The sequence below is a fragment of the Rhodospira trueperi genome, assembly GCF_900101965.1.
In the GTDB taxonomy this organism is placed as follows: domain Bacteria; phylum Pseudomonadota; class Alphaproteobacteria; order Rhodospirillales; family Rhodospirillaceae; genus Rhodospira; species Rhodospira trueperi.
The window spans coordinates 169,973-227,643 of the sequence record NZ_FNAP01000007.1; the positions used below are offsets into that span (position 1 = coordinate 169,973).

Sequence of the window (57,671 nt, forward strand, 5' to 3'; positions counted from 1 at the left end):
GCCGATCCACAGCGCGGCATGGTTCAGGGGTATGAGGTAGCTGTAGACCGAATAGGCCAGACCCCGTTTGGCCCGAACCTCTTCCATCAGGCGGGAGGAGAACCCGCCGCCGCCCAGGATGTAGTTCACGACATAGGCGGCGTACCAGTCCGGGTCCGAACGGGCCAACCCACCATGCCCGTACACGGCGACGCTCTGCGGAATGGCGCGGTCGATCACCACGGTGTGCCCGTCGGTCCGGGGCGTGGCGTCCGCAACGGCGGGCAGATCAGAGGTTTCCGGCAGCGCCCCGAACACCGTGTCCACCAGCGCCGACAGCCGCTCCGGTGTGATGTCGCCGGCCACGCCGATCATCAGGCGGTCGCGGACGAGGTGACGGCGCGCGAACGCCTGAAGGTCGGCGCGCGTCAGGGCGGCGATGCTTTCCGGCGTGCCGTCGACGGGCCGTCCGTAGGGGTGGTCCGGAAACACGGACGCATACCATTCATCCCGAGCGATGTGGTCGGGGTCCGTTTCATGGTAGCGCAGTCCGGCCAGCACCTGTTCCCGGATGCGCTCCACGGCCTCGGACTCGAAGCGCGGCTCGGTCAAGGCCAAGCGGAGCAGCGTCGCCGCCTCGTCCAGGGTCTCGGTCAATGTGCTCAGGGTGCCCTTGAACGTGTCGCGGTCGGCATCGAAACGAAGATTGATGGCCAGATCGGCCAGCCGTTGCTGGAACGCCTGGGAATCGAGGTCGCCCGCGCCCTCGTCGAACAGGCCGGAGGCCAGGTGCGCCAGCCCGGCCTTGCCCTCCGGGTCCAAGGCCGCGCCGCCGTCAAACGCGAACTCGACGGTCACCAGCGGGTTGGTGTGATCCTCGACCAGCCACGCCTCAACCCCCGACTCGGGGCCCTGAACACGGGTGACCTCAATGGCGTGGGCCGGCAGCGCGGCCACGATCATCAGTCCCGCCCCGATTAGGACCAGGGCGGCGCAACGACGGAACGACATCACCATGCGGGCTCTCTTCATCAACTGGAGGACTCGGGCAACAGGACGGCGGTGGCACTGCCGGCCGACCCGTCGAACACGGCGCGGGCGGCTGCCATGACATCGTCCGGGGTGACCGCCGCGATGTCCTCGGGCCAACGCTCGATCTCTTCCAGGGTGGCGCCCGTCGCCAGCGCGGCGCCGACGATGCGCGCGGTCATGAAAATGCTGTCGCGGGCGAACACCACCGACGCCCGCAGGCGCCGCTTGGCGCCCTCGACCTCCTCGTCCGTCACCCCTTCTTCGAGCAGGCGGGCGATTTCCGCCTCGACGGCCGTTTCGATCTCGGCCGGGGCACGGCCGGGGGCCGGCGTCACGGAAAACGCGAAGGTCCCGAAATCCACGGCTCGGCCGTTGTAACCGGCGCCGGCCGACACGGCCACCTTGTCCTCGACCACCATCCGTTCGTACAGCCGGCTGACCGGCCCGCCGCCCAACACCTCCGCCAGCACTTGAAGCGCCGGATACAGCTCGCTGGCGCCGGCATTGCGGCTGGGCGCGACGATGCGGCGCCACCATGTCGGCTGGGCCACCTGGGGATGGCGCATGGTCACGGTCACATCGGCCGGCGGCGGCAGGTCGCGGAGGCGGTCGCGCGTCGGTGTTTCGGGGGCCGGCCGAACCTGCCCATAGGTCCGCTCGGCGAGGGGGCGCAGCTCATCGGCGGTGACGTCGCCGACAACCACCACAACAGCGTTGTTGGGCGCATAGAAGCGGGCGTAGAAGTCGAGCGCGTCCTGCCGCGTCAACGCCTCCAACTCGTGCGCCCAGCCGATGATCGGGTTCTTGTAGGGATGGACGACCCACAGGGCCTGATCCAGGCGCTCGTTCATCAGCGCGGTCGGCTCGTTCTCGGTGCGGCTGAGGCGTTCCTCAATGACCACATCGCGTTCCGTGAGAACGTCTTCCTCGGCCAGCCGCAGGTTGGCCATGCGGTCGGCCTCCATCTCCATGACCAGTTCGAGCCGGTCGCGGGCGATGGTCTGGTAGTAGGCCGTGTAGTCGCTGCTGGTGAAGGCGTTGTCGCGGCCGCCGTTGCGGGCGATGATCTTGGAGAACTCGCCCGGCGGGACGGTCTCCGTGCCTTGGAACATCAGGTGTTCCAGAAGATGGGCGATGCCGGACTTTCCCGGAGGCTCGTCGGCCGCCCCCACCTTGTACCAGACCATGTGGGCGACGACGGGCACCCGGTGATTCTCCACCACCACCACCTGAAGACCGTTGTCCAGCGTGAAGCTGTCGGCGTCGAAGCTCTGCGCGCGGGTGGGCGATGGCAGCGCCAGAAGGGTCAGGGCCATCAACGCCGCGGCGGCCAGCCACAGGCGGGCGCGGTCCTCGGCCGAGTGGGACGCGGCAACCGCGTGCGGGCGGGTCCGGGTGCGCGACAAGGAATGAAGACCTGGCATCGAACGACCTTTTCGGCAAACCCACGGGATTGATGCTGGTTATATGGGATGGGCGGGCGACCGGCTCAACGCCCGACGGGACCTGTCCCGAATGACCCGCGCCGGCTGGCGGGCCCGTTGGTTGGCTTTCCGCCTCAGTCCGACGCGCCGCGACCGGGGACATCCAGATCTCGGCGTGGAATGACATCGGGCCGAATCGGGGCGAGGCTCCCGAAGTCTTCCCGGTCGGAGACGGCCGGTTCCCGGATCCCGTCCCCGTCCGCGTCTTCCCAGATCAGGTCCTGGGTGAAATGCAGGGACTCGTTGAACACCTCGCTGATCCCCTCCGGTCCCAGATCCAGGATCACATGCCGGGTGGTGCTGCGCGAGGTCAGATCCGTGATGTGGGCCGTTTCGTGCCCGTTGCCCGTCAGGTCCGAAAGGGGATAACAGCGCGGCCCGTCGGCGGGCTGTCCCTCCGGCGCGGGCGGCAGCGGCCCTTTCAGGGGCCAGCGGAAGGCCACACGGCCATCGCGCAGAACCAGGGCAAATCCCCCGTAACTGGGGGCGGGGATGACGCAATGCGCATATCCGTCCGCCGTTTCATGGGCCTTGATGGCCTGCGGGCTCAACCCGAACGGGCCGTCGTCTGCCGACGAGGGTTGGTCCAGGAACGACGGCACGGCGTCCAGATCGTTCAGAGCCGGCCCCCGTCCGCCCATCTGCACCAGTTCGAACACCCCGCGCGGGGTGGCTTCCAGGGCCACGCTGGCGGTCGTGCTCCGGGACGTCCGCATCGTGAACACGATGTCCGGGTGCCCGTTTCCGGTCACGTCGCGCCAGCCGTCGGCGCCGACGAAATCACCATGCACGGGGAGGCGGTAGGCCACGGTTCCATCGCGGGTGACGACGACGGCGCCCTCCCGGTCCGGGTCCGGCGCGTGCAGCGCGTAGGTGTGATCGCCCACGGTCGTGGTCCATGGACCCGACTTCGGATCGGTCGTGTCGGCGTGGGCGTGGGCGCCGAGCATCATCGCGCCAGCGAGGACGACAAGGCCGGCGACACGGGACGGGACTGTGGATGGGGTGGGGCGGTACGGTCTCATGTCTCTCTCTTCGCAATGGCCTGCCATGATCGTTGCGGCCGCCGGAGTCGGCCTGCCCCTCCCTCATGCCCACCCCTTTCCGGCGGCATCATGGCGGTGTGCTGTTCAGGTTTGGACAGACAGGCCGGCGAGGCGTGTCATACGAAATCCGTTTGATCCGTTTCGGTTCGATGAGCGTTGTCCGTCTCCTCCGCCCGCCGGCTATCATATTCACACTTCTTCCCGCCGAAGCGGCGGCTCTTCGTTCGCGCGAAAATGTGACTCGTCATTGCGAACCCTCGTCGCAAGGCGAGGGTGAAGCAATCGAGGGCACAAAACGCAAGTATCCGCCCTGGATTGCTTCGTCGCTGCGCTCCTCGCAATGACGAACAAAAGTAGAGTTGTGTGAATCAGATAGCCTCCGCCGGGGGGACGTTGGGAGGGGGGCGAGTTGGTCTTCGGGCGGGTGGTGCTCGCCGCGTCAACCCCACGGGCTTTTTTTCAACCCCACCCCAGCCCTCCCCTATCCAGGGGAGGGAGTCCGGGCGGACGCCGACCGCCAGAAGTGCACATGATGTCGGCGGATGCGAATGGATGATCCGAATTTCGCGTCAGGCGCCGTTCGCAGGGACCGTCGGCTCGGTAAGCCCGCCCGCCCGGGCCTCAATGGCGTCCCACAGCGGCGCCTCCAGGCGCGGGCCGCCCAGGCGCGCAATCTCCTGCAGGCCGGTCGGCGAGGTCACGTTGATCTCGGTCAGATACTCTCCGATCACGTCGATGCCGACGAAGATCAGCCCGCGCGCCCGCAACTCCGGGCCGATGGCGGCGCAGATCTCGCGGTCGCGCGGCGTCAGGTCGGTGGCCACCGGTTTGCCGCCGACGTGCATGTTGGAGCGCGCCTCGCCCGCCGCCGGAATACGGTTAATGGCGCCCATGGCCTCGCCGTCCACCAGGATGACGCGCTTGTCGCCCTCCCGGATTTCGGGCAGATAGCGCTGCACCATCAACGGTTCGCGGGAGATGGAGCCGAACATCTCCAGGAGGGCGCCCAGGTTCTCGTCGTCGGGCTTGAGGTGGAACACACCGGCGCCGCCGTTGCCGAACAGCGGTTTGACGATGATGTCCTTGTGTTCGGCGCGGAAGGCCTTGATCTCGGCGGTGTCGGCGCTGATGAGCGTGGGCGGCATCAGCTCCGGCCAGCGGCAGACGAACAGCTTTTCGGGCGCGCCCCTCACCTCGGCCGGATCGTTGACCACCAGGGTGCGGGGGTGGATGTGCTCCAGGATGTGCGTGGCCGTGATGTAGGCCATGTCGAACGGCGGGTCCTGGCGCATCAACACGACATCCACCGTGGACAGATCGAGCATCTCCGGCGGACCGAGCGTGAAATGGCCGCCGACGTGACGGCGCACGGTCAGCGGTCGGGCGCGGGCGATCACGCGGCCGTCGCGGAAGGACAGATCACGCGGCAGGTAGTGCCACAGCCGGTGGCCGCGCGCCTGGGCCTCCAGCGCCAGCACGAAGGTGCTGTCGCCGTTGATGTCGATGGTCTCGATGGGGTCCATCTGGATGGCGACGGACAGGGACATGGGGCTGGATCTCCGCAACAAAAGGGCGCCGGATGGTATCGCCGCCGGCGCGGCCTGTCATGCGGAACCCTCGGGCTCCGCTCGTGCCTTCTGACATCGGGCGGGAGTTGTACTCCCGCCCGGAACCGGTTCCAGAATAACCTGAGGGAAAACGGGGAACCCCATTTCCATGATCGTCCTTGCGCAAAACTAACCCAGAGGGTTACGCTGGGGTATGGAAAGCGGCCCGCTGGTGACCATCGTCGAGACGCGCGCCTTCATCTCCCGTGCGGTGGACCTGATGGATGAGGAAGATCGCGACGCCCTAAAAGCGATGCTGGCGGCAGACCCCGAATGCGGCGCGGTGATGCGCGGAACCGGCGGGGTTCGTCAGGTGCGGGTGGCCCTGAAAGGGTGCGGCAAGAGCGGCGGGGCGCGGGTGGTCTACTCTTACCGGAACGAGGCTATGCCGCTGTTCCTGTTGACCGTCTTCGCCAAGAACGAGAAGGACAACCTGTCTCGTGCCGAGCGAAACGACTTGGCGGCGCTGGTTCAGGTGCTCGTTGACACGTATGGGAAACGACCATGACCAAGGCTTTCGAGGCGATCCGCGACGGGTTGGAAGACGCCATTGCCTACGGCCAGGGCGACGCAGCCCGCGCACGCGAGACGGTGGTTGGGGCCGAGCGGGCGGACGTGGCCGCGATTCGCGCGCGCCTGGGCATGAGCCAGCCCGCCTTTGCCGGGGCCTTGTCCGTGTCGCTGTCCACGGTTCGCAAGTGGGAACAGGGGCAGCGTGTCCCGAGCGGCGCGGCGCGGGTGCTGTTGCGCGTCATGGAGCGGGAACCGGACGCGGTGCGCCGCGCCCTGGGGCGGTAGCATCCGCAATCCGGATGTAACCGCCATTCAGCAAGCAGGGCCGGCCCGGTTGTCGGTGAACGGGCGTCTGGGGTGACGATGCTACGGTATCCTTTGCTTGGCTTTGTTTGGCTTGGCTGGAAAGGGCTGCGCCATGATGGACCTGATCGTGACGGATCCCGAGATCATGAGTGGAACCCCCTGTTTCCGGGGCACGCGGGTTCCGGTTTCGGTGCTGTTCGACAATCTGGCGGACGGCATGACCATTGACGAGATCATCCAGGAGTGGCCCTCGCTCAACAAGGACGATGTCATTGCCGTCCTTGGATGGACTTCGGACGAGATTTCGCGGATCGCGGCGGCGTAGGTGCGGATTCTTCTCGACGAGTGCATGCCGATCGCGGCTCGCCGGTTTTTCGGATCCGAGCATGAGGCGGTCACGGTTGAGTACATGGGCTGGAAAGGGAAAAGGAACGGTGCGTTGCTTGCCGCCGCCGAGGCCGCTGGTTTCGACGTGTTGGTGACCTCCGATGCGAACATGTACCGGGACCACGACCTGACGGGGCGCAACATTGGCGTTGCCGTGCTGCCAAGTAACAAGTTGAAAACGTTGAAAGAGCACGCCGGACGGGTGGCGGAATTGGTTCTCGCGGCGAATCGGGGGCAATACCTGATCCGCGACCTTGCGTGGCTGGCGGCTGATGACAAACGAAAAGGTACCGACGGATCGCCGCCGTAACCCTGGTCCAAACGAGCCGCCCCCGCCACAGGCCGTCACGTCACGACATTGGCGCTGGCCTTTTCCTCCCACCCCCCGCGCTCGGTCTGTTGCCAGTAGTACAGGGTGTGGCCGGCGTCGCGGGCGGTTTTCCACCGTTCCCGCGCGGCCGCGACGGCGGTCTCGTCGTGGCCGTCGAACAGATCCAGCACCCGGTCCCATTGGGCGGGATCGGCCACCGTCATGCCCTCGGTCAGCACCGCCAGCGTCGCCCCGTTGGGTCGTTCCTCCTGGTCACTCAGCCAGATCGGCTGGTGCTCCGGATAGCCGTCGTCACGGCAGCCGTGCGGCAGCCAGCTGTTGGCGTCGAAGGTCCACAGCAGGCTGTTGAGCGCCCGCACCCGGTCCATGGAGGCGGCCAGCACCACAACCCGCGCGCCCGACTGATGGGCACGGGTCAGCAGGCGCGGCAACGCCCGCTCCAGCGGCCAGCGCCACAGGTGATAGAAGTCGAGTCGGGCCATGGTGCGTCCGGGTCCTGCGGGGAGAAAGCGGGCTCCGCCCCCCCCTCTATACCCGATCCAGGTCGAGAGCCAACGGATAGAAGCGCAAACCCCGGTCGTCGCGCAGGCCGTCCCGCAACGGGCGGAAGCCGAGATGGGTGTAGAAGCCCCGCGCGTAGGGCATCGCCCGCACCCGCACCGTCCGCAGATCGGGCGCCTCGGCGCGCAGCCGCCGCAGCGCCATGCTGAACAGAAGCCGGCCCAGGCCGCGCCCCTGCTGATCGCCGCGGACATACAAGAGCGTCAGATAGCCGTCCCGGTGCATCTCGCAGACCCCCAGGATGGCGCCGCGCCGTTCGGCCAGCAGCATCAGGCTGCCGGCCCTCAGGCGACCGCGCAGCGCTGGCACTCTGACGAAGTCCCGGAACACCCGGTGTCCCTCGACCGTATTGTCGGTGGCATTGAAGGCGTCGTACTGGGTGATCAGGAAATCACGGATGGGGCCGGCGTCGGCCTCCACCGCCGGGCGGGGATGCACGCCCTCGCGGGCGGCCAGCCAGAGCGTGCCTGGATCGCTGAGACGATCAAGAACCGGTTTTCCGGTATGTTCGCGCGGGGCGGAGGACGAACGCGGTGACGCGGCCAGGCTCATGACCCGATGATGCCCCTGTGCTGGGGTGGCGCATGCCCGGCAGCCGGCGCTTGTCCGCCGCGTGCCGCGCGGTTAGGAAGGCAGGGGTCGGCCGCAGCCCGAAACCCGATCCCGGCGTTCATCATTGCTGGAGCAGTGGTTTAAAAACATTTGAGACCATGCTGATTTGACAGCAGTACGATACGCTTGATGGAAGACCGCTCTTGTCCCGACCACCCGCGTTTGGCCCCGCGTTCCGCCGTTCGTCCCTGCTGTGGCGCCTCCTTGCCTGGGCGCGCGAGCGGCCGTTGGTGGCGGCCTGCCTGTGGGTGACGCTGATCAGCGCCGTCGCCATGGTGGCGATCGACCGGCCGCTGGCCCTGATGCTGAAGGCGCAGGTTCAGGGCGAGTGGAAGGGGTTCTGGTCCGTGGTCACCGACCTCGGCACCGGGCTGCACTGGTACCTGTTGGGTTTTGCCGCCTGGGGGTGGAGTCGGGCCCGCATGGTCAGTGCCCTGAGCGGGCGCGTCTGGGCGCGCTGGCGCGACATCGGCCGCGCCTGGACCGCGTTCCTCATCGCTCTGGCGGGCACCGGCCTGGTGGTGACGGTGCTGAAGCATTCAATCGGCCGGCTGCGTCCGGTGTGGCTGTTCCGCGAGGACCGCACCGGGTTTGATCCGCTGGCCTTCGACGCGGCGGCGGCCAGTTTTCCGTCCGGGCATTCCCAGACCATCTGGGTTGCCATGACGATGCTGATGGTCATGTTCCCGCGCCACTGGCCGGCGTTCGTTACCCTCGGCGTTCTGGTGGCGTCGAGTCGCCTGTTCGTGACCGTCCACTTTCTGTCGGACGTCCTGATGGGCAGCCTGATCGGGATCATCGGCGCGGTTCTGGTCGCCCGCTGGGCGCGGGCGCGGGGCTGGCCGGTGCGCATCGGCAAGCCGGTGTAACGCCCATCTTGGAGCCGGTCTCTCAGGGCAATGCGAGGGCTGCACGGGGAGAGCGCCGCACGGATCGGGTTTGTCTCGGCCGTTCCTCATCCGATTCGGCCGAACAGCCGTGGCGGTCGCCTGCCGGAGCTCCGTTCTAACCGTCTGCCTCCCGCGCGGTGATGGAGGCTTGGCGCGGTGGCGCGTAGAATCGAAATGTGCTCCGGCCGTCGGACTTGGCCGAATACATGGCCGCGTCGGCCCGCTTGAGCAGGGTTTCCACGTCCTGGGCATCGTCGGGATAAAAGGCGATGCCCAGCGAGGCGCCAACCCTGACCGTATGTCCCTTCAGGGTCATCGGCTGTGAGATCAGGTCAATGAGGGTCGTGGAAAGGCGGGGGTATTGGTCTTGGGGATCCTGCCCCTCCATCAGGATGACGAATTCGTCGCCCCCCATGCGGATGGCTGTATCGGAGGCCCGCAGTTGACCGCGGATCCGCTCGGCGACTTCCTGCAGCAGCAGGTCGCCAACATCATGGCCGTACGTGTCGTTGACCTCTTTGAAGTGATCGAGGTCAATGAAGATCAGGGCGAGGCGCTCGTCTTCCCGGCGCGCCCGGGCGATGGCGTGTTGAAGCCGGTCCATGAGGATCAGACGGTTAGGCAGGTCCGTCAGGGCATCGTGGAACGCCAGATGCCTGATCTGTTCATCCTCGATGTGGCTGGCGGTGATATCACGGCAGACGGCCACGTAGCGGACGTGCTTGCTGGCCCGATCCGAGGCGCGATTGATGGTCAGCCATTGCAGGTAGGCTTCGCCGTTCTTGCGCCGGTTCCAGATTTTTCCCTGCCACCTGCCCTGTTCGCGCAGCGCGTCCCAGATTTCGCGGTAAAAGTCGTCGTCATGCCGGTTCGAGCGAAGAATGGCTGGTGTTTTTCCGATCACCTCGTCCTGACTGAAGCCGGTGATCTGGGTGAAGGCCGGATTGACGGTGAGAATGCGGGCATTCGCGTCGGTGACCATGATGCCTTCCGCCGAGTGCTCATAGACGGTGGTGGCCAGCCGCAGATCATCTTCGGCGCCCAGAAAGCGCCGGTAGAACCGGTGCATGGCCTCGATCGACGTACAGACAAGCAGGGCATCGACCAGGAACACCGCGTTGGAGATCATCATCTCGTTTTCAAGTTCGAACTTCCAGCTCATGTAAGGGGGCCAGAACAGGTAGCTGGCCATGACCGTGCCGAGAACCGCGGCGAACATCCCGGTCCAGAAACCGCCCACCACGGCGGCGATCGCGACCGAAGGGAAGAAGGTGATGTACTGAATGCCGCCGTCGAGCGGGGCGATCGCGAGGCGCACCAAAAGGGCGACCCCCATAAGCCCCGCGACAAAAACGTAATTCAAGAATACAACTTTTCCTGTCGCCGCCCGCGATTGAAGGCGACGTAAAATGGTATCCGTAAGAAACTGCGTATTGAACGTTCTGTTTGGCATCGAACCGTCGCGGGACACAGTATTCGAGCGACTCGATGATCACGGCCGGCAGCCTTCCGTCGGTGACCACGCTTTCGCCCCTCCTCCGACCGAAGTCAGGCGATCCCAATTCACGGAACCGTGAACCGACACTCCCCCCCCTTAACGTTTCCCTCCGTCCATCTCTAAAGATAGGCCAAGATGCCGCGTTCGGAAACCACCACAACCGGTGTTTCTGTTCGCTGGCCACGGCTTGATGCCGGTCGAGACGACAGCGGCGGGATCGCGCGGTGCGAGTTGGCGAGGCGATCCCGACACTACCGCGAAGCCAAGCGGTCGATCCGTCAGCCTCCGGACCCCGCCGCCGCCAGCGCTTCTACCCGCTTGCGCAGGTCGCTCACCAACGGCGCGTGGGTCCAGTCGATCATGCCGACATGCTGGCCGATCAGACGTCCGGTTCCGTCGAGGATAAAGCTTGTCGGTAGTCCGCCCACCTGCATGGCTTCGGACAGTGCCTTGTCGGAGTCATGGTACAGGGGCAGGTTCAGCCAGCCCTGGTCGTCGGCGAACTCCTTGACGTCCCGCATGGTCATCCGATCCGTCGACACCGCGACGACGGCGAAATGCGGCCCGCCCAGGCTGGCCTGCAACTGGTCCAGCCCCGGCATTTCCCGCACGCACGGCGGGCACCATGTGGCCCAGAAGTTCAGGACGACGACCTTGCCGCGAAAGTCCTCCAGGGACACCGTCCGGCCCTGTTCGTCCTTGAAGGGCGCGCCCCGGACCGCGGCATTGTGCGGGGTCCGTTCCATGGTCGTCAGCAGAGTGACGGCGCCGCGCCCGCCGACCACGTAATCGCTGGTGACGTTGGGAATGATCAGACCGGCGCTTGCAACGGTGAAGCCGATGATGATGATGGCCAGAACGAGAAGCGACCGTGTCTGCTTTCTGGGTGGGGTCTGGCTTCCGGATGGGCGTTTGGTGACTTTCAAGGTGGGTGGTCCCGGATGGACGTGAACGATTGCGACGACGAACAGGCGCGGACGGGCGCCCGCAGCAGCATGTGGGGCGGGCGTTTCGCCGACGGCCCGGCGGCGGTGATGGAGCGCATCAACGCCTCCATCGACTTCGACAAACGGCTGTTCCGTCAGGACATCGCCGGGTCGAAGGCGCATTGCCGCATGCTGATGGAAACCGGCATCATTCCGCGCGATGACGGCGCGGCCATATTGGCCGGGCTCGATCAGGTTCTGCAAGAGATCGTTGAGGGACGCTTCGCCTTTAGTACGGCGTTGGAAGACATCCACATGAACGTGGAGTCCCGCCTGCGCGAGATCATCGGCCCCGCCGCCGGCCGGCTGCACACGGCACGCTCGCGCAACGATCAGGTGGCCACGGATTTCAAGCTGTGGACGCGCGACGCCATCGACGGGCTGGACGCACGCCTGACCGCGCTTCAGGCGGCCCTGCTTGATCAGGCGGAGGCCCATGCCGACGCGGTCATGCCCGGGTTCACGCACCTGCAGGCGGCGCAGCCGGTGACCTTCGGCCATCACATGCTGGCCTATGTCGAGATGTTCGGCCGCGACCGGGGCCGCCTGCGTGATGCCCGCGCGCGGCTGAACGAATGCCCGCTGGGCGCCGCCGCGCTGGCCGGCACCGGCTTTCCGATCGACCGGGCAATGACGGCCGATCTGCTGGGCTTCGACCGGCCAGCGGCCAACAGCTTGGATGCCGTCTCCGACCGCGATTTCGCCGTCGAGGTGCTGGCCGCCGCCAGCCTGTGCGCTGTCCACCTGTCTCGGCTGGCTGAGGAACTGGTGATCTGGACCAGTGCCCAGTTCCGCTTCGTCGCGCTGTCCGACCGTTTCACCACCGGCAGTTCCATCATGCCGCAGAAGCGCAATCCGGACGCCGCCGAGTTGATTCGCGCCAAGACCGGGCGCGTCATCGGCCACCTGAACGGCCTGCTGATCGTCATGAAGGGGCTGCCGCTGGCCTATTCCAAGGACATGCAGGAGGACAAGGAGCCCGTCTTCGAGACGGTCGAGACCCTGGACCTGTGCCTCTCCGCCATGGCCGGCATGGTCGCGGATCTGACCGTCAACCGGGATCGGCTGGCGGCGGCGGCCGGCGCCGGGTTCTCCACCGCCACCGACATCGCCGACTGGCTGGTGCGGGAACTCGGCGTGCCGTTCCGCGACGCGCATCATGTGACCGGCGCTATCGTCAAGCTCGCCGAGGACAAGGGCGTCGGGCTGGAGGACCTCTCCTTGGCCGACCTCCAGTCGGTCGAGCCGCGCATCACCGGCGGCCTTCGTCTCGACTCGGCCGGGTCCGCGGCGGCGCGGACCAGTCTGGGCGGCACCGCGCCCGACCGCGTCCGCGAAGCCTGTACCGCCGCCCGCCAACGATTCCTGAACCCGGAGGACCGCACATGACCCTCTCCCGTGTTGTCCTGCTGGGGATCCTCGCGACGACCGGCCTGGCCGTCGGACTGTCGGGCTGCGGTCGAAAGGCCGCGAATCTGGCGCCCGAGGACAGCACGTATCCGCGCGTCTATCCGGCGCCGGCCGATCCCGAGAACGCGCCGCGTGCGCCCACCCTGTCGGACGAGACGGCGGACGACGAATTTCTCTGACGCACCCCCCGCGAGCACAAGGCCCAGACTCCATGCATCATTTCAGTTACAGGGACGGCCTGCTGCATGCCGAGGACGTGCCCCTGACCCGGATCGCCGAACAGGTCGGCACGCCTTGCTACGTCTATTCCACCGCCACGCTGACCCGGCATGTCCGGGCCTTCGCCGATGCCTTTTCCGGGCTCGATGCCATGATCTGCTTCGCGATGAAGGCCAACGGCAACCGCGCCGTGCTGCGTCTGCTGACCGGGCTCGGGGCCGGGGTGGACGTGGTCTCCGGCGGAGAGATGGCGCTGGCCCTGGCGGCCGGGGCGCGGGCCGACAGGATCGTCTTTTCCGGGGTCGGCAAGACGGCGGCGGAGATGACGGCGGCCCTGGAAGCCGGGGTGCATCAAATCAACGTGGAAAGCGAACCCGAGTTGGAGGCGCTGGATGCCGTGGCGCGCGGCCTGGGCACGCGGGCGCCGGTGGCTATCCGCGTCAATCCGGACGTGGACGCCGCCACCCACCACAAGATCACCACGGGCAAGGCGGAGAACAAGTTCGGCATCGAATGGACCAGCGCCCGCCGGGTGTTCCGCCGCGCCATGACCCTGGAGGGCATTGCCCTGAAGGGCATCGCGCTGCACATCGGCTCGCAGATCCTGGATCTGGCGCCGTTCGAGGCGGCCTTCCTGAAGGTTCGTGATCTGGTCGCCCTGCTGCGCGCCGACGGCGTGACGGTCGAGCGGCTCGACCTGGGCGGCGGCCTCGGCGTGCCCTACCGCCACGGCGACAACGCGCCGCCGCCGCCGGCCGCGTACGCCGATGTCGTGCGCCGGACGGTCGGTGACCTGGGCTGCGCCCTGACCATCGAGCCCGGCCGGGCCATCGCGGGCAATGCGGGCGTGCTGCTGTCCCGGGTGATCTATCGGAAGGAGGGCGTCACGAAGGCCTTCGCCATCGTGGACGCGGCCATGAACGACCTGATGCGCCCGGCCCTGTACGACGCCGAGCACGAGATCTGGCCGGTGCGGGAGGCACCGCGCGACGCCGAACGGGCGCTGATCGACGTGGTCGGCCCGGTGTGCGAGTCCACCGATACCTTCGCCCGCGATGTCTCACTGCCGCCGCTGGTGACGGAGGACCTTATCGCGTTCATGACCGCCGGGGCGTATGGCGCCGTCATGGCCAACCAATACAACGGCCGGCCGCTGGTGCCGGAAGTGTTGGTGGACGGCGACCGGTTCCATGTCGTGCGGCGCCGGCCGACGATGGAGGAGATGGGCTCCCTGGAAGACACGCCGCCGTGGCTTGAGTGAAGCCGTCAGGCGTCGGTTGGAGTGAGCCGTGCGACCCCCAACGTCGGCCGGATCCGGTGGGGTTCGGCGCGTCGCATTTAACCCCAGCCTACGGGAAGGCAGCCGACGCACGCGAACCAATCAAGCGGTTATCGACTCACCCGGCTCTTGGTCGCTGGCCTATCCTCTGCGTTCGGGAACATCGCACTCGGTGCAGGGCAATCGGGTGAAAGGGGGGGCGCAAAGACGCGGGGGGATCGAGTGCCTTGGGGTGGAACGCCCCAACTCTTTTTTGGGTAGGGTGGATTCGCCCCGCGCCGCGGGGCAATCCGCCGCTTGGCTGTGATGCGGCGGGTTGCGCCTTTGGCGCGAACCCGCCCTACGAAGTTTCGCATTTCGTCAACCGTGCATTCACGCGATTGCCCTGGCACTCGGTAGTTGCGCTCATCCCCTCCAGGGGGATAGGATAGAGCGGTTCAAACAGGCTGGGAGCATTTGAATGCCGTCCGCCGATACGGAAATCCTGACCGACCCGACTGCCTCCGACGCGGTCCACGCCACCCACGGCGACATCGTCAAGCGCCTGCGCCGGGCGGAGGGCCATTTGCGCAAGATCAGTTCCATGATCGAGGAGCAACGCCCCTGCGTCGATGTGGCCCAGCAACTCGCGGCCGTGGAAGCGGCGGTGCGGCAGGCCAAGCAGGTCTTCATCCGCGACCACATCGACCACTGCCTTGACGGGGTGGTTCGCGAGGGGCCTGAGGCCAAGGCGGTGCTGGCTGAGTTCAAGGAGATTTCCCGGTACCTGTGACCCGGCGCGCGGAAAGGACGACCCCCATGGATCTGACCACGGCCATATCAGAGGGCAGCGGCCAGCCCGTGCTGCTGGCGGTCACCGCGCTGGCGCTGGGCGCCCTGCACGGGTTGGAACCCGGGCATTCGAAAACCATGATGGCCGCGTTCATCGTCGCCGTGCGCGGCACCGTGGCGCAGGCCGTGATGCTGGGGCTGTCTGCCGCCGCCTCCCACACCCTGATCGTCTGGATTCTGGCGGTGCTGGCCTTGCACTTCGGCGAACAGATCATCGGTGAGGGGCTGGAGCCCTGGTTCATGATGGCGTCCGGCGGGATCATCCTGGTGATCGCCGCCTGGATGTGGACGCAGACGCGCCGGGCCGGGACCGACCCGCGGCCCGAGTCGCACCATCACGATCACGATCACGATCACGTTCATCATCATCACCATGACGACCATCATCACCATCATCATGCGCATCCCCTCCCCGGGGAAGGGTTTGGGGATGCTCACGCCCGCGCCCACGCGCGCGAGATCGAGGCCCGTTTTGGTGGCGCGGCGGCGGACGGCGGGGCTACCATGGCCCAGGTCGTGCTGTTCGGCCTGACCGGCGGGTTGATCCCGTGTTCGGCGGCGATCACGGTCCTGATCCTGTGTCTGCACCTGGACCGCTTCTGGCTGGGCGTGGGACTGGTCGGGGCCTTCAGCATCGGCCTCGCCGTCACCCTTGTCATCGCCGGAGTGGTGGCGGCGGTGGGGCTGCGCGCGGTCGTCCGTCGGACCCATCGGTTCGACCGCTGGCTGGCGCGGGCGCCTTACCTCTCCGCCGCGATCATCGCCGTGATCGGGGTCGGCATGATCGCCTTCGGCTGGAGCCACCTGTCGGCGGGCCACGGCGCCTGACCTGCGGGACGGCGCCGGTCGACCGGGCAATCGGGGCCGTCACGCCGTCACCGACCGTCGTTCCGCGTCGGCGGAGGTGGGCAGGGCCAGGGCGACAGCGGCGGCGATGACCAGGAAGGCGGCCGAGACCCACAGGCAGGCCGTCAGCCCGGCGAGCTGATAGACCAGTCCGGACAGGATCGTGCCGCCCAACCGGCCGACCGCGTTGGCCATGTAGTAGAAGCCGACGTTCAGCGCGACCTTGTCGGCATCCGAATAGGCCACGATCAGATAGGAATGCAGCGCGCTGTTGATGGCGAACAGCGGCGCGAACACGGCCAGTCCGCCGATCAGCGCCCAGCGGTCGTCGATCCAGCCGCCCAGCAGGCCGGGCGTCAGCGCCGCCGCGATCAGCGCCGGCACGACCGCCAGCACAAACCCCCACAGCCGCGTGGCCTTCGCCGCCGTCGCGGCATCGGTGGTGCCCCGCAGCAGGCTGGGGACGGCCGCCTGCACGAGGCCGTAGCCGATGATCCAGGCCGCCATGAAGCCGGCGGTTCCGGCGAAACTCCAGCCCATGCGCTCGTACAGGAACAGCGGCACGCCGACCACGAACCAGACGTCCCGCGACGCGAACAACACGATGCGGGCCGCCGAGAGCAGGTTGATCTCGCGCGTCTTGCTGAACAGGTGGCGGCCCAGCTTGCTCTCCTGCGCGCGGCCAAGCGTGTCGCCGACCGTTACCAGCGAGGCCAGCAGCACCAGCGCCAGACACGCCGCCATCAGCCACAACCCACCCTGGAAGCCCAGGGTCTGCAACAGCACGCCGCCCAGCAGGAATCCCACGCCCTTGAGCGCGTTCTTGGAGCCGGTCAGCATCGCCACCCAACGGAACAGCGCGCCTTCGCCCGCCACCAGCTTCACGGCGGACTTGCTGCTCATCTTGGTCAGGTCCTTGGCGACGCCGGACAGCGCCTGCGCCACCATCACATAGCCCACCGACAGCGCCAGCGCCCAATGGGGCTGCACCAGCGACAGCATGAGGAGGGCGAACACCTGCACCCCCAGCCCCAGCAACAGCGTCAGCCGCAGGCCGTAGCGCGCGCCCAGCCAGCCACCGGCGAAGTTGGTGACGATGCCCATGACCTCGTACAGCAGGAACAGGCTGGCCACCTCCAACGGGCCATAGCCCAGGGTGTGGAAGTGCAGCAGCACCAGCACGCGTAGCGCGCCGTCCGTCAGGGTGAACGCCCAATAGGCCGCCGTGACGGCGGCATAGGTCCGTAGGTCGCTCATGGCCGCGCCCCCGCTACCGTGGCGGCCAGCCGGCCCATGCGGCCGAACCCATTGATGCCGATACGCGGAGGCATACGGATATCCTCGAGGTTGGAGAGGGGGCGGGACGGGGCGAGAGGTCAGGCCGGGGCTGTCGCCTCGACGGCTTCGGTCGCTTCGGGGTCGCGCGCCATGGCGCCGATGGCATCCACCCGCCGCTTCAGCGCCAGACGGTCCAGGGACGCCAGCGGCAGGCTCACGAACAGCGAAATCCGGTTGTAGAGCATCCGGAAGGTGTCGTTGAACACGGCCGCCGTGGCGGCGTCGGTGCCTGCGAAGGCCACCGGATCGGGCACGCCCCAATGCGCCGTCATCGGCTGGCCGGGCCACGCCGGGCAGGCCTCACCGGCCGCCTCGTCGCAGACGGTGAAGACGAAGTCCAACATGGGCGCGTCGGGCGCACCGAACGCCGCCCAGGTCTTGGGCCTCAGACCCGCAATCGGGAGGTTGGCGCGACGCAGCACCGCCAGGGCCTGCGGGTGGACCGTATCGCGCGGGTGCGACCCGGCGGAATAGGCCTGGAAACGCCCTTGACCCTCGCGGGTCAGAATGGCCTCGGCCATCTGGCTGCGGGCGGAATTGCCGCTGCACAGGAAGAGGACGTTGAGGGGGCGATTGCGGTCGTTGGCAGCCATGGCGGGGTCCCTGAAGGTGGCGGTTGACTCGAAGTCCGGCACCAGCGCCGGACAGAACCCCGTCATAACGGCACGCCCCAGAGCCTCCAGAGTCGGCAGGCTGGCGACATAGTAAAGCGTGCGGCCCTCGCGCCGGCTTTCCACCAGACCGACGGATCGCATCTGGGTCAGGTGGAAGGACATGGTCGAGGCCGCCACGCCGCACCGGCGGGCCAAGTCCCCGGCCGACACGCCCTTTGCGCCCGCCCGGACCAGCGCCTGAATGGCGCGGATACGGGGGGCGGCGGCCAGGACGGCCATCATCTCGGCGATCAGCGTCGGTTTCATATTTCTATCATTATCGAATTAAGAAGCCCCGTCAAGGATCGTTTTATGAAACTCGAAATGTGCGTCGGCGGCCACGCTGTCCTTCCTCCTGCGGTCCTTACGCCGACGCCGCCGCTTTCTCAGCCGTTCGCGCGCGCCGACGACGACAGCGACACTGTCCCATCAGAGCCGTATCGATTTGTTGGCCGATGCGAATCTTGAGTTTTTGACAGGAGTGCTCAAAGGTTGATAAGAAGGGAGAAAGAATTACGACACTGGTTCCGGGTCTTCGATCAATGACGAGTTTAGATAGGGCAGGAACAGAGCTTGTTAATCTTAATGGTGTAATCGCGGGCGCCGTTGATGAAGAATCTACGCCACTCGGAAAGCGGTTTTTTGGTGCCTGCTCTCGCTCGAAATACAATAGAAAGCTAATATTTATTGTAGAGCCATGGATAGAGCATAAGAAAAGACTCGTCGCGCCTCTAAGTCCCCGATACGACATCGAAACCTTCCCGGACGAGACCGCCCTTTTTGCGAGGTCGTCAGGGCGACTTCCATCCTTGATTATGATTGACGAATCGACCCCGCCTGACGGTGGTGAGGCGGCCATTCGACAACTGAGATTGACCCCAACGTTCAAGTCGACACCGATCATTGGAATGACGCGAAGTAAAATGTCGTCCTTTGCGTCAACGTTACACGAAGCTGGCCTCGATTGCCTTGTCACGTCGGCACCTCCACAATCTCTGGTCGAGATCGTGGCGCGCTGCATTTCTCGTGCGGTCGAGGATGAGTGGCTCGCCTTGGAGGAAAACCAACGTCTGGCGCTGAGGAAGACCATCGTCGTTTTCAAGGAGCTGCCTGAAAAAATATTGAATGGAGAATCAATCAAATACGAGGCAATCAGAGAAAGCTGTCATTATTTGGTCGAAGCAGTAAGAGGCAATGAAATTGATCAGATTCTCAAGAACGTAAAGAATCACGACAATTATTCGTACGTCCACTCGCTGCGCGTTGCTGTTCTTCTTGCGCATTTTGGAAACGAGATCGGATTGGGGCAGGACGAGTTGTTGATCCTGAGTGTTGGGGGGCTGTTGCATGACATTGGCAAGGTTGCCATCCCCCCCGACATTCTCAACAAGCCGGGACAGTTGTCCGACCAGGAATGGGCCGTGATGCGCTCCCATGTCGACCGGAGCCTGGAGTTGATTCAGTGCGTTGAGAACCGTCCGCGCGGTGTGATGACCATTGCGGCGCAGCACCATGAAAAGCTTGATGGAACAGGCTATCCGAACGGATTGAAAGGCTCCGACCTGAACGAACTGGCCCGGATGGCGGCGATCGTCGACGTCTTCGGCGCGTTAACGGATCTCAGGGTCTATAAACCTCCGTTCATGCCTGCCGAGGCGTTGGACTATATGCGGAATATGGGGCCAGACCACCTCGACCAGAGGCTTGTAAAGATGTTCAGAAGCATGCTCCTCGATACGGCATCCTTGCTGCGGGCAATTTAGAGGGCGTAGCATTTCATTAATGCCGTCTGAGATTGAACGGTCTGATCCTTCAGTGTATCACCATCGCGTTCCGCTCTGACCTTGACAATGGCAGTCCCCGACAGACGGAGAAGGGGCGGGTGCCGAGGCCGGTCACGCCCCCTGGTCTTCCGCCATCCCGAATCGGGCTGGCGGTCGCGCTGCTGCGTTCTCCGCTGTCCGCGCCTCCTTGCGCTCGCGCCGGCGCCGCCCCCAGGCGTGGGCGCGGGCCTGAAGCATCAGCGCGCTGGGCGTGACCACCAGGGTCAGCACGGTGGCGAACAGCAGACCCACCACCACCGCCGTGGCCAACTGCGTCCACCATTGCATCGACGGCGCGCCGACACTGACCGCGCGGTTGATGAAGTCGATGTTGACCATGAACATCATCGGCAACAGGCCGAGCATGGTGGTGAACGAGGTCAGCATGACCGGCCGCAGACGCTGTACGCCGGTGTGCAAGATGGCCTCGCGCGGATCGGGAAACTCCTTCTTCAGGCGGTCGTGGGTATCCAGCAGCACGATGTTGTTGTTGACCACGATCCCGGCCAGCGCGATGACGCCAATACCGGTCATGATGACGCCGAACGCCTGATCGGTGATCAGGAGCCCGAGCATGACGCCGACGGTGGACATGACCACGGCCGACAGGATCAGAAAGGCCGAATAGAAGCTGTTGAACTGCGTCACCAGGATCAGCGCCATCATGAACAAAGCCACCATGAAGGCCTGCGACAGGAAAGCCTGACTTTCCTTCTGCTCCTCGTCCTCGCCCTTGAACTCGATATCCAGGCCGGGCGGAAAAAGGTCGCGGTTCTCGGCCATCCAGGCGCGCACTTCCTGCATCTTGTCGTCGGGCAGTAGGCCGCGCTCGACATCCGCCTTGACGGTCATGACCCGACGGCCGTCCACACGCTCGATCTGGCTGATCTTGGGACTGGCGGTGCGGGTGACGAAGGCCGACAGTGGCACCAGTCCCTGGGGCGTGTTCAGGCGCAGGCTGTCGAGTTGCGCCATGGAGCGGTACTGCTCCGGATAGCGGACCACGATGTCCACCTCGTCCTTGGCCGTGTCGGGCCGGTACGAGGACACCTTCAGGCCGCTGGTGACCAACTGCACCAGACTGCCCACGCTGGCCACGTCGCCACCCATCTTGGCGGCCTGTCCCATGTTCACGTCCAGGTCCCACTGGATGCCGGGCACGGGGCGGCTGTCCTCGACGTCGATGAAGCCGCCGATCTCCTCCAGGCCGGTCAACACGGTCTCCACCGCGTCGGGCAGCACCGACGCATCGCGCGCCGTCATCTGGATCTGGATCGGCTTGCCGACGGGCGGCCCCTCGTCGGGGACATTGGGCTCCACACGCAGCCCGGCGAGGTCGCTGGTGCGCGCTCGGATCAGGTTCAGCACTTGGGCGGACGGCCGACGGACCTCCCAGTCCTTGTAGGTCAGGCCGATGATGCCGATCACATCCTCGGCGGCATCCTGGGGCGCGCGGTTGAAGGTGCGGGCGTAGACCGCCTTGAAGTCCGGGAGGGCGAGCACGCGCTCCTCCACCTGCCGAACCAAATCGTCCTTTTCGTGGATCGACAGGTTGCCGCGCGCGTGAACCAGAATCTGCGCCTGCTGCGGTTCGACATCGGGGAAGAACTCCACGCCCCGGCCATACATGGCATAGGCAACCCAACTGCTCACCAGTCCCAATACTGCGAGACAGACGATCAGACCGGGTCGGCGCAGCGCCGCCCCCAGCGAGCGGGCATAAAGGCCGGTGAACCCTGGTAGCATGGTCACGTCGCCGTGCTCGCTGGCCGACAGGGCCCGCATGGTCCGGGGGTCGGCGACGCCCGCCTTGCCGATGTGCGAGCCCAGGGTGGGCACGAAGATCAGAGCCATCAACAGCGAGGCCGACAGCGTCGCCACCAGCGTGATGGGCAGGAACTTCATGAACTCGCCGACCACGCCGGTCCAGAACAGCAACGGCAGGAAGGCGGCCAGCGTGGTTGCCGTCGAGGCGATCACCGGCCACGCCATACGCTTGGCGGCGAGCCCATAGGCCTCGCGCCGGGGGAGGCCCTCGGTCATCTTGCGGTCGGCGTACTCGGTGACCACGATGGCGCCGTCCACCAGCATGCCCACGGCCAGGATCAGCGCGAACAGCACCACCATGTTGACCGTCAGGCCCATGGCCCCCAGCAGCAGGATGGCCATCAGGAAGGAGCCCGGAATGGCGATGCCCACCAGCAGGCCGGAGCGCAGCCCGAGCGCGGCCACCACCACCACCATGACCAGCAGAACGGCGGCGATGACGTTGTTCTGCAGGTCGAACAGCATGGTCTTGATGTCGTCCGACTGGTCCTGGATGAAGGTGACCTCCAGGCCCTCCGGCCAGAACTGGCGCTCGTGGGCGACCACGGCGCGGACAGCCTCGATGGTGTCGATGATGTTCTCGCCGACCCGTTTCTTGACCTCCAGGGTCACCGCCCGCTGGCCGTTGACCCGGGCGAAGCCCTCTGGGTCCTTGTAGGTGGCGCGCACGCTGGCGAAGTCGCGCAGGCGCACCACGGCATCCTCGGTGTACTTCACCGGCTGATCGAGAATGTCGGTGACGTCCTCGTACAGTCCCGGAACCTTGATGGCGAACCGGCCCTGACCGGTGTCCAGGGTCCCGGCGGCGACCAGACGGTTGAAGCGGGCGATGACCTCCGCGACGTCGGCGTTGGCCAGCCCGTAGCTCTGCAGCCGCACCGGATCGACGACGATTTCCGCCTGCTGCTCGCGGTCGCCGCCGATGTCCACCTCTAGAACGGCGGGGATCTTCTCGATCTCGTCGGCCAGATCGTCGGCGACGCGCAACAGGGCACGTTCCGGGATATCGCCGGCCAGGGTGATGACGACGATGGGGAACAGGCTGATGTTGACCTCGTTGACGGTCGGTTCGTCGGTCTCGTCGGGCAGGTTGGCCTTGGCGATGTCCACCTGTTCCTGGACGTCGCGCTTGGCCTGCTCGCTGTCGAACCCGGCCTCGAACTCCAACAGGACGTTGGCCCCGCCCTCGTAGGCGGTGGAGCGCATCTCCTTGACGCCCTCGATCCCCTTCAACTCCTGCTCCATGGGTCGGATCAGCAGGCGCTCCGCGTCCTCGGGCGAGATGCCCCGGTGCGACATCGACACGTAGATGATGGGAATCGGAATATCGGGCGAACTTTCCTTGGGGATCTCAAGGAAGGTCACCGTGCCGGCGATCAGCACCAGCAGTAGGGTGGCCAGAACCGTCCGCGACCGGCCCAGGGCGAAGTCGATCACCGCGTTCATTGTTCGGCCCCTTCCCGCGGGGCCAGAACCGACCGGATCGTCGCCGCCGGGGCACGGCCGGCCTCCAGCGCCGCTCGATCGGCGGCGGCCAGCGCCTGGGTGTTGGCCTTGATGGTCTCGGTGTCCACCGGCTCCACCCGCTGTCCGGCGCGCACGAATTCCTGCCCGACGATGATCAGCGTGGCCGGATCTGGCAGACCCTCCACCCAAAGGCCGTCGGCGCTGGCGCCGTCGCGACCGACCACCACGGGGTGGAAGACCACGCGGTTGTCCTCGTCGACCAGCTTGACGCCCATGCGGCCCTCGTCATCCAGGGCCAGCAGAGCCGGTGAGATGTGATGAGCGCGCGTGCTTTCGAGCGGAAGACGCACCTCGGCCGTCATGCCCTCCGGCACGGCCCCGCTCGGGTTGGAGAACGACACCTTGACGGCGAAGGTGCGGGTGACCCCATCGGCCACCGGCGCGATATAGGAGACGGTGCCGCTGATCTCACGGCCGGTGACAAGGGTGGCGGATCCGGGTTGACCCAGGGTCAGGCGGCCGATGTCGGACTCGGTCACGTTGGCGACCACCTCCAGGGGATCAAGATCGACGATGCGGGCGACGGGGTCGCTGATCGACAGGTAGTCCCCTTCCTCCGCCAGACGATCCGCCAGAATGCCGGAGAATGGCGCGGTTACCGTGGTGCGGTCGATGTCCAGTTGGATGGCGGCGAGATTGGCGCGGGCGTCCTCCAGCGCGGCCTTGGATTCCAGCACCCGCTGACGCGAGACGTAGTCGCTGGAGGCCAGACCCTGGTCGGCGCTGTAACGGTCTTCCCAGCGGGCGACGGCGGCTTCGGCGCGGCTCAGCCGCTGCGCGCGATCATCCGTGGCGAGGCGGACCAGAAGCGTTCCGGCCTCGACAGTGGCGCCCTCCTCGGCGCCGGTCTCGACCACACGCCCCCCGGTCTCGGCCTTGACCTCCACGATGCGGGAGGCCTGGGTCTCCCCCAGGACGATCAGGCTGTTCACACGGGTTTCCGCCGTCATACGCCGGACCCGGACCTGCGGCACCGACGCCTCGTGCTCGACGGCCATCGGCGGGCGCAGCGCGGCCTCGACCACGCTCGGATCCTCTTCGGTGCTGAACACGCCGGACGCGACCCAGCCGATGGTGACCAGGGTGATGAACGCGGCGATGAGGTACGATGACTTCATGGTTCTGCTTCATCCGTGGGACCCGATGGGGTCGCTGCCGTTCTGAGACGATGGAGCGGCGCCGTTGGATCAGCCGTGGGTACCATCCCTCAGGGGGACACGGGCCGTCCGGTACGCCTGGATGTCGTGTTCGAGTGCCGCCCTGTTCTCTTCGATCCAACGTCCCCAGGCTCGGCACACGTCCGCGCCCATGCGGATCAGGAAGCGATCTCCTGGCGTGGTGACACCGTCGATGCGAGCCAGTTCGTCGGCCAGGTCGTAGTGTCCCCGGATATAGTCATCGAGCAGGCGAGAGAGTTCCCCCGGCGCCATCCGATGCGCAAAGGAGAGGGCGAACATGAAGCCCGATCGCAGGCGGTCGAACTCCAACGGTTGCAGCAAAGCGGCGCGCAAGGCGGAGCGGCCAGCCTCGGTGATGGTGTACACCTTCTTGTCGGGGCGGCCGTCCTGGCTGTGAGGCCTGCATGTCACCAGCCCCTCGGCCAGCAACGCGTTGAGCGCCGGATAGATAGAGCCGTAGCTGAGGCTCTGGTAGTGCTGGAATGGGCCATTCTCGAACGCTTTGCGGATGTCGTAGCCGGTGTTGAAGCCAGCGTCCAGCGCGCCCAGACAGAGTGTTTTGGAATCAAGAGGCATGGGAGACGATCCGAACCAAGGCGGAGAGAAAGGGCGGAACCCCGAGTGTCCGCATATGTATGCTGGTTCGATATATATCAAACCAATATAGGTGACTTCGTGGCAGCCATGCGAAAAGCGCATGCCTGAGGACAGGGGGTGACGGGCCGGCTCTTATCGCAGGGCAATCGGAGGAACGACACCTGTGGGAGGGGTGGCAATCAAAAGGCGTTCCATGCCGAACAGAGCGCGCAATTCGTCGTCGCGGGAACGAAGTGACGAAACGATCCGGGGCGCTGATCCATCGTCTCCGTCCGCCCTCAAACCGCCCGGGCTTCCCGCTGGAGGGAACTTCGGGGCAACGGCTCTCCACCCACCGAATAAGCCTTTGCGTTTTACGACGCGCCATTCCATCAATGGCCGCCATCGGCCTTTCAACTGGGGAGCCTTGCGCGCTGTGTCCTCTCGACTCGTCTCCGTCATCGGTTTGGGCTATGTGGGGTTGCCGGTCGCGGTCACCTTTGGGCGGGTTGGTCCCGTCGTGGCCTTCGATATTGATCAGCGTCGGATCGAGGACCTGCGGGGCGGCATGGACCGTACCGGAGAGGTGACGCCGGATGAACTTGCGGCGGCGGACCTGCGCCTCACCAGCGATCCGCAGGATCTCGCTGCGGCCAACGTGCACATTGTCACCGTGCCGACGCCGGTCACAGAAGGACATTTGCCCGATCTCGGTCCTCTGCTCGCGGCTTCCCGCACTGTCGGGCGGGTGCTGAAGCCCGGCGACATCGTGGTTTATGAAAGCACCGTCTATCCGGGCGCGACCGAAGAGGTCTGCGTGCCGGTGCTGGAGGCGGAAAGCGGCTTGGCATTCGGGCCCGACTTCCAGGTCGGCTACGGCCCCGAGCGCATCAATCCCGGCGACCCCACGCGCCGCTTTTCGAATATCTGCAAGGTTGTTTCCGGCTCCGATCCGGCAACGCTGGAGACGCTGGCACGCCTTTATGAAAGCGTCGTGACCGCGGGCGTGTATCGAGCCCCATCCATCAAGGTGGCCGAGGCAGCCAAAGTGATCGAGAATACGCAGCGCGACCTGAACATCGCGCTCATGAACGAACTGTCTCTGATCTTTCAATTGCTGGGGATCGACACACTGGACGTGCTGGAGGCGGCGGGCACGAAGTGGAACTTTCTGCCGTTCCGGCCCGGCTTGGTGGGCGGCCACTGCATTGGCGTCGATCCCTATTACCTGACCCACCGGGCGCAGCTGGCCGGCTATCACCCCGAGGTGATTCTGGCCGGGCGGCGCATCAACGATGCCATGGGCGCGCACGTGGCGCGAGAGGTGTTGCGCCACCTGCTGCGCAGGCAAGCCGGCGGCGGACTCCCGACGGTGACCGTCCTGGGACTGACGTTCAAGGAAGACGTGCCTGACATCCGGAACACGCGGGTGATCGACATTGTGTCCGAGCTGGAAGGGTTCGGCATTCGGGTGCAGATCCATGATCCGCTCGCCGATGCAGCCGAGGTGGCGGCGGAATACGGCCAGAGCCTGACCGCGCCAGAGGCCTTGGCGCCAGCCGGTGCCGTCGTGCTGGCGGTCGGTCACCGCGCCTTCCGGGACGGCGGCTGGCCGCTGATCCAGTCCCTGTTGATCGAGGGCCGGGGCATGGTGGCGGATATCAAGGGTCTGCTCGACCGGGAAGCCTGTCCGGAGGGCGTTACGCTCTGGCGGCTCTAGGGCGCGTTGCGTTGCGTTGCGTTGCGTTCCGTTTCGTTTGCCCAACGTGCCCAGGCCCTTGGTCGTGTTGCGCGACTCGTCGTTGCGATCCGTTTCGGATCGCTCTGGATTTGCTCTAGCAGGCTGCGAAACGGCGCCCTGAGGGGCGCCTCGGCGAGACGTAAGTCTTTCAAAGAACTGGTGTTCCCGGCAGGACTTGAGTTCGCACCCCACTGATTAGAAATTCCTTGCACCGCCATAGCGGAAGGTCTCGCATCGTCACACTAGAATGACATTGTTTGCTTTCATTTCATTGCCTCATCGCGCTCCGTCCGGTATCGTTATGACATGCGAAAATGATGCGTATCCCGTCGCCTGTTCCCCAGCTGTAATCCAGAAAAGCCGGTGAGGAGCTGATGGGACAGATCCTCACAGAGAGGTCCGTGAAGGCAAAAAAAGCCAGTGGCCGCGCGGGATCAGCGCCCCGGCCGACCGGCGTGCCAGCCCTTGGCGCGCTGCTGGGCGGCCCACAGGGCCGCATACCGGCCACCGGCGGCCAGAAGGCTCCGGTGGTCGCCGTGCTCTGATACCCGCCCATCGTCGAACACCAGGATACGGTCGGCTCCGACGATGGTAGACAGGCGGTGGGCGATCACGATGACCGTGCGGTCGCGCACCAGCGCGTCGATGGCCATCTGCACCGCGCGTTCGCTCTCCGTGTCCAGGGCCGCGGTCGGTTCGTCCAGAATCACGATGGGCGCGTCCTTCAGGATGGCGCGGGCGATGCTGATGCGCTGGCGTTCCCCGCCCGACAGGCTGCCGCCGATGTCGCCGACCCGGGTGTGGTACCCCTCGGGCAGGCGGGTGATGAAGTCATGGCAGTTCGCCGCCCGCGCCGCCGCCTGAACCGACGCGTCGTCGGCGTCCGGGCGGCCCATGCGGATGTTCTCCAGGATGGTGTCGTCGAACAGATAGACGTCCTGGAACACCACCGATAGGCAGGCCATCAACGCGTCCGGCGTCAGCGCGCGAACATCGGTGCCGCCGATGCGCACCACCCCGGCCTCGGGATCGGCATAGCGCATGATGAGGCGCGTCACCGTGCTCTTGCCCGACCCCGACGGACCGACGAGGGCGGTCATCGTGCGCGCGGGCAGGTGGAACGAGACCGCGTCCAGGGCCGGCGTGTCTTCGCCCGCATAGGAAAAGCGCACATCCTCGAACGTCACGTCGTGGTCCGCAGGGGGGGCGGCGGTCCCGGTCACCGGCAACGGCTGGGCGGCCAGCAGCCCATCCATGCGCTGAAGGGCCGTTTCCATCAGGTCGAACACCTTGGTCAGTTCCGAGAACAGCGCCAGGGGTTCGCTGAAGCGCAACACGATAACCAGCAGGGCCGCGAAGGCGGCCACCGACAGGGTGCCTTGGGTCACCCAGGTGACCCCCAGGGCCAGCACCGCCAGCAGGCCCAGTTCCACCAGCCCGGCCATCAGCAGCGTCGGGACTAGGGAGGCCATCATGGCCTTTTCCTGAACCACCCGCAGATGGGCCAGCGAGGCCTGAAGCCGCTTCGCCCGAGCGCCGGTCTGACCCAAGGTGCGCAGCACGGCCAGGCCCTGGGCGTACTCCACGATGTCCGATTCCGTGCCGGCATGGGCCTCGGCCACGTCGCGGCGCTCCATGACGGAGGCCCGCCGCTGCCAACGGTAGATGGGCACCGCCAAGGGGAAGATCAGCGCCATGGCCACGGCCATGCGCGCATCCACGAACGCCGTGACCACGATCGCCACCAGCGGGACGACCACGATGCGGATCATCGCCTGCGACAGCGTGCCCATGGGAGCCACGGCCTCGTCGATGCTGCCGCCCAGGACGCCGCTCAGGTCCCCTGTTCGCCAGCGTGCGAGGTCCTGCATGGGGATCCGGCGCAGTTGCCGACCCAGGCGGAGCCGCAGATCATGCGTCACGTCGGCGATCGCGCCCCCGTATTCGAACGCATGCCCCCGCCAGCACAGGACCAGATCTGCGATCATGGCCACGGCCATCACCCCCAGCCAGAGCGCGGCGGCGGTCAGATCGACCGGATCGGCCAGCAGCGCCGACAGGAGGGGGAAGAAGGTCGCGAAGGCCAACCCCTGGGCCACGGCCCCCAGAGTGAAGAACACCAGCATGCGGCGGATCAGGGGCGCCTCGGCGCCGCCGGCCATCAGCATGCGGCGATAGGTGTCGCGGAAGGCGGGAACGGTGCGGGCGGATGCGGTCATTGGGAGGCTCCCGGACCATCGCCGCGCAGGGCCCAACCCTGGGCGGCTTCATGTAGGTGCCACAAGCGGGTATACAGCCCGTCCGCCGCGACCAATTCGCCATGGGTGCCGCACTCGGACACCCGTCCGCGATCCAACACCACGATCTGGTCGGCGTCGCGGATGGTGGCCAGGCGGTGGGCGATCACGATCACGGTGCGGCCTTTCATCAGGCTGGCCAGAGCCTCGACGATCAGGGCCTCGTTTTCCGGATCGGCAAAGGCCGTGGCCTCGTCCAGCATCAGGATCGGGGCGTTCCGCAGCACCGCCCGGGCAATGGTGATGCGTTGGCGCTGGCCGCCGGACAGGCGGGCGCCCCGATCCCCGGCCACGGTCTCGTATCCCTGGGGCAGGGCGGCGATGAAGTCGTGCGCCTGGGCGACGCGGGCGGCTGCCTCGACCTCCTCCCGGGTCGCTTCGGGGCGCGCCAGCAGGATGTTGTTGGCGATGGTGTCGCGGAACAGAAAAGTGTCCTGAAACACGAACGACACGTGACGGGTCAGGGCCTCCGCCGCGCAATCGCGGACGTCCACGCCGCCGATGCGCACCGCCCCGCCGCTCACATCCCAGAATCGCGGGATCAGGCGGGCGACCGTGCTCTTCCCCGCGCCCGAGGGCCCCACCAGCGCGGTGACGGTACCGGGCGGCACGGTGAAGCTCAGGTCCTCCAGAACGGCGACGTCGCGGCCGGGATACTGGAAGCTCACGCCATCGAAAGTGACGGAGGTGTCCGCCGGTTCCGTCGGGCGCGCGGGAACCGGCAGCGGGGGGACGGCGAGAATCTCCTGCACGCGCAGGGCGCCGGCCCGCGCCTTGTGCAGGAACTCGTTCATCCACATCAGCGGCATCAGCGCGTCGGCGACCCCGGTGCTGAGCATGAGCACGGCCACCAGCGCCGGAAAGGATACCAGGTCGTTCGCATACAGGATGGCGCCAACGGTCGAGACCACCAGCAGCGTGGGCACCGGGCTCAGCACGGCCAGGGTGATGCGCCCGGCGGTGCCGGTGGCCAGCACCCAGTGCCGGAACACGTCGCGGAAGGTTTCCAGAGCGGTGTGATAGCGGCGGAAGGACGTCCCGCCGCCGTCGAACAGCCGCACCACGGCCATGGCCTGCACGAACTCGATCACGGCGGCCTGGATGGCCTCGCGCGCCTGATCGTACCGCTGGCGCAGGGCGGCATAATCGCGCATGGCCAGTCGCATGGCGGTCATGCCGACCGCAAACACGCCGAGCGCCACCAGCGCCAATCGCCAGTCGATCAGAAACAGAAGCAGCAGGGTCATCACCGGCGCGGTGATGTTCCGCCCGATGATGGGGGTGGAATCGGCCACGAAGGCGTGCAGGTTGCGCACGTCGTCCTGCATGGCCTTGGTCAGCGCGCCGGTCCCCATATGGGTCACATACCCCAGCGGCACCCGCGCGAGGTGGTCGGCCAGATCGGTGCGCAGGGCCTGCTCCAGCCGGAACGCGGCGAGATGGGAGATCGTGAAGGCCCCCGTGCGGAGGACCAGACTGGCGACGATCAGGCCGACCGCCAGCCCGCCGAAGGCCCAGGCGCCCCAATCGCCCACCAACGGCAGGGTCACGGTGCCGCCCTGGATGGCGTCAAGAACGCCCGCCAGGGCGGCCACGGCGCTGATCGCACAGGCCATGCCGACCCCGGCCAAGGCCATGGCCAGCCAGATCGCGCCGCGCACCGGGCCGATGATGCCCCACAGGCCGCCCCGCGCCATGCTGGAGGCCGCCGGGTCCTGCGCCGCAGCGACCGCCGGGCGGTCGGGTTCAACCATCACCCCACCCGCATCCATCATGAGGCCTCCCTGTCCAAACCGAACCGGACACGCGTGCAGCCCGGAACCTTGTCGCGAAGACCGGGAAGACGGGTCACGATGCCGAACACAACCCGGGGAAGCCCGCGCGGCAGCCCGAACGACAACCGCCGGACGTCCGCCAAGTCCGGGACCCAGGCGCGCAGCGTGGGCGCGACCTCGTCAAGGTCGATGCCCCACGGCATGGCCGGAGACTGGTAATGGGGTGTTTTCCGATATCCCCGCAGGGTCTTGCGGGCAAACCATCGCGGGATGTGATCGAACGCCAGCCAGGCCCCCGGGAACCGCTGCGCCAGATCGCGGAACAGGTCCGCGACCTCATCCGGCTCAAAGTACATCAGCAGGCCCTGGGCGGTCAGATACACCGGGCGGCCCCGGGGCACGGCGTCGAACCAGCGGCGATCCATGACGCTCACCGGGACGTGCAGGTGCCGCTCATCCGGTGCGATGAAGCGCTCCCGCACCGCCATGGCGGCCGGGACATCGACCGCGATCCAAAGCGCGTCCTGTCCCTCCACCCGGAACCGCTGGGTTTCCAACCCTTCGCCCAGGTTGACGATCACACCGTCCGGATGATCGGCCAGGAAGGCCCTTAACTCCGCGTCGAACAGGGCCGAACGCACCGCGTGCGACGGTTCGGCCCGGCCGAAGGAGCGGCCGAAGTCGTAAGCAATGCGGCGGTAGATATCGATCGCGGTCTCGTCCCGCAGAACCCCGTCCGGGCGTTCCGCTTCCGAGGCCCGGTTATGCAGGGTCCACAACATCGTCTCCGGCACATCCGCCAGGGCAACCTGTTCCTTGTCCAAGAGGGGGCGATCCATTGCTGTGGTCCCTTGCTCCGTCCAGCCTCGGACGGAGTGACCTCGGCACGGCTTGGCCATTGGGCCAGCGTCCAGGCTCGGCCATCCCTTGATGCGAATGCCAACCAGTCGCAGATCAATACCGGAGTGCGCCCATGGTTTCCAGGGTTTTTCTGACGTAACAGGCGCGACTGCACTCGTCCGAACGATCCCGGTCCTAATGTACGGTGAAGGTCAGGGTCGCGCCGTGGTAGACCTGATCGGCCTTGCCGGCCAGATCGGCCAGGGGGCCGTCCGGGGTCACGTCTTCCTTGTGGTTGACCATGATGACCCATTGTCCGGCGCTCTGAACCCGAAACTGTGCGCGCCCGTCCTTGATATAGGAGAACAGGGCGAACCCGTCGCTCTGGCCGAACCCGGTGCCCTGGGCGGTGATGTAATCCAGGCTCTGCGCGGTGGCGTTCAGCGGTTCGCCGTGGAACAGCACGTCCACCTCGACCAGATCGCCGACGTGCAGGTCGCTCAGGTCGGTGTGCGGGAGGATCTCCAGGTCGTGGCCCAAGGGGACCGGCTCTGCCCACGCGCCAAGGGTCACGACGGATTTGGCGAACGCCTGATACTTCACCGACATCAACACCGTCTGGGCATCCTCCACCGCGTCGCGCGGGGTTAGCGCCAGACGGGTGCGTCCCTGGGTGTCGATGTACTGGGTGTAGAAATTCGGTTGGGAAACCGCTTCGAGCTGATAGACGCCGGGTGCGCTGCCTCTGGCGAAGGCCAGCTTGTGGGTGCCCAGATCGGCGGCAAACACGGTGACATCGGTCGTCTCGGCGACGGACGCCGGGGCCTCGGTCGAGGGCGGGTCCAGGGCGGTGCGGTCCCCGGCGGGATCCACCAGCGCGAAGCGGTCGATGACGACCCGTCCGCTCGGGCTGTTCAGGATGTCGTCCACTGGCAGGCCGTGGCCCCATCCCAGGGACACGATGGCATGGGGCGGCTGATGAACGTGCGACTCGTGCGCGTTGATCCACAGGGAGTGCGCGCTGGCCGACGCGGGCACCGCCACCGAAGCGGCCAACGCCAGCAGGCACAGACGGGTTGGACGGGATGGCATGTCCATTGTCCTTTCGGGTTTAGAACCGGGCATTCAGATGCAGGCCGAACTCGCGCGGGGCGCCAAGCTGAGCGCCCACATAGCTGTTGGCATAGACTTGATAGATCTCATCGGTCAGGTTGCGACCGTAGACACCGACGGTGACCCCGAAATCGGTCTCGTAGTCCAGCGAGGCGTCGAGGGTCGTGTACGACCCCTGGCGGAGGGTGTTGTCCTGGTCGAAATAGTGCTCGCCAACGTGGCGAATGGTCGCGGTGGGCTGCCACTGGCCGCGATCGCCGAAATGGCCCAACCACGAGGCGCGCACACTGTAGACGGGGGCGTAGGGGACGTCGTTGTCCTCGTAGGGGCCACTCACGAAGCGGCTGCGGTTCACCATGCCGCCGACCGAGAATTCCTGGTCGTCGAACAGCACGATCCCGGCGCTCAGTTCCGCGCCCAGGCTGCGCGCGTCGCCCATGTTGGTCAGGGTTTCCAGGCCGGCCGGCCCGGAATAGCCCTGCACGTCGTAGCTTTCGATGTCGTACAGCGTGACCTCGGCCCGCAGGGATCCGTCCTGTGAGCGGTACTTCCAACCGCCTTCGAAGCTGAGGGCGGTTTCGGAGTCATAGCTGGCCGTATCCAGGGCGGTGGTGCCGGCCTTGTTGAACCCGCCCGGCTTGTAACCCCGGCCGACACTGGCCCAGATCCGGTGTTCCTCGGTCGGCAGATAGGCGATGCCCGCGTGGGGGGTGATGGCCCAGAACGTAGCGTCGTTCTCGTAATCGACGTCGGCGCCGGTGGCGTCGGGAATGGACATCAGGGAGTCGGCCTTTTCCCAGGCCACGCGTCCGCCCGCGCTCAGTTCCCAGTGGGGCGACAGGCGATAAGTGCCGTCCGTGAACACCGCATGGGTCACCATGTGGTTGTCGGATAGCGGCCCGCCCATGGTGCCAATGCCGGTGCCGTAATCCACGTCCTCGTATTTGAAGTGCTGCCGCTGGCCGCTGTAGCCGAACAGGATGGACAGGTCCTCGCCCTCGTACGCGGCGCGCAATTCGCCGTACAGACTGTCCTGGAATTCCTCGGTATCGATGCCGAAGGTGCCGAAGGTGCGCTCCAGATTCATGCGCTGGTAGGCGATGAGCCCAGTAACCGACCATGTGTCCGAAAGGTCGTAGGTGGCGTCCAGGCTGACGTCGTCGATGCGGCGATCCAGGTGCGGGGTTTCGACGATCGGGTTGACCCGGTCGCGCGACAGATTGTCGAGAGGAACGTAGTACTCCTCCTCCGACCGGAAGCGGTCGGTGCCGATCTTCAGGCGCGCTTCCAGCGGCAGGTCGTCGGGCAGGAAATGCAGCGAAATCCGCCCGCTGGTGGTGCGGCTTTCGTCCACGTTGTCGCGGCCGTTGGCCGGATCGTCCAGGGAGCCGCCCTCCATCGTATCGGTGGCCATGCCCTGGATGGCCCACCCCGACCAGAGGCCGCTGCTGGCGCCGCCGGAGACACGGTGGCCCCGGCTGAACACCTGAAGGTCGGTCCAGGCTTCCGGGTCCGCGCCGGGCAGGGCGCTTTCCACGTTGATCACCCCGCCCAGGGCACCACGCCCGTACACCGCGCCCTGCGGCCCCTTCACCAGTTCGACCCGGTCGAGGTTCTGCATGGCCTGTGCGTAGGCATGCGGCAACTGCGGTACGCCGTCCACGTTCAGGCCCACGGCGGGGCCGTAGAAATCCCCGGACGACAGGCCGCGCAGGGTGAAGTTGTTGTAGACGCGCGAGCTGCGGCCCATGGACTGCAATTCGGGGAACACCTCGTCCAGGGTGTCGGTGGTGGTCACGCCCTCCCGCGCCAGATCCTCGCCCGTCATGGCGCTGACGCTGCCGGTGACGTCGAAGTCCGTCTGTTCGCGCTTGTTGGCCGTTACCGTCAGCGGTTCGAGCGTGATCACGGAGCCGGGCGGGGGCGTCGCTGGCGCGGGCGCGTCGGCCTCCTGAGCCAAGGCCGGGATTGCCGAGGTCGCCAGCAGCAAAGCGCCGCCGATGCGAAGGGATGCGTGCATCAGGGTCTCCTGTTCCGGTGGTCGATGTCCCGTCTTCAATGCAGGACGGTCGGCTCGGGGCGGGGGTCGCCCCGGCACGCGGTCGCGGCCTCGTGTGGACATCCCCACCTTCCATGTGGTATTGCGAATCACTCGCATGCGCATGGGTGACCGTCTAACGGCGTCCGGCCGGAATTGTCGAAATTGGGAAAAAACTGATGGACCTGGATGCAGGGGCTTTCTCCGTGGCGGAACAGGAGTCCGCCGACATCCGCACCCACCCGCTGCTGCCGGCCATGACCATTCCGCCCGGCTGGTCGCGGGCCCTGCGCGTGCATGATCTGCCGGATGACATCACCATCACCACCTGGAACGGCGGCGCGGACACGGAATGGACAATTCGGGGCGAGGCCCGGCCCATGGTCTGCGTCGGGGTGCTGCTGGAAGGTTCCCTGGCCATGACGCTTGACGGCGGCCCCGCCCTGACGCTGGGTCCGGGCACGACCCTGCTGCATGCGGTGGATCACAGCGCGTCGGGGCAGGATGTCCTTCGGGCCGAAGCAACCCTGCGTCTGGTCGATGTGCGCTTCCCGGCGGCGACGTTTCTGCCCCTCGTGGCCGCCAGTGCCGTCGCGGTGTTGCGCGACGCCATCCTCCCCGGGATCGACTCACCTGGGGGGGTGGATGTCCTCCGCCACGCGCCCGCCTCGCCAGCCGCGCGGCGAACGGCCACGGAAATGCTCTGCTGCGACGATTTCGAGGGCGTCGCCCGTGCCCTGTTCCTGCGCGCCAAGGCTCTGGAGCTTTTGGCGATCGTGCTGCGGGATACCATGCCCCACCCGGGGCACATGGTGTCGGCGCGTGACCGCAAGCGGGTGGTCATGGCCCGCCGTCTGCTGGAACGGGACTACGAGACGTCCTGGACCATTGAGCGCCTGTCCCGGGAAGTGGGGTTGAGCGAGAAGAAGCTGCGCGCCGGCTTCCGCCAGATCATCGGCACATCCGTGCAGGACCATCTGCGGTCGGTGCGGCTGGCGGCCGCCATGGCCATGCTGGAGCGCGGGCAGAGTGTGACCGAAACGGCGTACGCCGTCGGGTTCTCCAGCCTCAGCCACTTCAGCAAGGCTTTCAAGGATCACGCCGGGCTGTCGCCCCGCGACTGGGCGCGCCGCTGCCCGGGATCATGACGGCGGACCGGCGGCGGGGCCTATCCCGCCGGGCGCGCTCCCGACCCTTTCGGGGGGGGCGGCATGCCCCGGACGCGCGTCGTGCGGCGCACCTGCGAGGGGGCCACGCCGAAGCGGCGGCGGAACTCCGTGGACAGGTGGGCAGGGTGATAGCCGATGGCATAGGCGGCCTCGGCCACCGACATGGCGCCGCTTTCGATCAGCGCCTTGGCGCGGTCCAGGCGCGCGCTCTTGATGAAAGTGTAAACGGGCGCCCCGAAGAGCGCGTCGAACCCGCGCGTCAGCTTGCGGGCATTCAGCCCCACCCGCCGGGCCAGATCGGGAACCGAGGGTGCGGCGCTGAGGTCGGCGAGGATGATGTCGCGGGCTTCCATCACCCGGCCGATGTCGCGCGGGGCCAGATCGCAGCCCGAGGACCATCCGGACACCCCGGGCCGGCCGCCGCCGTCGGCGACGGAGGCCAGGAACTCCAGGGCCTTGGCGGCGAGGAACAGGCGCTGGGCCGCCGTGGCGCCCGGACATCCCAGCATCTGCCAGGCCACGGCGCGCAGGCCCGGGCAGTCGTCTGAGCGCGGCGCATCGGTGAGGGACAGCGCTGGTCGGAAGGTGGCAGCGCCGTCGTCCCCCACAAGGTCGGCGATGGTGGCCTCGTCGACACGGACGAACACCCCCGACAGGGTTCCGGTCCTCAGGGAGCGGTGATGAATCTCGACCTCCCGCGGTTTCTGGAAGGTGATGACGGACCCCGCCCGTGTCGTGGTTTCTCCGAGACCGTCGACGGCGCAGAACACCTCGCCGCGCATGATCACCCCCGACCACAGACCCGGGCTTACGGTCGTCGTCCAGCACTGGCCATTGGCGACGGCGTCGTCGGCCAGGATGATTTCCAGTCCGGAGGTGGTAAGTGTCTGCATGATAAGGAATCCGGGAGCGACCCCAGCGCGGGGACGGAACCTGAACCGTACTGCGAAGAAGACGCACTCGCAAATGCGAATCCGCAAGTTTCATGCGGAAATTCCGAAGAAAGAGACGCGATCCCTGAAGCCAGCCGCGTTGTCGGCAGGGCGAGCGGTTGAAATGATGCGCAGAACCCTTGTTGGGGAACTGTCGTAACCGACGATGGAAGGAGACCGAAAGCATGGGACCCAGGGATCTGCGGCGCAGTCTGCTCACCACTTGCGCATGCGTCGCACTTTCGATGCCGGCGGCGGCTCAGGATGCCACGGACGAAGAAGCCGACGCGCCGACCGTGCTGTCTCCCATCGAGGTCACGGCGCAGTTCCGCAGCGAGGATCCCCTCGACGTGCCCATCAGCATGGACGTGGTGGACCGTTTCGAGATCGAGGACCGGGGCCAGAAAGACCTGTCGGACACCCTGAATGCCGTGCCCAACGTCGTGTTGCAGGAGAGCAATGGCCAGGTTGGGTTCTCTACCATCACGATGCGGGGCATCGGGAACCAAGGCGGCGACATGGCGGGCGGTGACCAGGCCATCGGGATGTACGTCGACGGTGTCTACATCGGCGCCCAGGTCGGCATGAATCCGCCGCTGTACGATGTGGAGCGGATCGAGGTGCTGCGCGGACCGCAGGGCACACTCTACGGCCGCAACGCCATGGGTGGCGCGGTTAACATCATCACCGCCGAGCCCGAGCCTGAACTGTATCTGTCGGGCGAGGCGATGTATGGGTCCTTCGACCTGTACAACTTGGCGGCTGTCGCTAACGGGGCCATCGGAACGTTCGGCGACACCACGGTTTCGGCCCGGCTGAGCGCCAATCAGGCCGGGCGCGGCGCGACGGTCGACAACAGCATCGGCGACGATCTCGGGGATTACTCCACGACCAGTGGGCGCGCCCAGGTGCGGGCGGCAGGATCGCTTTACGATGTTGTGCTTCGGGCCGACTACACGGACCAGGACGCGACGGCCTACGCCTACGATGATTTCGACGACGCCGGTGACCGCGATGCCGCGATCGCCGAGCCTTTCGAATACGAGTTGCAGAACTACGGCCTGTCCCTGAATGGCGAAGTGTACATCGGCGATCTGACGCTGCAGTCCATCTCGGCGTGGCGGAGCACGCACACTTTCGCGGACGGCAACGACTGGAACGCGAGCGATTCCGTTTACCAGTCCGCCGATTGGGATCAGAACCAGCTTTCCCAGGAGTTCCGCCTGACATCGCCCGATGACGTCCGCCTGCGCTGGGTCGCCGGTGTCTTCATCTTCCACAACGAGGAGGAAGAGCGGAACGTGTTCAGCCACAGGCCCGGCTCCTCCCCGCTGTGGGGGATGTTCGCCAATGGCGAGTCAGAGATAAGCAACTCCGAGACGACCACCAACAGCCAGGCGGTGTTCGGCGACGCGACCTACGGCGTAACCGACTGGCTGGATGTGACGGTGGGCCTGCGTGTGACGCACGACACCAAGGAAACCCACTACACGCACGTCTCGCAGATGGGCATGGCGCCGACCCAGACGCTCGACTATGAGTTTGAGGCCCTCGATTTCTCGCCCAAGTTCACGGTGATGGTGAAACCCAACGACGCCACGCGCGTCTATGCCACGATCAGCCGGGGATACAAGAGCGGCGGGTACAACAGGCTGTTCGCGCCCAGTCCCAAGCTGGAATTCGAGTCCGAACACGTCTGGAATTACGAACTCGGCGCCAAGCTGCGCCTGTTCGACGACCGCATGGAACTCAATGGCGCCTTGTTCTACACAGACTGGTACGATCAGCAGGTGACTGCCTGGCGGGGAATGTACAACGAGATCGCCAACGTGCCGCATTCCGAGAGCTACGGCGCCGAGGTGGATGTCGCGGCACGGGTCACGGATACGGTGACCCTGGGCGGCGCGTTCGGCTGGACCGAGGCGACGTTCCTCGATTTCCCCAACCCCAGCGCAACCATCGCTTCGGGCGATGGCTTCCGCCAGCCCAACGCGCCCCGCTTCACCTATGCCCTAAGCGCGCAGTACCTGGGGCCGCTGGACGACATCGTGCCCATCGGCAGTGACGTCGACCTGCTGATGCGGGCGGATTACACCTATCGCAGCAGCACCTATTACGACATCACCAACCAGCTTGAGGAGCCGGGGTATGGCCTGCTGAATCTCCGAGCCGGCGTGCTGGGCGACGGCTGGCGGGTCGAGGGCTTCATCAAGAATGCGACCGACGAGGAGTACCGGGTGCAGGCCACCGAGTACAACGGGATGGATCTGGCCGTGGCCGGTGACCCGCGCACCTTCGGCCTTCGGGTGAAGGTGGACCTGTAGGCCATGCGCGTCACGGATCCGGACCGGGCGCTGCTGGGGGTCATCGGCGCGCTGTACCTGGCCCAGGGGATCTCCTTCGGGCTGGTGACCGAGGCCCTGCCGACCCTGCTGCGCGCCGGCGGGGTGCCGCTGGAGACGGTGGCGTTGGTCCCCCTGGCGATGCTGCCCTGGGTGGTGAAGGTCCTATGGGCCCCGCTGGTGGACAACCGGGGCTCCCGGAGACTGGGGCGGCGGCGCGGCTGGATTCTGCCCACCCAGGCGCTGCTGGTGGCGGCGCTGCTGGGCGTGGCGGCGCTGCCCTTCGACGCCGACGGCGCGGTGACCATCGTCGGCCTGCTGGGGGTGGCCTGCCTCGCCGCCTGTACCCAGGACATCGCCACCGATGGGCTGGCGGCCGAGCGTCTCGGCCGGCCGCGCATGGCCCTGGCCAACAGCCTTCAGGTGGGCGGCATGATGGCCGGCCTTCTGCTGGGCGGCGCCGGCATGATGGTGCTGACCGACTGGGTCGGCGCGCCCGCCGCGCTGTCGGCGATGGCCGGCCTGATCGCCCTGACCGCCGTGCCGGTGCTGCTGTGGCGCGAACCGCCGGCCGCGCCCGACGCCGACCGGACGCCGGCCCGCCTTCGGGCGTTCTTCCGCTCCCGCACCGGCTGGGCGCTGGCGGCCATCGCCCTGCTGTTCGCCAACGGCCACGCCGTGGCCACGGCGCTCGCCCGGCTTCTGCTGGTGGAGCAGGACTGGTCCCTGGCGCACATCGGCCTGATCGTGGGCACCGGCAACGCCGTGGCCATCATCCTCGGCGCCGCCCTGGCCGGACCGGCGGTGCGGGTCTGGGGAGCGGTGCCGGCGGCGATGGCCGGATTGCTGGTCTCGCTGAGCGGGCCGGTCCTGTGGTGGACCGGCGCAGGCGCGCCCGGGACCATGCCAACGGGACTCGCGGTCGCGGCCACCCTGGGCGGTGGCCTGGGCGAAGGGTTGGCGTCTGTTGCCGTGTTCACCCTGGCCTTTCGCTTCGCCCATGACGGCCGGCAGGCCGGAACCGACATAACCATGGTCCAGTGCCTACACGGGCTGGGCGGGATGGTGATGACCGCCGTGGCCACGGCCCTGGTCGCCGCGTCCGGGTTCGGCTGGGGATTCGCTCTGGCCCTCGGCTGCGCCGGACTGGCGCTGGCGGTCATCCTGGCCACCCGCCGCCTGTGCGAACCCGAGCGGTTCCCCGCCGCCGGCCCGTCCCCTCGCTGTAAAGAAGACGCCCATGTCCAAGATCTCGCGAAGCCTTTCTGATCGTCTGGTGGATGCCATCGCCCGCCGCCCCGGTGGCCTTGTCGGCCGCATGCTGTACCGCCATCCCGGCGGCCACATGGCCGGGTTCCGCATGGGCCTGGAGGCGGTGCCCGTGACCGCCGCCGACCGCGTGCTGGATGTGGGCTGCGGCGGCGGCGTGTTCCTGGAGATGGCCCTGTCCCGGGGCTGTCGTGCGGTTGGTGTTGATCACAGCCCGGACATGGTGGCCGAAACGCGGGCGCGGAACGCCGCCGCCGTGGAGGACGGCCGCCTGGAGGTGGCGCAGGGCGACGCGGCGGCTCTGCCCTTTCCCGACGGCGCCTTCACGGCGGTCTTCTGCATGCACGCCTTCTTTTTCTTTCCCCAGCCTGCCGAGGCCATCGCCGAGATGGCCCGGGTCCTGACCCCGGGCGGCCGGATCGCCATCGTGACCACCCCGCCTGCGGCATCGCGCCGGGTGCGGCGGATGTTCGGCCCCGTGGCCAAGCACATGCGGTTCGACGCGCCGGAGGCCCTGACGCGCTGGGCCGAGGAGGCCGGCTTGGATCCCGGCGCCGTTCGTGCGCCCGATGCGGCGAGCATGCTGTTCGTGGCAGGCAAGCCGACCGCTCGTGACCAGAGCCCGACCCCTTGATGGAAAAGCGTCTGCCCGATCGCAACTCGAAGCGGATGGGCACGACCAGTTCCAGCCGCCTGTCGGAAATGGAGGCGGGCATGGCCGGCAGCGGCTGTGCCCGCGCGATCAGGTCCAGCACCGCCTCGTCCAGACGGGCGGACACCACGGGCGGACACCATCGCCTCGAACGCGGCGTCCTCCAAAGGGGTTCCGTCTGGCGCCTGCATGAAGGAGATCAGCAGCAGGAGGACCACGTTGATCGGCGGTGTCAGGCTGATCAGCGAACGGCGGCGGGCTGGCCATCGGGCGGGAGATTTTCCTGTCCGTGTCTCCACCTTCCGTCCGCCCAAACCAATGTCCCTAGGATGACTGCGAGAATATGATTGCAAGTGCGTGTTATTCGCATGAGTATCGCGGTCATACTCCGAGACCGACAGCGCGGACCAAGGAGCAGCACATGGGGCGGAGGACATCATGCACGAGTTCCGGTCAACGGACTTTTTCCGGGATCCATCCGCTTCGGCGGCCCGCCTGGGACTGGACGTCAAGATCGTCCACCTGCAACCCGGGCTGATGGTCTCGCTGGTGGCGTCCCGCGCCGACGCGGATATCGTTGCCCACGCCCACAACGACCATGCCTGCGTTCATTGCAGTTGCCTGCTGCAGGGCTCCATTGGCGTCACATTCTCCGGCCAGGATGTGCGGCTGAACGCCGGCACTCTGTTGACTAGCTACGCGCCGGACGAATGGTTCCGCATGCACCTTCCAAGGGATCATCGGAACGTGGAAATCATGGTGACACCGGAGGTTCTGGCGACTCTGGCGGGCGACGATTACGACCCTATCGGGGACGAGGTTCACCGCGGCTTTTGCATGCGCGGGCACGGTGACGGCCGGCGCGCGCAGGATGCCGCCGCGCGCCTTGCGCGCCTCATCGACGACGATCGGTCACCGCGCCTGCTGCTCCATGCGGCGGCGCTCGAATTCCTGGCCTGGCATATCGAGACGTACCGGACCGCCGACGGGTGCGAGGCGGTATCGTTGCGGGACCGGAAAAGGCTGATGGCGGCGCGGGAGCGCCTGCTTCGTGACCTGAGCAATCCGCCGACCATCGCCGAACTAGCGCGCGAGACGGGTCTCAACCAGTTCAAGCTGAAGCGCGGTTTCAAGGCGGTCTTCGGCCACAGCATCTACGCACTGTTCCAGCGGGAGCGCATGGATCGTGCGCGCGAGCTGTTGCAGCGGCATGGGGTCACGGAAACGGCGATGATGATGGGGTACAGCAACGTCAGCCACTTCGGTGCGGCCTTTCGCAAGCAGTTCGGCGTGTTGCCGCGCGAAGCCCGGCGCGGTGTGCTGGAATAGGGATCGTCGTTTCGTCTCGGGGCGATCCCGGGGCCATCCTCGGGATTCAACCCGTCACCGCGTCCGGCCCGGCCTCTTCTTACGAGGCGAGAGCAGCCATGCCGCACATCTCTTGGCGCGCGCGACCCCGGCTGGTCGCGAGGCCGCGATCGGCGCGCCGGTCCCCGACCGAAAGACCTCCAAAAAGTTCCGGTCCGGGCATTTTCCGACCGGACTCGGGGAGACGTCGGGATCTTTGGCGCTTACGATTCGCATTCTCATCGGGTCCGCGTCCGATGACTGTCCGATCGAGTGTCCGGGGGATGAAGAATGACGACGGTGGCAGGTGTGAGGCGGGGCCGGGTGGCGCCGTTGGTGGTGTGCGTTGCCTTGGCTCAGATGATCTGGGGGACGGCCTTGGCGGCCGAGCCGGCCGAGGATGGTGCCGAAACCAACCCGGCGCCAGCGACGGAACCCATGGTCGGTCCGGTGATCCAACTCCAGCCGGTCACCGTGACCGCCGAAAAGATGTCGGGAACGGCGCAGGAAACGCCGATCCCCATGACCGTCATTACCGGCGAGGATCTCGACCGCGCGGCCGCCGTGGACACCAAGGACGTGATCCGCCGGGTTCCCAACATGTACGCCACCTCGGCGGGCCGACATTCCCCCGTCACCATGATGTCCCTGCGCGGCGTCACGCCCCACATGAAGACGGAGAACCCGGTCGGCTTTTTCGTTGACGGAGTCCACTCCGGCTTCCCCGACATGGACCTGCTGGACATCGACCGCGTCGAGGTGCTGCGGGGGCCGCAATCGACTCTGTACGGCCGCAACACCGAGGCCGGCGCGATCAATATCGTGACTCGCGACCCGGAGCCGTACTGGGAAGGGGCCGTTTCCGTCGGCTACGGCAATTACGACACCAAGACGGTGAGCGGGGTCTCGGGCGGACCGCTGTGGAACAATGACTGGTCCTATCGCGCGGCCCTCCGGTTCCTGGAGTCCGACGGGTATTTCACCCGCGAACCGGACGGTATCGACGACGTGGATGACGCCAGCGACCTGAGCGCCCGGGTCAAGCTGCGCTGGGACCCCGAGGGACCGTGGGACGTCATCGCGACCTACAATGCGCAACGCTACCGCGACGGCTCGACCAACATCGTGGCTGACCTCGATCTACTGCGGGACGACCCGCATACGGTCACGTCGAACTACATCGGCACGAACGATACGACCGTGCACGGCGGGAGCGTCCGGGCCGTTTACGAGGCCCCCTGGTTCACCGTCACCTCGATCTCGGCCTATGCCGACGAAAACAAGACATCGAGCTACGATGTCGATGCGACGGCCTATGACATCTACAGGCTGGATACGGCCTTGGAGGCGTCCCGTTTCACCCAGGAACTCCGCCTGAGTTCTCCGGAAGGGGCGTCCGGGCCGCGCTGGGTCGCCGGGCTCTATTACTTCGACCAGACCGACCGCCTGAACATCGACATGGACATGTCGGGTGTTGGCTACGGCGTCCAGCAGATCCGTACCGAAACGGACACGCGCAACATGGCGGCCTTTGGGCACGTCACGTGGCCGGTGTTCGAGACACTCTCCGTGATCGCAGGGCTTCGGTACGACCACGAGAAGAAGGAGGTCGACAACCGCCAGACCTGGACAGCCATGGGCGTGGATTACGACACCAGCCCCGAGTTGACATTTGATGCCTGGCTGCCGAAGTTGGGCCTGGAATACACGCCCCTGCCAAATGTCATGACGTATTTCACGTATTCCCAAGGATATAAGGCGGGCGGGTTCAACAATCTCGGGGCCGCAGGCCAGGAAACCTACGACGCGGAATACACGACGAACTATGAGGTCGGCGTTAAAACGAGCTTTTTCGACAGCCGAGTGCAGGCGAACCTGTCCTTGTTCTGGATCGACTGGACGGACCAGCAAGTCGAAAAGCTCATTCTCACACAGTCCAACCTGACGAACGCGGGAAAGAGTGTCAGTCGGGGCGTCGAGTTCGAGGCGGCTTGGCAAGCCACCGACGGCCTTCGGTTCACCGGCAGTGTCGGGTGGAATGATGCCCATTTCATCGAGTATACGGACGGCGTCGACGACTATTCCGGCAATCGTCCGCCAAATGCGCCCATATACACGTACAGCATCGGCGCCGACTATGCGTTTAAAAACGGTTTGTATGCTCATGTTGACTGGTTGGGAATGGGAGGGCTGTATTACGATTCCGCCAACACCCAGAAGGAAGACCATTACGGCATCTTGAACGCCAAAGCCGGCTACGACATCGAGAACCTTGAGGTGGCCTTCTGGGTTAAGAATGCCCTCGATGAAGCCTACGCGACCCGCGCATTCGATATGGGCGAAGGCACGTACGGCGGCATTGCCGGCGATCCCCGCACCTTCGGCATGACCGTGACTGCCCGGTGGTGACGGTGCCTGGGATGCGGCGGGACTCCCGGGGCACGGCGGAGGTCGGCGCCAGGGGGCGGGCGGACCCGGATACGGGGCTGCTGGGGGTCATCGGCGCGCTGTACTTGGCCCAGGGAATCTCCTTCGGGCTGGTGACCGAGGCCCTGCCGACCCTGCTCCGCGCCGGAGGTGTGTCGCTGGACCTGGTGGCCCTGGTGCCCCTGGCTACCCTGCCCTGGATGGTCAAGGTGTTCTGGGCTCCGGTGGTGGACAATCGTGGTTCCCGGCGCTTCGGTCGGCGGCGCGGCTGGATTCTGCCGACGCAGGGCCTGTTGGTCGTCGCCCTGCTGGCGGTGGCCGCCATGCCGATCAATGCCCAGGGGGCCGTCGCCATCATCGCGCTGCTGGCCGTGGCCTCGCTGGCCGCCTGCACCCAGGACATCGCGACCGATGGACTGGCCGCCGAGCGTCTGGGCCGGCCCCGCATGGCGCTGGCCAACAGCCTTCAAGTGGGCGGCATGGTGGGCGGGCTGCTGATGGGGGGCGCCGGCATGATGGTGCTGTCCGACTGGATCGGCGCGGCCGCCGGCCTGTCGGTCATGGCGGGCCTGATCGCGCTGACCGCGGTGCCGGTGCTGGTGTGGCGCGAACCGCCACCGCCGGTCGAACGGGAGGCCGGTTCCGCGCGTCTCCGGACCTTTTTTCGAAGCCGCCGGGGATGGGCGCTGGCCGCGATTGCCCTTGTGTTCGCCAACGGTCACGCGGTCAGCACCGCCTTGGCGCGGCTGTTCCTGGTGGATCAGGACTGGGCCCTGGCGCGGATCGGCCTTGTGATCGGATCCGGCACCGCAGTGGCCATCTTGCTGGGCGCCGCCATGGCCGGCCCCCTGGTCCGGGCCATTGGCGCGGTCCCAACGGCCGTGGCCGGGCTCACGGTTTCGATGATCGGCCCTGCGGTGTGGTTTCTGGCGGCCGACGGTGCCGGGCCGGTGCCGACCTGGCTGGCCGGCGCGGCCACGCTGGGCGGGGGCCTCGGCGAGGGCCTGAGTTCCGTCGCCGTGTTCACGCTGGCGTTCCGCTTCGCCCATGACGGCCGGCAGGCCGGAACCGACATAACCATGGTCCAGTGCCTGCACGGTGTGGGCGGCATGGTCATGGTCGGGCTGACCACGGCCCTGGTGGCCCGCTCGGGCTACGCCTGGGGCTTCGGCGTCGCGCTCGGCTGTGCCCTTCTGGCCGCCGCCGTGCTTCTGTCCACGCGGCGCACCTGCGAGCCTGATCGGTTTTCGTTGTCCCCCCCTGTCATTGACGAGGCCCTTGATGAACACGCTCTCCCGCAGTCCCATGGATCGTCTGGTTGACGCCATCGCTCGGCGTCCGAACGGCCCCATCGGTCGCGCGCTGTACCGCCGACCGGTGGGCCACGTGTCCGGCTTCCGCAAGGCGCTGGAGATGGTCCCGGTCACGGAGACGGACCGCATCCTGGACGTGGGCTGCGGCGGCGGGATGTTCCTGGAAATGGCCCTGTCCCAAGGCTGCCGCGCGGCCGGGCTCGACCACAGCGTGGACATGGTGGCGGACACGCGGACCCGGAACGCCCGGGCCGCGACCGAGGGGCGCCTGGAGGTGGTGCAGGGCGACGCGGCGGCGCTGCCGTTTCCGGATAGCGCGTTCAACGCCGTCTTCTGCCTGAACGCGTTCTTCTTCTTCCCGGAACCGGCCGCGGCTATCGCCGAGATGGCGCGCGTTCTGGCCCCCGGTGGGCGCGTGGCCATCATCACCGCGCCGCCGACGTCCTCGCGCTGGATCCACCGGCTTTTCGGACCCATCGCCCGGCGGATGCGGTTCGACGCGCCGGAGGCCCTGGCGCACTGGGCCGAGGAGGCCGGCTTGGATCCCGGCGCCGTTCGTGCGCCCGATGCGGCGAGCATGCTGTTCGTGGCAGGCAAGCCGACCGCTCGTGACCAGAGCCCGACCCCTTGATGGAAAAGCGTCTGCCCTATCGCAATTCGAAGCGGATGGGCACGACCAGTTCCAGCCGCCTGTCGGAAATGGAGGCGGGCATGGCCGGTAGCGGCTGTGCCCGCGCGATCAGGTCCAGCACCGCCTCGTCCAGCATCGCATGGCCCGAACTGCGCTCCAGGCGGTGCAACAGAACCCGCCCGCTCCGGTCCATCACGAAATAGAGCAGCGCGGTGCCCTCCATCCGCCGCCGCTGGGCACGCCGGGGATAGGTCTTGTGGCGTTCCAGCCAAGCGCGCAGACGGCCGACGTAACTGTCCCGGGCTGCGGGGTCGCCACCCCCCGGTTGCACGGCGGGCACCGCAGCGGCCGTGGTGATCGGGCCCGGGGCGGGGGCCGGTGACGCGGCCGGAGCAGAGGCAGCCGCCCGGGGCTGCGCCTGGGCCACGCGCACGGGGCGCGGCCGTTCGGGCGCGGCCGGGCGGACGGGCGGAGGCGGCGGCGTGTCCAACACCTCCGGTTCGGGTTCCGGCTCTGGCTCGGGCTCGGGTTCCGGTTCTGGCTCGGGTTCGGGCTCGGGTTCTGGTTCTGGCTCGGGTTCCGGCTCGGGCTCGGGTTCGGGTTCCGGTTCCGGTTCTGGCTCAGGTTCCGGTTCTGGCTCAGGTTCCGGTTCCGGTTCTGGCTCAGGTTCCGGTTCTGGCTCTGGCTCGGGTTCAGGTTCCATGGGAGCCTCGGGCTGCGGGTCCGCCTCCGGCTGCGGATCGACCACCCCACCGGCCGGCCCGAGAGCGACGGTCAGCCCGCCCGGTCCGGGCAACCCGGTGTCCGGGAGCGGCGCTGGACGCGCCAGCACGGCGAGCGCGCCCGCATGCACCGCCGCCGCCGCCGAGAGGGCCACAAACCAATGTCGCCGCCGGATCTCCATCAGGCCTCATCCCGGACGGTCAGCAGAAACAGCCTGTTCACGCCCAAGGCACGCAGACGCTCCATGACCGCCACCACCTCTGTGGCATCGGCGTGCCCGTCCGCCTTCAGCCGCACCCGCACGCCTTCGGTTGCGTCCAGACGGGCCGACAGCATCGCCTCGAACGCGGCGTCCGCCGCCGGGACTCCGTCCAGCGCCAGCCGGCCGTCGGCGCTCACCAAGACGACGATCTCCTGCGGGTCATCCTCGCCAGTGCTGGCCGACCGGGGTGGAGTGATGTCGAACGGATCAATCGCCGACAGGCTGCCGGCCAGCATGAAGAAGATCAGCAGCAGGAAGACCACGTTGATCAGCGGCAGAATGCGCTCGTCATCGCTGGTCTGGCGGGGTGGTTCGAAATGCATCGCGGTCACTCCTCCGCTGCGGCAGCGCCGGGCCGCGACAGGGCCATCGCGGACACGCCAAGGGCGGCCAGACGGTCCAGCACTGTGACGGCCCGCTGCAGGGACACGCCCGGCGCCGGGCGGACCAGAACCCGCTGGTCCGGCGTTTCCTCCAGACGCGTCGTCACCAATCGAGCGATCTCCTCCAGGGTGGCCGCCTGGCCGTCCAGGCGAAGACCATGCGTGCCCACGTCGATCCGCAGCGTTCTGGAGTCGTCCGAGGTCATCGCCGCCGGGGCCGCGCGGCGCGGCGTGTCCAGCCCGATGACCCGCCAGTCCAGGAAGCTGGTGGCCAGCATGAAGAACACCAACAGGATGAACACCACGTCGATCAGCGGCGTCAGGCTAACCAACGGCCGGCGGCGGACTGGTGCGCGCAGGGCCTCAAGCCCCGAGGGCCGCGAGGCGACGGGACCCGTCATGGCTCGGCTCCTGGTGAGGGCGCCGGTGCTCGCCCGGGGCATCGTGGGACAGATCCTCGGTGAACACGCGCGTGACGATGGTGTCCATCTCGTGCGCCACTTGGTCGACCCGCCGTTCCATCCAGTTGAGGATTGCCACCACGGGAATGGCCACGGCCAAGCCCACGGCGGTGGTCAGCAGGGCTTCCCAGATGCCGCCTGACAGGATGGCCGGGTTGACCTGATTGCCGGCCGCCTCCAGTTGGCGGAACGCCTCGATCATCCCCAGCACGGTGCCAAACAGCCCCAGCAGCGGCGCCAGGGAGCCGATGACCTCCAGTGCCCGGAACCAGCTCCGCAGGGTGTGCAGGGCCTCGGCGCCGGTGCGCAGCACCTCCTCACGCACCTTGGCCTCGGGCAGGCCACGGATCTGGCCGCGGATGGCGCGGGCCAGGGCCTGGGCCACCGGACTGCGGCAGCGGCCGGCGATCGCGATGGCCTCGGTCGCGCGGCCGACCGTGTAAAGGGCCAAGGCATCGCGGGCGACCCGCGTCTGCCCCAACCGCGCGGTGCGGAACTGCCACAGCTTCAGCAGCACGATGGCCACCGCCACCACCGACATGCCCAGCAGGATCAGGACCACGGGGCCGCCATCGGCAAGCATCTTCAGGGCCTGGGCGACGGGCTCGGGCAGCGGCACGCCCAGAAGGGTCGGGTCCGCCGCAGGCGCTGGATCGGCCAGCGCCGTCGGGAAGCCCGGATCCTCCGCGCCCGTCAGACCGTCGCCGGTCGGCGTGGTGGCCTGGACCGGAGCCTCCGCGTCCGCCAGCCCGTCGCTGGTCGGCGTGGTGGCCTGGATCGGATCCTCCGCGCCCGTCAGACCGTCGCCGGTCGGCGTGGTGGCCTGGACCGGATCCTCCGCGCCCGCCAGCCCGTCGCCGGTCGGCGTGGTGGCCTGGACCGGATCCTCCGCGTTCGCCAGCCCGTCGCCGGTCGGCGTGTTGGCCCGGACCGGGTCGTCGGCGGCGGGACCGGCGGTCGGCGGGGCTGTCCGCCCGGCCGCGTCGGGGCCGTCTGCGGCCAGGCCGGTCGTGGACACATCCTGTTCGTTCATCGTGGCGGTTCCGTGCGGTGGTGAGCGTTCCATGCGATTGTCGGCATAAGTCCGACAGGGGCATCCGGCAGACCGCAGCCGGGCCCAGGCGGTATCGTCGGCGCATTGTCTATGCGAATGATCCGCAATCACACCATGTTCCCTGGGGACATTCAAGGGAATTCTAGCGGACTCATGGTCCCTCGGATCCGAAAAGCCCGTGCGGCCGTCACGGGCGCTCGGCCGCCAGCCCATCGATGGCGATGTCCTGGGTACAGGCGGCGAGGCAGGTCACTCCCAGCAGGCCGACGATGGTCTGGCTTTCCGGGGGCAAGAGGTCGGACATGGGGCTGCCCGCGTTGTGGAAGAGCCCCACAAAAGAGAGCGGTGTCGCTTGGTGCGCCCAGAAGGCGCGTGCTTCGGGAGTCGGCCAAGACGCCAAGCCGCACAAATTCTGCCGCTTCACAATCTAATCAGGTTTGATCGACTCTATGGCGACACAGCAGTTCTCATTTTGGCCGTGCGGCCTCCGAAGTGAACGGCTGGGAGCCCCAGGCGCGAACCGGACTCCCTTCCCTGGAAAGGGGAGGGCTGGGGTGGGGTTGATATCGGCAACACGCGGGGTTGGAGATGCAAGCACTGCCCGCGCGAAAACCAACTCGCCCCCCTCCCGACCTCCCCCCGACGGGGGCAGGAGAATCGGTCGGCACCGCCCGCAACCGGTGTTCTGCCCTCATCCTGAGACCTGCTGATGGCGACAGGGCGGAATTGACTGAGTTGCGAGTGATTGGCAATATCATGAAATGTGTTCCCGAGGGCGGACCAAGCCGTCCAACCCCGAAGAGGCCGCCGCATGACCGGAACCCCAGCCCAGGGTTCGGCGCATAGGTCGTTTTCGGTGCAAGAGACGCATGGGCTGCCGGGCGGGCAGGGGGCGGGGGCGCCCCGCCGTCCGGTGAACCCCGGAAAAACGCGTGTACGACTGGTCGGGCGGTATGATACCCCTATTCTGCGTCTGATACTTAATCGCAGAAACGATCATGGATCCTCTGTCTCTTGACGAGATGACAACGTCCTTCGCCCGCCACAGTGGGTTCATTTACACGCGATTCCAGGCCCTTGACGGGGGCGGGCAGGGGCGGCCGAGCGGGCCCGTCGCGCGCGGGCGCGTGGACGTGTTTGCCCTCCGTCCGGGACTGACCCTCGCCTTGACGGACCTCCAGGCCCTGACATCCATGAGCGGAGAGGGGATCTGTCCCGCCGGGCTGACCCTGGCCGTGGCCTTGGACGGAACGCCGTGTCCGTTCGGGCCGGACGACAGCGCCACCCTGGCTCCGGGACGCTGCGCGGCCGTGCTGTCGGACCGCGAGACGCCACACGCGGGGCGCACGCACGAACGGTTCCGCGGGCGCGTGGCCTTGCTGCACGCGGCATGGGACTGGCTGGAAGAGAGTCACTTGGCGCTGGAGCCGCCTCGCGGCGCCCCCGGGTTTTCCTGCCACGCCGTGTCGCCCGCTCTTCATCAGGCCCTGGGCGCTTTGTATGCGCGGTTTCCGTCCGGAGCCGTCCGCGCGCTGTACGCCGAAAGCCTCGCCCTGGGATTGGTCGCCGAATCCTTGGCCGGGGATGGCGCGGGGGCGGTCCCCGCTCCCCTGCGATCCCGTGACCTGGATGCGATGTGGGACGTGCGCCGCATCATGGAACACGATCCCCTTGGCGATCACACATTGTCGTCCCTGGCACGGGCTGTGGCGATCAGTCCGTCGTCGCTTAAGAGCAAGTTCACCGCCGTTTTCGGGACGTCCGTCGTCGCGTTCCTGCTCGACCTGCGGCTCGACATCGCCCATGCGGCCCTGCGGCACGGGCGCTGGACCATCGCCGAGGCCGCCTATGCCGTCGGCTACAATCACCCTTCCAATTTCTCCACCGCCTTCAAGCGCAAGTTCGGTCACGCGCCGCGATCGATCGCCGCCGGAGCGGAGGCCCCCGCCGGTTCCTCAGCCGGCCCGTCCTGATCGCAGGTCGCGGCGCGCCACAGGTCCGCATACAGGCCGCCGGCGGCCAGAAGCCCGGCGTGGGATCCCCGTTCGACGATGCGCCCGCCGTCCATCACCAGGATCTGATCGGCATGGACGATGCTGGACAAGCGGTGGGCGATCATCACGACAGTCTTGCCGGCCCCGGGACGGGCAAACGCCCGGTGGAAGGCCAGTTCGGTTTCCACATCCACCGAGGCGGTCCCCTCGTCGAGCAACAGGACCGGCGCGTCCTTCAGCAGGGCACGGGCGATGGATAGCCGCTGCTTCTGGCCGCCGGACAGGCGGGCCCCGTCCTCGCCGATCCGGGTGTCGTAGCCCTGGGGGAGCGCGGTAATGAAATCATGGCACTGGGCAACCTCGGCGGCCCGGCGGACCTCCGCGTCCGTGGCCTCGGGCCGGCCCAGGCGGATGTTGGCGGCCACCGTGTCGTCGAACAGGTGGACGTCCTGGAGAACCATGGCGACTTTGGCCATGACCTGCTCCGACCCCAGGTCGCACAGATCCACGCCCCCCAGGCGAACGGCGCCCGCGTCGGGGTCGTGGAAGCGGGCGGTCAGGTGGACCAGGGTAGTCTTGCCCGCACCCGACGGTCCCACCAGCGCGGTCACCTTGCCCGCCGGGATGGTGACCGAAACGTCGTCCAGGACGGAGCGACCAGGGTCGTAGCCGAAGGTCACAGCGTCGAAGGTCACATCGGTTCCCTCGGTCCGCGCCGGCTGCGCCGGTTCCGGCAGCGGCGCCAGATCCATCACCGCCTTCACTTTGTCGACCGCGCGGCCCAGGTAGTCCCCCTCGGCCATCAGCATCCCCGCCCGCGTCATCGGCGCATAGAACTTCTGGGCCAGCACCATGGCCATCAGGAACGCGGCCCGCTCGACCTCGCCGCCCAGAACGAGGTAGGTGCCCGCCGCCAGCAGGGCCGCGAAGCCCAGTTCCAGGATGACCGCGAACCCGACCACGGAGGCGCCGCCCCAGGCTTCCAGCCGGGAGGAGATGCGGCGGAAGCCGTGCATGGCTTCGCTGAGGGTGCGGAACTTGTCGCCCTCGGCGCCACAGGAGCGCAAAACGGGCATGCCGTCGATGTACTCCAGCAGGGCGGCGGCCACGTCGTCGTGTCCGGCGAGCCGTTGCGCCGACAGGCGCGCGAAGCGCCGACGCGACAGCAGCAGGACCGCCCAGGCAACCGGTACGGTGGCGATGGCTGCCAACCCCATGCGCCAGTCCACCACCAGCAGCAGCACCGCTACGCACGCGGGCAGCACCACGGCGGCGGTCATCTCGCCCAGGACATGGGTGAACATGTCCTCGATCATCCGCACGTTGTCGGAGATCAAGGCGTTCAACTGCCCCACCCGCGACCGGGTGAGGACACCCAGGGGCAGGCGGCTGATGTGCTCGGCCAAAGAGACCCGGAACCCGGCCATCAGCGCATAGCCGCCGGTGATGGACAGGCGGGCGGCGTACAGCCCGAACAGGTATTGGGCCAGCAGTCCGGTTACCGCGACACCGGCCAGGGCCAGGAACGGCCCGACCCGGTCGGTTCGCCCCGCGAGCACCAGATCCAGGGCGCCGTACAGCGCGACGTAGGGCACGGCGGCGCACAGGGTTTCCAGGACCATCAGCCCCGCGCCCGCGCGGATCGTCTTGGCGTGCTTGCGCTCGCCCAGCCGGAGGATGTCAGCGAACAGCATGGGCTGCCTCCCGCTCGGTCTGGTCCTTGGCCTCCCACAGCCGCGCATACACGGCGCAGTCGCGCAGAAGGCTGGAGTGCTCGCCCTCACCGACGACACGGCCCGCATCCATAACGACGACGCGGTCGGCATGGCGCAGGGTGGACAGCCGGTGAGCGATGGTGATGACCGTGCGTCCCCGGCACAGGCGGGCGATAGCCTCGTGGATCGCCCGTTCGGTCAGCGGATCCGCGAAGGCCGTGGCCTCGTCGAGGATCACGACCGGGGCATCCTTCAACAGGGCGCGGGCGATGGACAGCCGTTGGCGCTGGCCGCCGGATAGGGTGTGTCCGCGCTCGGCCACGACGGTGTCGTACCCGTCCGGCAGCCCCATGATGACGTCGTGGATCTGGGCCGCCCGGGCAACGGCGATGACGTCCTCGCGTGTGGCTTGGGGATGCCCCAGGCGAATGTTCTCCAGGACGGTGTCGTGGAACAGGAACACCTCCTGGAACACGCAGGCCACCAGGGTGTTGAGGGTGGCCAGGGGGAAGTCGGCGATATCGACCCCGCCCAGGCGGATCGTGCCCCGGTCCGGGACCCAGAACCGCGCCGCCAGATGGGCCAGGGTGGTCTTGCCCGCGCCGGATCGCCCCACCAGTGCCGTGTGCGTGCCCTGGGGAAAGGTCACCGTCACATCGGTCAGGACCGGCTTGTCGTCGTACGAGAACGAGACACCCTCGAAGGACAGCGTCGTGTCGGAGGGCGGTTCGGTTCGGGTGCCCTCCGGCAAGGGCGGCGCGTCCAGGATGGACCCCAGACGCTGCATGGCGGTGGTCACGACCTGGAGCGACGACCCGAATGTCACGACCCGCAGCAGCGGCAGGCACACTCCCACGCCCAGGGTCACACAGAACAGGAACGTCGCGGGATCCAGGGTCCCGGCGGCCAGGGCCATGCCGCCCACCGGCAGCATGACGGCGAGCGATCCCCCCAGCAGCACGGTGAAGGCGATCCAGGCCGGCATGGCGGCGCGGGTGAAGTCCGCCACCGTGGCGCTGTATCGGGTCGTGGCGTCCTGCAGGCGACCGAGGGAGACCGCATTGCGCCCGAATGTCTTAATGACCGGGATGGCGCGGATAACCTCGACGATGGCGGCATTCATGCGCCCCAGATCGTCGTGGAACCCGGCCATCTTCGTGCCTGCCCACCGCCACAACAGCCCCTGAACCGTCAGGGCCAGGGGGATCGGCGCCATGGCGGCCAGCCCCAGGCGCCAATCCACCGCCAGCAGAACGACGATCCCGGCCAGGGTGGCGGTCAGGGCCGAAATCATGTCCGGCAGCATGTGGGCGAAGACCATCTCCAGGCGGTCGATGTCGTCGTGCAGCACGCGCTTCAGGTCACCCGAGCCGATCCGCGACAGGGTTCCCAGCGGCAGCCGCCCCAGGTGCCGGGCCGTCTTCAGCCTGAGAACGAAGATGAGATCAAAGGCCGCCGCATGGGAGCAGGCGCCACCGGCGGCCATCAGCAGCCAGCGCAGCACCAGCCCGCCCACGGTCAGCCACACGGCCCACAGCATGGCGTCACGGTCGGGAACCGGGGCCAGGAGTTCGACGGCCAGGAGCCAGAGAGCCACCAGCGGGACGAGGGCAAGCATGGCGGCGCCGGCGCCGGCAATCCCGGCGCCGGCCAGCAACCACGCCCGCTCGCGCATCAACGAGAGGAGAAGAGGCATGTGCGTGGGTCCGTGCGGCGGATCAGAAGAACAGCGACCCGCGCACGCCGAACTGCCGGGACGCCCCGGGACGGCTGCGGCCGAAGGCGGCGAAGTCGACGACCTCGTCGTCCAGCGCGTTGTTCACGTATCCAACGACCCGGTAGCTGTCGGCCTCGAAACCGAGCGACAGGTTCAGGATGTCGGACTCGGGGATGCGGTTGGTGTTGGTCGCTTCCCCCCACCGTTCGCCGCTATGGGCGAAGTCGGCGCGCGCGAACCACATGGTGCCGGCCGGTCCGAAGGGAAGGTCATCGCGATAGTCAGCGAACAGGGTGTAGGCCAACAGTGGCGTGTTGGGCAGGTCATCGCCCTTCTCGACCAGACCGTTCCAACCCAGGTCGCCGTCCTGGGCGGCATAGGCCCGCGTCAGCGCCAGGGAGCCACCGAGGGTCAGTTCCCGGGTGGCGCGCCAGCGGCTGCCCAGTTCCAGACCATAGGCCTGGGTATCGATATTCGAATAGCGACCGGCGAAGGTCACGGGATCGTACCCGACGACCTGTTCATCGGACGTTTCCGAGAAGAACGCCGTGGCATCGAACGACAGGCGCCGGTCGAAGAACTGCCCCTTGTAGCCCACCTCGTAGGTCAGCGTGGTGGCGGCCCCATACCCGGTTGTCGGTTCCTGCAGGCCCGTGATCGCGTTGGCATGTGCGGTCTGGAAGCCGCCGGGCTTGTAGGCACGGGCCACGGAGGCGAACAGGGTATCGGTGTCGGTCGGCAGGTAGGTCAGCGCGACACGGCCATTCCAGCCCAGAAACGTATCCTCGTCATCGTAGGAATGGGTGAAACCGAAGGTGTGGTGGACCACGGTCTCGTCGGTTTCCACATGGGTGCGGTGCAGACGCAGGCCCCCCGTCAGCTTCACTGTCTCGGTCAGGGCGTAGGTGACCTCGCCGAACACGGCCTGGGAGTCGGTGTCGTGGTCGCCGGTGCTCTTCAACTCCATCGCCCCCAGGCCGTCCATGGTCTGGTTCTGATGGAAGAGGCTGTAGAACGCCCCCGCACTCCATGTGAAGTCCTCTGTGACGCCGTCCAGCCGGACTTCCTGGGAGAACTGGTACTCGTTGTAATCCGCGAGGCTGTGCTGAAAGACGGACTGCGAGTAATGCTCAGTGCCGTCGATGGCAGCGCCGCCGGTGATGAGCTTGAGATCCAGGCCGTCGGCCAGAGCGATGGTGTTGGTCATGCCGCCGAACCAGACGGTCTGGTCGTTGTAGGCATCGAAAGGCTCGTTCGTGGTGTTATAGCGATCCGCCGGAACCATCTGGTTGTCACCGTTGTCGATCACCTCGTGACGCAGCGACAGGCGGGTCTGGACGCGCTCCGACCAATTCGCATCGATGGTCGCACTCCCGCTCACGCGATCGAAGTCGCCGGTGTCTCGCCCCAGGGCCTCATTGTACACAAGCCCGTCCCGGGACGAGGCGTTGGCGGACAGGCGAATGGCCAGACGGTCCTCGATTAGCGGGGTCCCGACCATGGCCCGGACCTCCCGCTGGCCTTCCGTGCCGACGTCAAAGCCGATTTCGCCCTCGAACTGCTCGCTCGGCCCCAGGGTGGTGATGTTGATGGCGCCGGCCTGGGCGTTCTTGCCGTAGAGCGTGCCCTGGGGGCCGCGCAGGACCTCGATGCGCTCCAGGTCCGTGTAGACGTCATCCATCAGCGACAGCGGGATGGGCACGCCGTCCACATACGCGCTGACCGAGCCATCCTCGAATCCGCCGGGCACAAGAGACCCCACGCCCCGGATGTTGTAGGTCGAGTATCGCGACTGGGATCCCTTGGCGAAGCTGAAGCTGGGCACGAGCCGCGAAATGTCGTCCATCGTGTCGACATCGGCGTCCAGGATCTCGTCCGCCGTAATGGTGGTCACGGCCACGGGGATGTCCTGGGCGCTTTCCTCGATCCGGCGCGCGGTCACGGTGACATCGTCCAGAACAATCACCTCCGGGCCGGTCGTCGTCTCCTCTGCCCAGACAGGCACCGGACTCAGAAGGAGGCTCATCGGTACGCCGGCCCGCAGGGCCTGCTTCCACGTCAGGGTCATGTATTCTTCTCCGTTGGGCGAGGACGTGATGGGGACATTGAGGGCGAGCGGGCATCCCGGAACAGCCGCAGGGACAGGACCAGAGCCGCGATCAGAAGACCCGCGCCGAAGGCGCCCCACCATCCCGGGGCGCCCAAGGGTGATCCGAAAACGCCGGCCATGCCGATCGCGTAGCCCAGGGGCAGGCTGACCAGCCAATGGGCGGCGGCGGGAATGACGAACGGGGCCGACATGTTTCCCAGGCCCCGCAGCAGGCTGCCGGTGCCGACGACGATGACGTTCAGCGGCAGCAGGATCGCGACGATCCGGATCAAGGGTTCGCTGGCGGCATGGATGGCCGGATCGGGCGAGTAGAGGCGCGGCACCAGGGCCGAACTGCCGAACGCCAGGATGGCCAGGATCGCGCCGACGCCGAGGGCGAGCATCAAGGTGAAGCGGATGACCGCGCCGACGTCTCCGGGCCGCCCGGCGCCCCGGGCCTGGGACAGCAGGATGGTCCCGCCCATGGACAGCGACAGCGGCACCATCATCAGCACGGTCATGACATTGAACGCGATCTGGTGACCGGCGATGGGCACCGCGCCCAGGGTGGCGATGAACATTGCGACGACGGTCATCACGAGATAATCGGAGAGGAACCCCAAGCCGATCGGCAGGCCCTTGGCCGCC

At 67.0% G+C, this 57,671-nt stretch carries 48 protein-coding genes (2 of these 48 running past the window's edge); 21 read left to right on the top strand and 27 right to left on the bottom strand.

Translation table 11 applies throughout. The features are described 5' to 3' along the window. The 4 genes from BLS85_RS10940 to gshB form a co-directional block, all read right to left on the bottom strand. Positions 1-996: the 5' portion of a M16 family metallopeptidase gene (locus BLS85_RS10940; RefSeq protein ID WP_092786173.1), read on the bottom strand. The gene continues 348 nt to the left of window position 1, outside the view; 996 of the gene's 1,344 nt are visible here — the first part of the coding sequence; it begins with the start codon at positions 994-996; its stop codon lies beyond the left edge, outside the window. A 14-nt stretch (positions 997-1,010) separates the two neighbouring features. Further along, positions 1,011-2,417, bottom strand: coding sequence for a M16 family metallopeptidase (locus tag BLS85_RS10945; RefSeq protein WP_342729456.1), 1,407 nt, complete (start codon positions 2,415-2,417; stop codon positions 1,011-1,013). A 152-nt stretch (positions 2,418-2,569) separates the two neighbouring features. Next, a complete protein-coding gene (locus BLS85_RS10950; protein WP_143027163.1) occupies positions 2,570-3,520 on the bottom strand; it encodes a hypothetical protein in 951 nt (316 codons plus the stop codon). A 590-nt stretch (positions 3,521-4,110) separates the two neighbouring features. After that, the gene (gshB, locus tag BLS85_RS10955) at positions 4,111-5,088 is read right to left on the bottom strand and encodes a glutathione synthase (RefSeq protein WP_092786179.1); all 978 of its coding nucleotides are present in this window, start codon (positions 5,086-5,088) and stop codon (positions 4,111-4,113) included. 214 nt (positions 5,089-5,302) lie between these two features. Here gshB and BLS85_RS10960 point away from each other — a divergent pair, with 214 nt between their 5' ends. The 4 genes from BLS85_RS10960 to BLS85_RS10975 all read left to right on the top strand — a co-directional run bounded on the left by BLS85_RS10960 (position 5,303) and on the right by BLS85_RS10975 (position 6,664). Continuing rightward, positions 5,303-5,656 carry a type II toxin-antitoxin system RelE/ParE family toxin gene (locus tag BLS85_RS10960; protein WP_092786181.1) on the top strand — a complete coding sequence of 118 codons (354 nt, stop codon included), beginning with the start codon at positions 5,303-5,305 and terminating at the stop codon, positions 5,654-5,656. Next, complete coding sequence (locus tag BLS85_RS10965) at positions 5,653-5,946, top strand: helix-turn-helix domain-containing protein (RefSeq protein ID WP_092786183.1); 294 nt, start codon at positions 5,653-5,655, stop codon at positions 5,944-5,946. Before BLS85_RS10960 ends, BLS85_RS10965 begins: the two co-directional genes overlap by 4 nt. Positions 5,947-6,079: 133 nt before the next feature. Then, positions 6,080-6,292 carry a DUF433 domain-containing protein gene (locus tag BLS85_RS10970; RefSeq protein ID WP_092786185.1) on the top strand — a complete coding sequence of 71 codons (213 nt, stop codon included), beginning with the start codon at positions 6,080-6,082 and terminating at the stop codon, positions 6,290-6,292. Next, the gene (locus tag BLS85_RS10975; RefSeq protein WP_092786187.1) at positions 6,293-6,664 is read left to right on the top strand and encodes a DUF5615 family PIN-like protein; all 372 of its coding nucleotides are present in this window, start codon (positions 6,293-6,295) and stop codon (positions 6,662-6,664) included. A 35-nt stretch (positions 6,665-6,699) separates the two neighbouring features. Here the strand turns inward: BLS85_RS10975 and BLS85_RS10980 are convergent, their stop codons facing one another. Then, entirely contained in the window at positions 6,700-7,167 is a 468-nt protein-coding gene (locus BLS85_RS10980) for a DNA polymerase III subunit chi (protein ID WP_092786189.1), read from the bottom strand. 46 nt (positions 7,168-7,213) lie between these two features. Continuing rightward, complete coding sequence (locus BLS85_RS10985) at positions 7,214-7,798, bottom strand: GNAT family N-acetyltransferase (RefSeq protein WP_092786191.1); 585 nt, start codon at positions 7,796-7,798, stop codon at positions 7,214-7,216. A 203-nt stretch (positions 7,799-8,001) separates the two neighbouring features. Here BLS85_RS10985 and BLS85_RS10990 point away from each other — a divergent pair, with 203 nt between their 5' ends. After that, positions 8,002-8,727, top strand: a complete 726-nt coding sequence (locus BLS85_RS10990; RefSeq protein WP_092786193.1) for a phosphatase PAP2 family protein — start codon at positions 8,002-8,004, stop codon at positions 8,725-8,727. 136 nt (positions 8,728-8,863) lie between these two features. Here the strand turns inward: BLS85_RS10990 and BLS85_RS10995 are convergent, their stop codons facing one another. Together BLS85_RS10995 and BLS85_RS11000 are read right to left on the bottom strand one after the other, a co-directional pair. Further along, positions 8,864-10,219 (bottom strand): diguanylate cyclase domain-containing protein, encoded by a 1,356-nt coding sequence (locus BLS85_RS10995; protein WP_143027164.1) that lies wholly within the window; start codon positions 10,217-10,219, stop codon positions 8,864-8,866. A gap of 305 nt (positions 10,220-10,524) precedes the next feature. Further along, a complete protein-coding gene (locus tag BLS85_RS11000) occupies positions 10,525-11,172 on the bottom strand; it encodes a redoxin domain-containing protein (RefSeq protein WP_092786197.1) in 648 nt (215 codons plus the stop codon). 15 nt (positions 11,173-11,187) lie between these two features. Here BLS85_RS11000 and argH point away from each other — a divergent pair, with 15 nt between their 5' ends. The 5 genes from argH (at position 11,188) to BLS85_RS11025 (ending at position 15,799) form a co-directional block, all read left to right on the top strand. Then, positions 11,188-12,621, top strand: a complete 1,434-nt coding sequence (argH, locus tag BLS85_RS11005) for an argininosuccinate lyase (RefSeq protein ID WP_092786199.1) — start codon at positions 11,188-11,190, stop codon at positions 12,619-12,621. Beyond that, positions 12,618-12,821, top strand: a complete 204-nt coding sequence (locus BLS85_RS11010) for a hypothetical protein (protein ID WP_092786201.1) — start codon at positions 12,618-12,620, stop codon at positions 12,819-12,821. The genes argH and BLS85_RS11010 overlap by 4 nt, the downstream gene beginning before the upstream one ends. A gap of 32 nt (positions 12,822-12,853) precedes the next feature. Next, on the top strand, positions 12,854-14,122 hold the full coding sequence (gene lysA / locus BLS85_RS11015) for a diaminopimelate decarboxylase (protein WP_092786203.1): 1,269 nt from the start codon (positions 12,854-12,856) through the stop codon (positions 14,120-14,122). A 478-nt stretch (positions 14,123-14,600) separates the two neighbouring features. After that, complete coding sequence (locus tag BLS85_RS11020; protein ID WP_092786205.1) at positions 14,601-14,912, top strand: metal-sensing transcriptional repressor; 312 nt, start codon at positions 14,601-14,603, stop codon at positions 14,910-14,912. 26 nt (positions 14,913-14,938) lie between these two features. Continuing rightward, positions 14,939-15,799, top strand: a complete 861-nt coding sequence (locus BLS85_RS11025) for a nickel/cobalt efflux transporter (protein ID WP_092786207.1) — start codon at positions 14,939-14,941, stop codon at positions 15,797-15,799. 39 nt (positions 15,800-15,838) lie between these two features. Here BLS85_RS11025 and arsJ read toward each other — a convergent pair whose 3' ends face one another. Both arsJ and BLS85_RS11035 read right to left on the bottom strand, forming a co-directional pair. After that, complete coding sequence (arsJ, locus tag BLS85_RS11030) at positions 15,839-17,074, bottom strand: organoarsenical effux MFS transporter ArsJ (RefSeq protein ID WP_092786209.1); 1,236 nt, start codon at positions 17,072-17,074, stop codon at positions 15,839-15,841. A gap of 119 nt (positions 17,075-17,193) precedes the next feature. Continuing rightward, positions 17,194-18,075, bottom strand: a complete 882-nt coding sequence (locus tag BLS85_RS11035) for a metalloregulator ArsR/SmtB family transcription factor (RefSeq protein ID WP_092786211.1) — start codon at positions 18,073-18,075, stop codon at positions 17,194-17,196. Positions 18,076-18,350: 275 nt separating this feature from the next. On the opposite strand from BLS85_RS11035, the gene BLS85_RS11040 reads away from it, so the two are divergent. Then, positions 18,351-19,571 carry an HD domain-containing phosphohydrolase gene (locus BLS85_RS11040; RefSeq protein WP_092786213.1) on the top strand — a complete coding sequence of 407 codons (1,221 nt, stop codon included), beginning with the start codon at positions 18,351-18,353 and terminating at the stop codon, positions 19,569-19,571. Positions 19,572-19,703: 132 nt separating this feature from the next. On the opposite strand, the gene BLS85_RS11045 is transcribed toward BLS85_RS11040, so the two are convergent. The 3 genes from BLS85_RS11045 to BLS85_RS11055 form a co-directional block, all read right to left on the bottom strand. Beyond that, complete coding sequence (locus tag BLS85_RS11045; RefSeq protein WP_092786215.1) at positions 19,704-22,904, bottom strand: efflux RND transporter permease subunit; 3,201 nt, start codon at positions 22,902-22,904, stop codon at positions 19,704-19,706. Beyond that, entirely contained in the window at positions 22,901-24,103 is a 1,203-nt protein-coding gene (locus BLS85_RS11050; protein WP_092786217.1) for an efflux RND transporter periplasmic adaptor subunit, read from the bottom strand. Before BLS85_RS11050 ends, BLS85_RS11045 begins: the two co-directional genes overlap by 4 nt. A 69-nt stretch (positions 24,104-24,172) precedes the next feature. Beyond that, the gene (locus tag BLS85_RS11055; RefSeq protein ID WP_176793617.1) at positions 24,173-24,739 is read right to left on the bottom strand and encodes a PadR family transcriptional regulator; all 567 of its coding nucleotides are present in this window, start codon (positions 24,737-24,739) and stop codon (positions 24,173-24,175) included. Between the two features lie 436 nt (positions 24,740-25,175). Between BLS85_RS11055 and BLS85_RS11060 the strand changes: the two genes are divergently transcribed. Further along, the gene (locus BLS85_RS11060; RefSeq protein ID WP_245699184.1) at positions 25,176-26,459 is read left to right on the top strand and encodes a nucleotide sugar dehydrogenase; all 1,284 of its coding nucleotides are present in this window, start codon (positions 25,176-25,178) and stop codon (positions 26,457-26,459) included. Between the two features lie 455 nt (positions 26,460-26,914). Here the strand turns inward: BLS85_RS11060 and BLS85_RS11065 are convergent, their stop codons facing one another. The 5 genes from BLS85_RS11065 to BLS85_RS11085 form a co-directional block, all read right to left on the bottom strand. Further along, positions 26,915-28,699, bottom strand: coding sequence for an ABC transporter ATP-binding protein (locus BLS85_RS11065; protein WP_092786223.1), 1,785 nt, complete (start codon positions 28,697-28,699; stop codon positions 26,915-26,917). Next, the gene (locus tag BLS85_RS11070; RefSeq protein WP_245699185.1) at positions 28,696-30,552 is read right to left on the bottom strand and encodes an ABC transporter ATP-binding protein; all 1,857 of its coding nucleotides are present in this window, start codon (positions 30,550-30,552) and stop codon (positions 28,696-28,698) included. Before BLS85_RS11070 ends, BLS85_RS11065 begins: the two co-directional genes overlap by 4 nt. Then, positions 30,549-31,391 (bottom strand): class I SAM-dependent methyltransferase, encoded by an 843-nt coding sequence (locus BLS85_RS11075; RefSeq protein ID WP_092786225.1) that lies wholly within the window; start codon positions 31,389-31,391, stop codon positions 30,549-30,551. Before BLS85_RS11075 ends, BLS85_RS11070 begins: the two co-directional genes overlap by 4 nt. 196 nt (positions 31,392-31,587) lie before the next feature. Next, a complete protein-coding gene (locus tag BLS85_RS11080; RefSeq protein WP_092786303.1) occupies positions 31,588-32,484 on the bottom strand; it encodes a DUF4198 domain-containing protein in 897 nt (298 codons plus the stop codon). A 19-nt stretch (positions 32,485-32,503) separates the two neighbouring features. Continuing rightward, positions 32,504-34,525 (bottom strand): TonB-dependent receptor, encoded by a 2,022-nt coding sequence (locus tag BLS85_RS11085; protein WP_092786227.1) that lies wholly within the window; start codon positions 34,523-34,525, stop codon positions 32,504-32,506. 197 nt (positions 34,526-34,722) lie between these two features. Between BLS85_RS11085 and BLS85_RS11090 the strand changes: the two genes are divergently transcribed. Continuing rightward, a complete protein-coding gene (locus BLS85_RS11090; RefSeq protein WP_092786229.1) occupies positions 34,723-35,691 on the top strand; it encodes a helix-turn-helix transcriptional regulator in 969 nt (322 codons plus the stop codon). A 20-nt stretch (positions 35,692-35,711) separates the two neighbouring features. Here the strand turns inward: BLS85_RS11090 and BLS85_RS11095 are convergent, their stop codons facing one another. Next, the gene (locus BLS85_RS11095; RefSeq protein ID WP_092786231.1) at positions 35,712-36,605 is read right to left on the bottom strand and encodes a helix-turn-helix domain-containing protein; all 894 of its coding nucleotides are present in this window, start codon (positions 36,603-36,605) and stop codon (positions 35,712-35,714) included. Positions 36,606-36,829: 224 nt separating this feature from the next. Between BLS85_RS11095 and BLS85_RS11100 the strand changes: the two genes are divergently transcribed. From BLS85_RS11100 to BLS85_RS11130, 7 genes are all read left to right on the top strand, one after another. Then, on the top strand, positions 36,830-38,968 hold the full coding sequence (locus BLS85_RS11100; protein WP_092786233.1) for a TonB-dependent receptor: 2,139 nt from the start codon (positions 36,830-36,832) through the stop codon (positions 38,966-38,968). 3 nt (positions 38,969-38,971) lie between these two features. Next, entirely contained in the window at positions 38,972-40,255 is a 1,284-nt protein-coding gene (locus BLS85_RS11105; protein ID WP_092786234.1) for an MFS transporter, read from the top strand. Further along, positions 40,227-40,889, top strand: a complete 663-nt coding sequence (locus tag BLS85_RS11110) for a class I SAM-dependent methyltransferase (protein ID WP_092786236.1) — start codon at positions 40,227-40,229, stop codon at positions 40,887-40,889. Before BLS85_RS11105 ends, BLS85_RS11110 begins: the two co-directional genes overlap by 29 nt. A 456-nt stretch (positions 40,890-41,345) precedes the next feature. After that, entirely contained in the window at positions 41,346-42,236 is an 891-nt protein-coding gene (locus BLS85_RS11115) for a helix-turn-helix transcriptional regulator (protein WP_092786238.1), read from the top strand. Positions 42,237-42,545: 309 nt separating this feature from the next. Further along, complete coding sequence (locus tag BLS85_RS11120; RefSeq protein WP_092786240.1) at positions 42,546-44,663, top strand: TonB-dependent receptor; 2,118 nt, start codon at positions 42,546-42,548, stop codon at positions 44,661-44,663. Between the two features lie 11 nt (positions 44,664-44,674). Then, entirely contained in the window at positions 44,675-46,003 is a 1,329-nt protein-coding gene (locus tag BLS85_RS11125) for an MFS transporter (RefSeq protein WP_092786242.1), read from the top strand. After that, positions 45,963-46,625 (top strand): class I SAM-dependent methyltransferase, encoded by a 663-nt coding sequence (locus BLS85_RS11130; RefSeq protein WP_245699186.1) that lies wholly within the window; start codon positions 45,963-45,965, stop codon positions 46,623-46,625. Before BLS85_RS11125 ends, BLS85_RS11130 begins: the two co-directional genes overlap by 41 nt. A gap of 16 nt (positions 46,626-46,641) precedes the next feature. On the opposite strand, the gene BLS85_RS11135 is transcribed toward BLS85_RS11130, so the two are convergent. The 4 genes from BLS85_RS11135 to BLS85_RS19300 are packed head-to-tail and all read right to left on the bottom strand — an operon-like array spanning position 46,642 to position 49,487. Beyond that, complete coding sequence (locus BLS85_RS11135) at positions 46,642-47,529, bottom strand: energy transducer TonB (RefSeq protein WP_092786246.1); 888 nt, start codon at positions 47,527-47,529, stop codon at positions 46,642-46,644. Continuing rightward, the gene (locus BLS85_RS11140) at positions 47,529-47,933 is read right to left on the bottom strand and encodes an ExbD/TolR family protein (protein WP_092786248.1); all 405 of its coding nucleotides are present in this window, start codon (positions 47,931-47,933) and stop codon (positions 47,529-47,531) included. The genes BLS85_RS11135 and BLS85_RS11140 overlap by 1 nt, the downstream gene beginning before the upstream one ends. 5 nt (positions 47,934-47,938) lie before the next feature. Then, positions 47,939-48,394, bottom strand: a complete 456-nt coding sequence (locus tag BLS85_RS11145; protein ID WP_092786250.1) for an ExbD/TolR family protein — start codon at positions 48,392-48,394, stop codon at positions 47,939-47,941. Beyond that, a complete protein-coding gene (locus tag BLS85_RS19300) occupies positions 48,357-49,487 on the bottom strand; it encodes a MotA/TolQ/ExbB proton channel family protein (RefSeq protein WP_218128388.1) in 1,131 nt (376 codons plus the stop codon). Before BLS85_RS19300 ends, BLS85_RS11145 begins: the two co-directional genes overlap by 38 nt. Before the next feature lie 1,019 nt (positions 49,488-50,506). Here BLS85_RS19300 and BLS85_RS11155 point away from each other — a divergent pair. After that, positions 50,507-51,481 (top strand): helix-turn-helix transcriptional regulator, encoded by a 975-nt coding sequence (locus BLS85_RS11155; RefSeq protein ID WP_092786252.1) that lies wholly within the window; start codon positions 50,507-50,509, stop codon positions 51,479-51,481. Here BLS85_RS11155 and BLS85_RS11160 read toward each other — a convergent pair. The 4 genes in view from BLS85_RS11160 to BLS85_RS11175 are tightly spaced (at most 22 nt apart) and all read right to left on the bottom strand, a layout consistent with a single transcriptional unit that may run on beyond the window. Next, positions 51,415-53,196: an ABC transporter ATP-binding protein gene (locus BLS85_RS11160; protein WP_092786254.1), complete on the bottom strand. Its 1,782-nt coding sequence runs from the start codon at positions 53,194-53,196 to the stop codon at positions 51,415-51,417. The two genes, BLS85_RS11155 and BLS85_RS11160, sit on opposite strands and share 67 nt — an antisense overlap. Then, positions 53,183-54,913 (bottom strand): ABC transporter ATP-binding protein, encoded by a 1,731-nt coding sequence (locus BLS85_RS11165; protein WP_092786255.1) that lies wholly within the window; start codon positions 54,911-54,913, stop codon positions 53,183-53,185. Before BLS85_RS11165 ends, BLS85_RS11160 begins: the two co-directional genes overlap by 14 nt. Before the next feature lie 22 nt (positions 54,914-54,935). Next, entirely contained in the window at positions 54,936-57,002 is a 2,067-nt protein-coding gene (locus BLS85_RS11170; RefSeq protein ID WP_176793619.1) for a TonB-dependent receptor, read from the bottom strand. Then, a protein-coding gene (locus tag BLS85_RS11175) for an MATE family efflux transporter (RefSeq protein WP_176793621.1) crosses the window boundary here: on the bottom strand, positions 56,999-57,671 show its 3' portion. The gene runs 737 nt beyond the window's last position; 673 of the gene's 1,410 nt are visible here — the last part of the coding sequence; its start codon lies off the right edge, out of view — the gene reads right to left on this strand; it ends in the stop codon at positions 56,999-57,001. Before BLS85_RS11175 ends, BLS85_RS11170 begins: the two co-directional genes overlap by 4 nt.

Bases quoted from the DNA above. Each gene is read 5' to 3' on its own strand.
- argH (WP_092786199.1), top strand. From the start codon at position 11,188: ATGGACGTGAACGATTGCGACGACGAACAGGCGCGGACGGGCGCCCGC.
- BLS85_RS11025 (WP_092786207.1), top strand. From the start codon at position 14,939: ATGGATCTGACCACGGCCATATCAGAGGGCAGCGGCCAGCCCGTGCTG.
- BLS85_RS11020 (WP_092786205.1), top strand. From the start codon at position 14,601: ATGCCGTCCGCCGATACGGAAATCCTGACCGACCCGACTGCCTCCGAC.
- BLS85_RS11085 (WP_092786227.1), bottom strand. From the start codon at position 34,525: ATGCACGCATCCCTTCGCATCGGCGGCGCTTTGCTGCTGGCGACCTCG.
- BLS85_RS11045 (WP_092786215.1), bottom strand. From the start codon at position 22,904: ATGAACGCGGTGATCGACTTCGCCCTGGGCCGGTCGCGGACGGTTCTG.
- BLS85_RS11125 (WP_092786242.1), top strand. From the start codon at position 44,675: ATGCGGCGGGACTCCCGGGGCACGGCGGAGGTCGGCGCCAGGGGGCGG.
- BLS85_RS11115 (WP_092786238.1), top strand. From the start codon at position 41,346: ATGCACGAGTTCCGGTCAACGGACTTTTTCCGGGATCCATCCGCTTCG.
- BLS85_RS11010 (WP_092786201.1), top strand. From the start codon at position 12,618: ATGACCCTCTCCCGTGTTGTCCTGCTGGGGATCCTCGCGACGACCGGC.
- BLS85_RS11145 (WP_092786250.1), bottom strand. From the start codon at position 48,394: ATGACGGGTCCCGTCGCCTCGCGGCCCTCGGGGCTTGAGGCCCTGCGC.
- lysA (WP_092786203.1), top strand. From the start codon at position 12,854: ATGCATCATTTCAGTTACAGGGACGGCCTGCTGCATGCCGAGGACGTG.
- BLS85_RS11165 (WP_092786255.1), bottom strand. From the start codon at position 54,913: ATGCCTCTTCTCCTCTCGTTGATGCGCGAGCGGGCGTGGTTGCTGGCC.
- BLS85_RS11155 (WP_092786252.1), top strand. From the start codon at position 50,507: ATGGATCCTCTGTCTCTTGACGAGATGACAACGTCCTTCGCCCGCCAC.
- BLS85_RS11040 (WP_092786213.1), top strand. From the start codon at position 18,351: ATGACGAGTTTAGATAGGGCAGGAACAGAGCTTGTTAATCTTAATGGT.
- BLS85_RS11170 (WP_176793619.1), bottom strand. From the start codon at position 57,002: ATGACCCTGACGTGGAAGCAGGCCCTGCGGGCCGGCGTACCGATGAGC.
- BLS85_RS10980 (WP_092786189.1), bottom strand. From the start codon at position 7,167: ATGGCCCGACTCGACTTCTATCACCTGTGGCGCTGGCCGCTGGAGCGG.
- BLS85_RS11070 (WP_245699185.1), bottom strand. From the start codon at position 30,552: ATGATGGATGCGGGTGGGGTGATGGTTGAACCCGACCGCCCGGCGGTC.
- BLS85_RS19300 (WP_218128388.1), bottom strand. From the start codon at position 49,487: ATGAACGAACAGGATGTGTCCACGACCGGCCTGGCCGCAGACGGCCCC.
- BLS85_RS11050 (WP_092786217.1), bottom strand. From the start codon at position 24,103: ATGAAGTCATCGTACCTCATCGCCGCGTTCATCACCCTGGTCACCATC.
- BLS85_RS11090 (WP_092786229.1), top strand. From the start codon at position 34,723: ATGGACCTGGATGCAGGGGCTTTCTCCGTGGCGGAACAGGAGTCCGCC.
- BLS85_RS11120 (WP_092786240.1), top strand. From the start codon at position 42,546: ATGACGACGGTGGCAGGTGTGAGGCGGGGCCGGGTGGCGCCGTTGGTG.
- BLS85_RS11065 (WP_092786223.1), bottom strand. From the start codon at position 28,699: ATGACCGCATCCGCCCGCACCGTTCCCGCCTTCCGCGACACCTATCGC.
- BLS85_RS11135 (WP_092786246.1), bottom strand. From the start codon at position 47,529: ATGGAGATCCGGCGGCGACATTGGTTTGTGGCCCTCTCGGCGGCGGCG.
- BLS85_RS10985 (WP_092786191.1), bottom strand. From the start codon at position 7,798: ATGAGCCTGGCCGCGTCACCGCGTTCGTCCTCCGCCCCGCGCGAACAT.
- BLS85_RS11160 (WP_092786254.1), bottom strand. From the start codon at position 53,196: ATGCTGTTCGCTGACATCCTCCGGCTGGGCGAGCGCAAGCACGCCAAG.
- BLS85_RS11035 (WP_092786211.1), bottom strand. From the start codon at position 18,075: ATGAAACCGACGCTGATCGCCGAGATGATGGCCGTCCTGGCCGCCGCC.
- BLS85_RS11140 (WP_092786248.1), bottom strand. From the start codon at position 47,933: ATGCATTTCGAACCACCCCGCCAGACCAGCGATGACGAGCGCATTCTG.
- gshB (WP_092786179.1), bottom strand. From the start codon at position 5,088: ATGTCCCTGTCCGTCGCCATCCAGATGGACCCCATCGAGACCATCGAC.
- BLS85_RS10970 (WP_092786185.1), top strand. From the start codon at position 6,080: ATGATGGACCTGATCGTGACGGATCCCGAGATCATGAGTGGAACCCCC.
- BLS85_RS10960 (WP_092786181.1), top strand. From the start codon at position 5,303: ATGGAAAGCGGCCCGCTGGTGACCATCGTCGAGACGCGCGCCTTCATC.
- BLS85_RS10950 (WP_143027163.1), bottom strand. From the start codon at position 3,520: ATGAGACCGTACCGCCCCACCCCATCCACAGTCCCGTCCCGTGTCGCC.
- BLS85_RS11105 (WP_092786234.1), top strand. From the start codon at position 38,972: ATGCGCGTCACGGATCCGGACCGGGCGCTGCTGGGGGTCATCGGCGCG.
- arsJ (WP_092786209.1), bottom strand. From the start codon at position 17,074: ATGAGCGACCTACGGACCTATGCCGCCGTCACGGCGGCCTATTGGGCG.
- BLS85_RS11110 (WP_092786236.1), top strand. From the start codon at position 40,227: ATGTCCAAGATCTCGCGAAGCCTTTCTGATCGTCTGGTGGATGCCATC.
- BLS85_RS11130 (WP_245699186.1), top strand. From the start codon at position 45,963: ATGAACACGCTCTCCCGCAGTCCCATGGATCGTCTGGTTGACGCCATC.
- BLS85_RS11095 (WP_092786231.1), bottom strand. From the start codon at position 36,605: ATGCAGACACTTACCACCTCCGGACTGGAAATCATCCTGGCCGACGAC.
- BLS85_RS10965 (WP_092786183.1), top strand. From the start codon at position 5,653: ATGACCAAGGCTTTCGAGGCGATCCGCGACGGGTTGGAAGACGCCATT.
- BLS85_RS11055 (WP_176793617.1), bottom strand. From the start codon at position 24,739: ATGCCTCTTGATTCCAAAACACTCTGTCTGGGCGCGCTGGACGCTGGC.
- BLS85_RS11100 (WP_092786233.1), top strand. From the start codon at position 36,830: ATGGGACCCAGGGATCTGCGGCGCAGTCTGCTCACCACTTGCGCATGC.
- BLS85_RS11075 (WP_092786225.1), bottom strand. From the start codon at position 31,391: ATGGATCGCCCCCTCTTGGACAAGGAACAGGTTGCCCTGGCGGATGTG.
- BLS85_RS11080 (WP_092786303.1), bottom strand. From the start codon at position 32,484: ATGCCATCCCGTCCAACCCGTCTGTGCCTGCTGGCGTTGGCCGCTTCG.